The organism is Burkholderia sp. Ax-1724 (genome assembly GCF_011752995.1).
Classification (GTDB): Bacteria; Pseudomonadota; Gammaproteobacteria; order Burkholderiales; family Burkholderiaceae; genus Paraburkholderia.
In genome coordinates, this window is record NZ_VWWL01000009.1 from 228,656 (window position 1) to 284,954 (window position 56,299).

Annotated in this window: 53 protein-coding genes and 1 pseudogene (2 of these 54 cut by a window edge); 27 read left to right on the plus strand and 27 right to left on the minus strand. The window is 64.8% G+C overall.

The features are described from left to right. Together F3J19_RS12955 and F3J19_RS12960 are read left to right on the plus strand one after the other, a co-directional pair. Positions 1 to 172: the final stretch of a carbonic anhydrase gene (locus tag F3J19_RS12955; RefSeq protein WP_167041794.1), read on the plus strand. The gene continues 464 nt to the left of window position 1, outside the view; only the last 172 of its 636 coding nucleotides appear in the window; its start codon lies beyond the left edge, outside the window; it ends in the stop codon at positions 170 to 172. Between the two features lie 495 nt (positions 173 to 667). Next, a complete protein-coding gene (locus tag F3J19_RS12960) occupies positions 668 to 1,582 on the plus strand; it encodes a DUF4148 domain-containing protein (protein ID WP_167041797.1) in 915 nt (304 codons plus the stop codon). A gap of 5 nt (positions 1,583 to 1,587) precedes the next feature. Here F3J19_RS12960 and surE read toward each other — a convergent pair whose 3' ends face one another. Then, positions 1,588 to 2,367: a 5'/3'-nucleotidase SurE gene (gene surE / locus F3J19_RS12965; RefSeq protein WP_167041800.1), complete on the minus strand. Its 780-nt coding sequence runs from the start codon at positions 2,365 to 2,367 to the stop codon at positions 1,588 to 1,590. 191 nt (positions 2,368 to 2,558) lie between these two features. On the opposite strand from surE, the gene F3J19_RS12970 reads away from it, so the two are divergent. The 5 genes from F3J19_RS12970 (at position 2,559) to F3J19_RS12990 (ending at position 5,617) form a co-directional block, all read left to right on the plus strand. After that, the gene (locus tag F3J19_RS12970; RefSeq protein ID WP_167041803.1) at positions 2,559 to 2,894 is read left to right on the plus strand and encodes a metalloregulator ArsR/SmtB family transcription factor; all 336 of its coding nucleotides are present in this window, start codon (positions 2,559 to 2,561) and stop codon (positions 2,892 to 2,894) included. Beyond that, positions 2,891 to 3,364, plus strand: a complete 474-nt coding sequence (locus tag F3J19_RS12975) for an SRPBCC domain-containing protein (protein WP_167041807.1) — start codon at positions 2,891 to 2,893, stop codon at positions 3,362 to 3,364. The genes F3J19_RS12970 and F3J19_RS12975 overlap by 4 nt, the downstream gene beginning before the upstream one ends. A 55-nt stretch (positions 3,365 to 3,419) precedes the next feature. Further along, positions 3,420 to 4,058 carry a glutathione S-transferase family protein gene (locus tag F3J19_RS12980; RefSeq protein WP_167041810.1) on the plus strand — a complete coding sequence of 213 codons (639 nt, stop codon included), beginning with the start codon at positions 3,420 to 3,422 and terminating at the stop codon, positions 4,056 to 4,058. A 192-nt stretch (positions 4,059 to 4,250) separates the two neighbouring features. Continuing rightward, on the plus strand, positions 4,251 to 5,195 hold the full coding sequence (locus F3J19_RS12985; protein WP_167041813.1) for a metallophosphoesterase: 945 nt from the start codon (positions 4,251 to 4,253) through the stop codon (positions 5,193 to 5,195). Positions 5,196 to 5,350: 155 nt separating this feature from the next. Next, positions 5,351 to 5,617 carry a plastocyanin/azurin family copper-binding protein gene (locus tag F3J19_RS12990; RefSeq protein WP_240158928.1) on the plus strand — a complete coding sequence of 89 codons (267 nt, stop codon included), beginning with the start codon at positions 5,351 to 5,353 and terminating at the stop codon, positions 5,615 to 5,617. A gap of 24 nt (positions 5,618 to 5,641) precedes the next feature. Here F3J19_RS12990 and F3J19_RS12995 read toward each other — a convergent pair whose 3' ends face one another. Then, complete coding sequence (locus tag F3J19_RS12995; RefSeq protein ID WP_167041816.1) at positions 5,642 to 6,709, minus strand: FUSC family protein; 1,068 nt, start codon at positions 6,707 to 6,709, stop codon at positions 5,642 to 5,644. 535 nt (positions 6,710 to 7,244) lie between these two features. On the opposite strand from F3J19_RS12995, the gene F3J19_RS13000 reads away from it, so the two are divergent. Beyond that, complete coding sequence (locus F3J19_RS13000; protein ID WP_167041819.1) at positions 7,245 to 7,988, plus strand: hypothetical protein; 744 nt, start codon at positions 7,245 to 7,247, stop codon at positions 7,986 to 7,988. Positions 7,989 to 8,043: 55 nt separating this feature from the next. After that, positions 8,044 to 9,129, plus strand: a complete 1,086-nt coding sequence (locus tag F3J19_RS13005; RefSeq protein WP_240158917.1) for a GGDEF domain-containing protein — start codon at positions 8,044 to 8,046, stop codon at positions 9,127 to 9,129. Positions 9,130 to 9,165: 36 nt separating this feature from the next. Here F3J19_RS13005 and F3J19_RS13010 read toward each other — a convergent pair whose 3' ends face one another. From F3J19_RS13010 to F3J19_RS13025, 4 genes are read right to left on the minus strand one after another with little or no spacing between them, the layout of a single operon-like run. Then, the gene (locus tag F3J19_RS13010; RefSeq protein WP_167041825.1) at positions 9,166 to 9,381 is read right to left on the minus strand and encodes a hypothetical protein; all 216 of its coding nucleotides are present in this window, start codon (positions 9,379 to 9,381) and stop codon (positions 9,166 to 9,168) included. Between the two features lie 12 nt (positions 9,382 to 9,393). Beyond that, positions 9,394 to 10,044 (minus strand): glutathione S-transferase family protein, encoded by a 651-nt coding sequence (locus F3J19_RS13015; protein ID WP_167041828.1) that lies wholly within the window; start codon positions 10,042 to 10,044, stop codon positions 9,394 to 9,396. A 1-nt stretch (position 10,045) separates the two neighbouring features. Further along, a complete protein-coding gene (locus F3J19_RS13020) occupies positions 10,046 to 11,518 on the minus strand; it encodes a sodium:solute symporter (protein WP_167041830.1) in 1,473 nt (490 codons plus the stop codon). Next, on the minus strand, positions 11,515 to 11,730 hold the full coding sequence (locus F3J19_RS13025; RefSeq protein ID WP_167041833.1) for a DUF3311 domain-containing protein: 216 nt from the start codon (positions 11,728 to 11,730) through the stop codon (positions 11,515 to 11,517). The genes F3J19_RS13020 and F3J19_RS13025 overlap by 4 nt, the downstream gene beginning before the upstream one ends. A 384-nt stretch (positions 11,731 to 12,114) precedes the next feature. Between F3J19_RS13025 and F3J19_RS13030 the strand changes: the two genes are divergently transcribed. Further along, the gene (locus F3J19_RS13030) at positions 12,115 to 12,792 is read left to right on the plus strand and encodes a MarC family protein (RefSeq protein WP_167041836.1); all 678 of its coding nucleotides are present in this window, start codon (positions 12,115 to 12,117) and stop codon (positions 12,790 to 12,792) included. Positions 12,793 to 13,045: 253 nt separating this feature from the next. On the opposite strand, the gene F3J19_RS13035 is transcribed toward F3J19_RS13030, so the two are convergent. Continuing rightward, positions 13,046 to 13,321 carry a hypothetical protein gene (locus F3J19_RS13035; RefSeq protein WP_167041839.1) on the minus strand — a complete coding sequence of 92 codons (276 nt, stop codon included), beginning with the start codon at positions 13,319 to 13,321 and terminating at the stop codon, positions 13,046 to 13,048. Between the two features lie 248 nt (positions 13,322 to 13,569). On the opposite strand from F3J19_RS13035, the gene F3J19_RS13040 reads away from it, so the two are divergent. Further along, positions 13,570 to 13,758: a hypothetical protein gene (locus F3J19_RS13040; RefSeq protein ID WP_167041842.1), complete on the plus strand. Its 189-nt coding sequence runs from the start codon at positions 13,570 to 13,572 to the stop codon at positions 13,756 to 13,758. On the opposite strand, the gene F3J19_RS13045 is transcribed toward F3J19_RS13040, so the two are convergent. Both F3J19_RS13045 and F3J19_RS13050 read right to left on the minus strand, forming a co-directional pair. Continuing rightward, positions 13,755 to 15,515: a cobalamin biosynthesis protein CobT gene (locus tag F3J19_RS13045; protein WP_167041845.1), complete on the minus strand. Its 1,761-nt coding sequence runs from the start codon at positions 15,513 to 15,515 to the stop codon at positions 13,755 to 13,757. The genes F3J19_RS13040 and F3J19_RS13045 overlap by 4 nt on opposite strands. Positions 15,516 to 15,552: 37 nt before the next feature. Continuing rightward, positions 15,553 to 16,818, minus strand: coding sequence for an AAA family ATPase (locus tag F3J19_RS13050; protein ID WP_167041848.1), 1,266 nt, complete (start codon positions 16,816 to 16,818; stop codon positions 15,553 to 15,555). A gap of 326 nt (positions 16,819 to 17,144) precedes the next feature. On the opposite strand from F3J19_RS13050, the gene F3J19_RS13055 reads away from it, so the two are divergent. The 3 genes from F3J19_RS13055 to F3J19_RS13065 all read left to right on the plus strand — a co-directional run bounded on the left by F3J19_RS13055 (position 17,145) and on the right by F3J19_RS13065 (position 20,186). Then, positions 17,145 to 17,390: a DUF6723 family protein gene (locus F3J19_RS13055; RefSeq protein ID WP_167041851.1), complete on the plus strand. Its 246-nt coding sequence runs from the start codon at positions 17,145 to 17,147 to the stop codon at positions 17,388 to 17,390. 286 nt (positions 17,391 to 17,676) lie between these two features. Further along, positions 17,677 to 19,752 (plus strand): transketolase, encoded by a 2,076-nt coding sequence (tkt, locus tag F3J19_RS13060; protein WP_167041854.1) that lies wholly within the window; start codon positions 17,677 to 17,679, stop codon positions 19,750 to 19,752. Between the two features lie 134 nt (positions 19,753 to 19,886). After that, positions 19,887 to 20,186, plus strand: a complete 300-nt coding sequence (locus F3J19_RS13065; protein WP_167041857.1) for a hypothetical protein — start codon at positions 19,887 to 19,889, stop codon at positions 20,184 to 20,186. Positions 20,187 to 20,358: 172 nt separating this feature from the next. Here F3J19_RS13065 and zapE read toward each other — a convergent pair whose 3' ends face one another. Both zapE and F3J19_RS13075 read right to left on the minus strand, forming a co-directional pair. Then, positions 20,359 to 21,456, minus strand: coding sequence for a cell division protein ZapE (gene zapE, locus F3J19_RS13070; RefSeq protein WP_167041860.1), 1,098 nt, complete (start codon positions 21,454 to 21,456; stop codon positions 20,359 to 20,361). A gap of 283 nt (positions 21,457 to 21,739) precedes the next feature. Then, on the minus strand, positions 21,740 to 22,642 hold the full coding sequence (locus F3J19_RS13075) for a YihY/virulence factor BrkB family protein (RefSeq protein WP_167041863.1): 903 nt from the start codon (positions 22,640 to 22,642) through the stop codon (positions 21,740 to 21,742). A 616-nt stretch (positions 22,643 to 23,258) separates the two neighbouring features. On the opposite strand from F3J19_RS13075, the gene F3J19_RS13080 reads away from it, so the two are divergent. The 4 genes and pseudogenes from F3J19_RS13080 to F3J19_RS13095 all read left to right on the plus strand — a co-directional run. Next, on the plus strand, positions 23,259 to 23,717 hold the full coding sequence (locus tag F3J19_RS13080) for a response regulator (RefSeq protein WP_167041866.1): 459 nt from the start codon (positions 23,259 to 23,261) through the stop codon (positions 23,715 to 23,717). A 316-nt stretch (positions 23,718 to 24,033) separates the two neighbouring features. Continuing rightward, positions 24,034 to 26,253 carry a glycogen debranching protein GlgX gene (gene glgX / locus F3J19_RS13085; protein ID WP_167041869.1) on the plus strand — a complete coding sequence of 740 codons (2,220 nt, stop codon included), beginning with the start codon at positions 24,034 to 24,036 and terminating at the stop codon, positions 26,251 to 26,253. Positions 26,254 to 26,552: 299 nt separating this feature from the next. Next, a complete protein-coding gene (locus tag F3J19_RS13090; protein WP_345891030.1) occupies positions 26,553 to 28,700 on the plus strand; it encodes an ATP-binding protein in 2,148 nt (715 codons plus the stop codon). A 256-nt stretch (positions 28,701 to 28,956) separates the two neighbouring features. Next, positions 28,957 to 29,904: pseudogene (locus F3J19_RS13095) on the plus strand (ShlB/FhaC/HecB family hemolysin secretion/activation protein); the annotation flags it as partial. 111 nt (positions 29,905 to 30,015) lie between these two features. Here the strand turns inward: F3J19_RS13095 and F3J19_RS13105 are convergent. The 3 genes from F3J19_RS13105 to F3J19_RS13115 form a co-directional block, all read right to left on the minus strand. Beyond that, positions 30,016 to 31,035 carry a class I fructose-bisphosphate aldolase gene (locus F3J19_RS13105; RefSeq protein ID WP_167041875.1) on the minus strand — a complete coding sequence of 340 codons (1,020 nt, stop codon included), beginning with the start codon at positions 31,033 to 31,035 and terminating at the stop codon, positions 30,016 to 30,018. 286 nt (positions 31,036 to 31,321) lie between these two features. Then, positions 31,322 to 31,741: a secondary thiamine-phosphate synthase enzyme YjbQ gene (locus tag F3J19_RS13110; protein WP_167041878.1), complete on the minus strand. Its 420-nt coding sequence runs from the start codon at positions 31,739 to 31,741 to the stop codon at positions 31,322 to 31,324. A gap of 227 nt (positions 31,742 to 31,968) precedes the next feature. Beyond that, the gene (locus F3J19_RS13115) at positions 31,969 to 32,289 is read right to left on the minus strand and encodes a thioredoxin family protein (RefSeq protein ID WP_167041881.1); all 321 of its coding nucleotides are present in this window, start codon (positions 32,287 to 32,289) and stop codon (positions 31,969 to 31,971) included. Between the two features lie 296 nt (positions 32,290 to 32,585). Here F3J19_RS13115 and F3J19_RS13120 point away from each other — a divergent pair, with 296 nt between their 5' ends. After that, positions 32,586 to 32,882: a DUF2628 domain-containing protein gene (locus F3J19_RS13120; RefSeq protein WP_167041883.1), complete on the plus strand. Its 297-nt coding sequence runs from the start codon at positions 32,586 to 32,588 to the stop codon at positions 32,880 to 32,882. Positions 32,883 to 33,094: 212 nt separating this feature from the next. Here F3J19_RS13120 and F3J19_RS13125 read toward each other — a convergent pair whose 3' ends face one another. Together F3J19_RS13125 and F3J19_RS13130 are read right to left on the minus strand one after the other, a co-directional pair. Beyond that, complete coding sequence (locus tag F3J19_RS13125) at positions 33,095 to 33,322, minus strand: hypothetical protein (protein WP_167041886.1); 228 nt, start codon at positions 33,320 to 33,322, stop codon at positions 33,095 to 33,097. Next, positions 33,319 to 33,507, minus strand: coding sequence for a hypothetical protein (locus F3J19_RS13130; protein ID WP_167041274.1), 189 nt, complete (start codon positions 33,505 to 33,507; stop codon positions 33,319 to 33,321). The genes F3J19_RS13125 and F3J19_RS13130 overlap by 4 nt, the downstream gene beginning before the upstream one ends. A gap of 116 nt (positions 33,508 to 33,623) precedes the next feature. On the opposite strand from F3J19_RS13130, the gene F3J19_RS13135 reads away from it, so the two are divergent. From F3J19_RS13135 to F3J19_RS13145, 3 genes are all read left to right on the plus strand, one after another. Continuing rightward, positions 33,624 to 34,967 (plus strand): sugar efflux transporter, encoded by a 1,344-nt coding sequence (locus F3J19_RS13135; protein ID WP_167041889.1) that lies wholly within the window; start codon positions 33,624 to 33,626, stop codon positions 34,965 to 34,967. A gap of 321 nt (positions 34,968 to 35,288) precedes the next feature. Continuing rightward, positions 35,289 to 36,386 (plus strand): phosphogluconate dehydrogenase (NAD(+)-dependent, decarboxylating), encoded by a 1,098-nt coding sequence (gene gnd / locus F3J19_RS13140; RefSeq protein WP_167041892.1) that lies wholly within the window; start codon positions 35,289 to 35,291, stop codon positions 36,384 to 36,386. 176 nt (positions 36,387 to 36,562) lie between these two features. Next, positions 36,563 to 37,258 carry an HAD family hydrolase gene (locus tag F3J19_RS13145; RefSeq protein ID WP_167041895.1) on the plus strand — a complete coding sequence of 232 codons (696 nt, stop codon included), beginning with the start codon at positions 36,563 to 36,565 and terminating at the stop codon, positions 37,256 to 37,258. A 65-nt stretch (positions 37,259 to 37,323) separates the two neighbouring features. On the opposite strand, the gene F3J19_RS32990 is transcribed toward F3J19_RS13145, so the two are convergent. Then, on the minus strand, positions 37,324 to 37,452 hold the full coding sequence (locus F3J19_RS32990) for a hypothetical protein (RefSeq protein ID WP_275691437.1): 129 nt from the start codon (positions 37,450 to 37,452) through the stop codon (positions 37,324 to 37,326). Between the two features lie 508 nt (positions 37,453 to 37,960). Between F3J19_RS32990 and F3J19_RS13150 the strand changes: the two genes are divergently transcribed. Together F3J19_RS13150 and F3J19_RS13155 are read left to right on the plus strand one after the other, a co-directional pair. Beyond that, positions 37,961 to 40,354, plus strand: coding sequence for a phosphoketolase family protein (locus tag F3J19_RS13150; RefSeq protein WP_167041898.1), 2,394 nt, complete (start codon positions 37,961 to 37,963; stop codon positions 40,352 to 40,354). Between the two features lie 11 nt (positions 40,355 to 40,365). Then, a complete protein-coding gene (locus F3J19_RS13155) occupies positions 40,366 to 41,601 on the plus strand; it encodes an acetate/propionate family kinase (protein WP_167041901.1) in 1,236 nt (411 codons plus the stop codon). Here the strand turns inward: F3J19_RS13155 and F3J19_RS13160 are convergent. After that, positions 41,598 to 41,852, minus strand: coding sequence for a BON domain-containing protein (locus F3J19_RS13160; protein ID WP_167041904.1), 255 nt, complete (start codon positions 41,850 to 41,852; stop codon positions 41,598 to 41,600). The genes F3J19_RS13155 and F3J19_RS13160 overlap by 4 nt on opposite strands. 183 nt (positions 41,853 to 42,035) lie before the next feature. On the opposite strand from F3J19_RS13160, the gene F3J19_RS13165 reads away from it, so the two are divergent. Together F3J19_RS13165 and F3J19_RS13170 are read left to right on the plus strand one after the other, a co-directional pair. Further along, the gene (locus F3J19_RS13165; RefSeq protein ID WP_167041907.1) at positions 42,036 to 42,431 is read left to right on the plus strand and encodes a PaaI family thioesterase; all 396 of its coding nucleotides are present in this window, start codon (positions 42,036 to 42,038) and stop codon (positions 42,429 to 42,431) included. Between the two features lie 207 nt (positions 42,432 to 42,638). Continuing rightward, positions 42,639 to 43,331, plus strand: coding sequence for a YceH family protein (locus F3J19_RS13170; protein WP_167041910.1), 693 nt, complete (start codon positions 42,639 to 42,641; stop codon positions 43,329 to 43,331). A 151-nt stretch (positions 43,332 to 43,482) separates the two neighbouring features. Here F3J19_RS13170 and F3J19_RS13175 read toward each other — a convergent pair whose 3' ends face one another. The 7 genes from F3J19_RS13175 to F3J19_RS13205 form a co-directional block, all read right to left on the minus strand. After that, positions 43,483 to 44,001, minus strand: coding sequence for an SLATT domain-containing protein (locus F3J19_RS13175; protein WP_167041912.1), 519 nt, complete (start codon positions 43,999 to 44,001; stop codon positions 43,483 to 43,485). A gap of 83 nt (positions 44,002 to 44,084) precedes the next feature. Beyond that, complete coding sequence (locus F3J19_RS13180) at positions 44,085 to 45,128, minus strand: rod shape-determining protein (protein WP_167041916.1); 1,044 nt, start codon at positions 45,126 to 45,128, stop codon at positions 44,085 to 44,087. Positions 45,129 to 45,345: 217 nt separating this feature from the next. Continuing rightward, a complete protein-coding gene (locus F3J19_RS13185) occupies positions 45,346 to 46,137 on the minus strand; it encodes an IclR family transcriptional regulator (protein ID WP_167042006.1) in 792 nt (263 codons plus the stop codon). A gap of 248 nt (positions 46,138 to 46,385) precedes the next feature. Next, on the minus strand, positions 46,386 to 47,114 hold the full coding sequence (locus F3J19_RS13190) for an SDR family oxidoreductase (RefSeq protein WP_167041918.1): 729 nt from the start codon (positions 47,112 to 47,114) through the stop codon (positions 46,386 to 46,388). A gap of 37 nt (positions 47,115 to 47,151) precedes the next feature. Next, positions 47,152 to 48,453 (minus strand): MFS transporter, encoded by a 1,302-nt coding sequence (locus F3J19_RS13195; RefSeq protein ID WP_167041920.1) that lies wholly within the window; start codon positions 48,451 to 48,453, stop codon positions 47,152 to 47,154. Positions 48,454 to 48,549: 96 nt separating this feature from the next. Continuing rightward, complete coding sequence (locus F3J19_RS13200) at positions 48,550 to 49,293, minus strand: SDR family NAD(P)-dependent oxidoreductase (RefSeq protein ID WP_167041922.1); 744 nt, start codon at positions 49,291 to 49,293, stop codon at positions 48,550 to 48,552. Between the two features lie 11 nt (positions 49,294 to 49,304). Further along, positions 49,305 to 49,826, minus strand: a complete 522-nt coding sequence (locus F3J19_RS13205) for a 2,4'-dihydroxyacetophenone dioxygenase family protein (protein WP_167041924.1) — start codon at positions 49,824 to 49,826, stop codon at positions 49,305 to 49,307. A gap of 307 nt (positions 49,827 to 50,133) precedes the next feature. Between F3J19_RS13205 and F3J19_RS13210 the strand changes: the two genes are divergently transcribed. Further along, positions 50,134 to 51,546, plus strand: coding sequence for a trypsin-like peptidase domain-containing protein (locus tag F3J19_RS13210; protein ID WP_167041926.1), 1,413 nt, complete (start codon positions 50,134 to 50,136; stop codon positions 51,544 to 51,546). 65 nt (positions 51,547 to 51,611) lie between these two features. Here F3J19_RS13210 and F3J19_RS13215 read toward each other — a convergent pair whose 3' ends face one another. Further along, entirely contained in the window at positions 51,612 to 53,108 is a 1,497-nt protein-coding gene (locus F3J19_RS13215) for an efflux transporter outer membrane subunit (protein WP_240158919.1), read from the minus strand. Between the two features lie 31 nt (positions 53,109 to 53,139). Beyond that, positions 53,140 to 56,299, minus strand: partial view of a multidrug efflux RND transporter permease subunit gene (locus tag F3J19_RS13220; RefSeq protein WP_167041932.1) — the 3' portion only. The gene runs 53 nt beyond the window's last position; only the last 3,160 of its 3,213 coding nucleotides appear in the window; its start codon lies beyond the right edge, outside the window; its stop codon occupies positions 53,140 to 53,142.

Sequence of the window (56,299 nt, forward strand, 5' to 3'; positions counted from 1 at the left end):
GCAGCTTGGCAATATCCGCACGCATCCGCCGGTAGCGGTCGGGCTCGTCAATAAAACGCTGCGGCTGCATGGCTGGATCTTCAATATCGAAAGCGGCGAGATGCTCGCGCTCGATGGCAAAACCGGCGAATTTTTACCGCTTGCGGAGAATCCGGAAATCTATGCCGTTTAATGCGGCTTTGGGAATCGGGCATATCTAGCGCGTATTCAGGCGGGCATTAACGCAAAGGCCGCAGGCCCGAAAAAAGCCATAACGCAGCACACGTAAAAAGCGCGGCGCACTGGGGTTCAGTGCGCCGCGTTTGTTTTTCATCGTTGTGCATCGTGTATCTGGACAACACACATTCGAATTGCCGCCGGTTTATCCATCGCGCGCTCGCCCGATTCGGACACACGCTCTGCCTGATCCGCCGATTCATCGCACGCCCTGCGCGCAATGAGAACCGACTGCCTATGCTGCGTTCTCATTCATCTGTGCATTGAGCGGCCGCATGGCGGTCGCGATGGCGGTGATGGCGGCATCCATCGGATCGATCGCTGCCCACTTCCGGTTGAATCCCGGGGCGCCCGTACGCATCGACGCGCGTTTGCGCGCGTGTGCGTATCGCGCTCGCCCCGGCACGTCGATCTGCTGGAAGGGGAATCCGTCTTGTATCGCGAACCGAGAATGGCAGTGCTGACGGGGCTCGTCGTCGGCGTGGTGGCGATCGGCCTGTATGTGCTGCAGTTCGAAAACAACTGGCTGCCGAACGACGAACTGGTGCTCAGGAGCGACGGCGAGCGCAGCGAACTCACGGGCCCAACGGTGGCGATGGGGCGTGTCGAGCGGAGTGGCGACAATGCGCTGACGAACCCATGGGCGGCGCACAATAACTCGCGTCGCAGCGATGCGGCCAGGGCAAGAGCGACGGCGCCAGCGCGAGCGGACACGCCGCCGGACGCGACGTTTGCATCGACGGAGCCGCGCAACGATCCGCCGCTCAGCGTGCCGCAAGCACCGCCGCGGCAACAACGGCCATTGCAGGCGAACAACATGCGACAGCCTGCGCTCAGATCCGCTCGCACCTCATCGCACGAGGCGGCAAAAAACAGCCATCCGTACGAGTCGCACGCGTCGCGCGAGCGCCGGCTTGCACGTCGCGAGCCGGCCAGAAATGCGCCAGGCATGGCCAGGCCGACGCGACTCGCGGCAAACGCCGCGACGACTTCACGCGGCCATCATGCACGGCCTGCCGGCACGCGAAGCAAGCCATCGGTGCCCGTGCACGAGCGGTCCGCAACGAGGGCCGTGAAAAAAACATCGCCAACGACTTCCGCGCGGCCGCATCGACGGCTTGCACCAGCTAGCGGGCCCACAGCGTCGATATCCGGCACCGCACCGGCCGCGCCAGCCGCGAGCAACGGCCCGGCACCGTCCGCCGACGCCTCGCCGCAAGCCAGCGACGACGGCCGCAAAACACGCGCCCAGGTCCTGGCCGAACTCGTCCGGGCGCGCGAGGACGGCAGCCTGCCGGCCTTCGGCAATCCGAGTCCGGTCGGACCCGGCGGCACGCCGTCTTCCGCCGTCGCGCGGCGGCCCTGAACCACTCAGCGCAGCGATGCCGCGAGCCGCGCGAACGTGGTGTCGTCGGTGCGATCGAAGGCGAGCGGCGTGACCGACACGCGGCCCGCCGCGACCACCGCCGTTTCGCTGTCGGCATCGTTCGCGCGCGTGCCGCGCTGAAAGCGCAGCCAGTGATACGCCATGCCGCGCGGGTCGACCTGCGGCAGCACGTCGATGTCTTCGACGAGGCCGACGCCTTGCCGCGTCGGCGTGAGCGGGCCGGCGTCGGCCGCATCGACGTCGGGGAAGTTGATGTTCAGGCAGGTCGGCGCCGCCTGCTCGATCGCGAGCAACTGGCGGATCAAGCCGGGCGCGAGCGTGCGTGCCGTGTCCCAGCGCACGCGCTCGCGATCGCGAAAAGCCTGGCTCAGCGCGAACGAAGGCAGCCCGAGCAGCAGGCCGGTCATCGCCGCACCGACCGTGCCCGAGAACATCGTCTCGACACCGAGATTGGCGCCGCGATTGACGCCCGACAGCACGAGCGTGGGCGGCGCCTCGCGCATCAGATGACGCACGCCCATCACGACGCAGTCGCCGGGCGTGCCGGTCACGCCGAAGCGGCGCTCGCCCTGGCGGCTCACGCGCAGCGGCGAATGCAGGCTGATCGAATGCGAGGTGCCGCTCTGATCGTGCTCGGGCGCGACCACCCAGACTTCGTGCGCGAGTTCGGCGGCCACGGCTTCGAGCACGGCGAGGCCGGGCGCGTCGATGCCGTCGTCGTTGGTCAGCAGCACACGCGGCACTTTGGATTCGTCAGCGGACATCGCGTCAATCTCCTCTCGATCGGTGGGTGAACCGGCCCGGATTCGCGGCGGATTCATGCGGGCAGGGACGTTCAGACAGGGACGTTCATTATCCGGCCTTCGCCCGGCGAACGATCCCGGCACTTCGCGACATTTCGCGACATTTCGATAAAAACCTTGACGCCGTTCGCCTGGCGCCTATAGTTCACCACATGGTGAAGTATTCATCCAGTCAACTCGATCGTACGTTTGCCGCGCTCGTCGACCCGACGCGGCGGGCCATCCTCGTGCGTCTCGAACGCGAGCCCGGCCTGTCGGTCACGGAGATCGCGCGTCCGCTGCCGCTGAAGCTGCCGGCCGTGATGAAGCATCTCGACGTGCTCGGCGAGGCCGGTCTGATTTCTCGCACGAAGCGCGGACGAACCGTGTCGGTCGAACTCGTTGCCGGTCCGATGGAAGAGGCCATGGCGTGGCTTCGGCGCTATGAGCGTTTCTGGTCCGCGAGTCTCGACCGGCTGGCCGATTTTGTCGAAGGGGAATCCGAATGACCACGCAGCCCACGCAGAAGCCGAGCCTCACGATCGTGCGACGCCTGAAGGTTCCGCCCGCGAAGGTGTACGCGGCATGGACGCGTCCCGAACTGATGGCGCGCTGGTGGGGACCGGATGGCGGCCCGGTGCTGAGCGCCGAAGCCGATCCGCGCGTGGGCGGGCGCTTTCGCGTCGTGTTCCAGACGCTCGATGGCGAAACGCACGATTGCAGCGGGGAATATCGCGAGGTCGAGCCCGATCGCAAGCTGGTCTTTACGTGGCAGTGGGTCACGATGCCCGAGCGGCGCTCGCTCGTGACGATCGTGCTGCGCGCGATCGACGAGGGCACCGAACTCCACTTCACGCATGCGCAGTTCTTCGACGAAGCCGCGCGCGACGATCACCGGACCGGCTGGAGCGGTTCGTTCGACAAGCTCGAACGCTTCCTGGAGGCACAGGCTGGCGAAGCTCGCTGCAGCGGAACATGAATGCGTGTACGGTAACGCCACTTCGACATCTTCTTAACTCAACCCGAGACCGGATATGAAGCTTTACTACGCTGAAACTCCCGCTCCGCGCAAAGTCTGCGCTGTGGCACGCTACCTCGATTTGCCGATTGACTACGTGTTCGTCGACCTGCTCAAAGGCGAGCAAACGAAGCCGGAGTATCTCGCGATCAATCCGAACGGCAAGGTGCCGGTGCTCGTCGAAGGCGAACGCAAGCTCTGGGAAGCCGACGCGATCGCCTGCTATTTCGCGCAACGCACGGACTCGGGGCTCTGGCCGCGAGACCCGCAGCAGCAGATCGAGGTTGTGCGCTGGATGAGCTGGAATAGCCAGCATCTGTTTCGCCAGGCGGGCGCGCTTTACTACGAATACCTGGTCAAGGCGTGGGTCGGCATCGGCGCACCCGATGAAGCGAAAGTCGCCGAGGCGCAGGGCTTGTTCCGCAAGAACGCCGCCGTGCTCGAGCAACACCTGAAGGGCCGCAAGTGGCTGCTCGGCAATGACCTGTCGGTCGCGGATTTTCTGGTTGGCGCGATGTTGCCGTATGCGCCGAGGGCGGCGATACCGCTCAATGAATTCTCCGAAGTACAGCGCTGGCACGATCAGCTGAACGCTTTCGACGCGTGGCGCAAGCCGTTTCCCGAACGCGCCGGACAGGCCGCCTGGCAAGCGTGAGTCGCGCTTGCGCGCTTCATGATTGCACGCTTCACATGCGGCGGCGGAAGTCGCCGCCATCGACACGACGACATTGAGCACGGCCGGCGGGAATAAAACCCGCACAGCGCCAGTCATGCCTCACGAACCGGGCCGCAGTGGCCGCGGGACACTCCCGCAGCTTCTGCGGCGAATCTTCTTCGTGAGGTCATCATGTCGTCACATCATCCGTTCGATCCGGCGCGTCGCGGCGCGCTCAAATGTCTTGCATTCGGTGGACTCGGCACCGTGTTCATGCTGTCGGGCGGCGTGCTCGCGCCGGTCGAACTCGCGCTCGCCGCCGATGCAAAAACCGCGTCGGCATCGGCGGGCGTGCCGCTTTTCCTGCAGATCAGCGACACGCATATCGGCTTCAACAAGGAAGCGAATCCCGACGTCGCGGGCACGCTGAAACAGACGATCGACTTCGTCAACGCGATGCCGTCCAGACCGCCGCTCGCAATCCACACGGGCGACATCACGCATCTGTCCAAGGCGTCCGAATTCGATCTCGCGGCGCAACTGCTGGCGGACCTGAAAATCACCGAACTGCACACGGTGCCCGGCGAGCACGACGTGACCGATGGCCCCGGCACCGAATACTTCAACCGCTTCGGCAAGGCCTCCGATAACCGCGGCTATTACAGCTTCGATCATCAGGGCGTGCATTTCGTCGGCCTCGTCAACGTGATGCATTTCAAGCCGAACGGCCTCGGCGGTCTCGGCGACGAACAGCTCGCGTGGCTCGAAAACGATCTGAAGGGCCGCTCGTCGAGCACGCCGGTCGTCGTGTTCGCGCATATGCCGATGTGGACGATCTACGAACCGTGGGGCTGGGGCACCGGCGACGCGGGGCAGGCCATGAGCTACCTGAAGCGCTTCGGCTCGGTGACGGTGCTCAACGGCCATATCCATCAGATCGTGTCGAAGGTCGAGGGCAACGTCACGTTCCATACCGCACGCTCGACCGCCTATCCGCAGCCGACCGCCGGCCATGGCGACGGCCCGGGGCCGCTGAAAGTCGCGAGCGATCAGTTGCCGAAGATGCTCGGCGTGACGAGCGTCAGCATCGCGCGGTATCCGCTCAAAGCGACGCTCAACGACGCGACGCTGGCATGAACGTCACGGCGAAGCCCGCATTTTTTCGCGCCCTGAGGAGATCGATCATGCAAACCCGTATCGTGGTCCGTGTATTTTTCAACCTGCTCGGCAGCGTTCTGATTCTCGCGATGTCGGCGGGATCGGGTGAGGCGCAAACGCCGGTGCAGGGGCACATGCAGACGCAGACGCAAAGCCCCAATGCCGCCGTCATCAGGAACTTCATGTTCATGCCGATGGCAATGACCGTCAAAGCCGGCTCGACGGTGACGTGGAAGAACCTCGACGGCGAGCCGCACACGGTCGTCAACGATGCGGGCATGTTCCGCTCGGCCGCGCTCGATCAGAACGACACCTATCAGTTCAGATTCGATAAACTCGGTATCTACAAGATATTTTGCGGCATCCATCCGAACATGAAGCAGACGATCACGGTGCAGTAAGCCGCATGGCGAACTGTATGCCACTCATGCGGTGTGCAGCTCGCTCAGGCGGCACAGCAGAATTCCGTAGCCGGTCAGATGCCCGAGATACACGCTCGTAAATACGCTGGACGCGGGCAGGTCCTCGCTCAATTGACGCAGGTCTTCCATGTGCAGCGGCGGCGCGGCGAGCGGCGCACGTTCGACGCGCAGGTCCGCCGCCTCGGCCAATTGCCGGTGCACGGCGACGAGCTGGCCGAGGCGCGCGAGAAACGCCTCGTGCCATGCCGCATCGAGCGCGGCGAACGGGGCATGGAACGTGTCCATGGTCTCGAGAAAATTGACGAGCGTATCGAAGGTCTCCTGATAGCACGCGAATACCGGCAGCCGCACCTCGTTGCGCTTCAGATGCGGCGACACCCAGGCCTGTTCGAGATCGGTTTTCAGCAACTGATGCGCCTGCTTGAGGTTCGTGCTCAGCGCGCGCAGCTTCGCCGCGGCCGGCTTGATCTGAGATTTTTCGAGCGTGCCGGCCGCGAGCTGCTCGACGATGCCGGTCGCCTGCTCGTTGCCGTCGTTGACGAGCGTATTCGCCCAGTAGCCGTGATCGGGCGGAAACGCGATCTGCTGGATGATGAAGCCGAGGAACATGCCGAGCACGACGCCGATTAGGCGCTGTTCGAGCAGCGGAATATGTTCGCCGGTATAGAGCACGAGCGTGATCGGCACCGTGATGCTGGTCATCTGGAACAGCGATGGCCGCAACGCCACGATGCCGAAGATCACGACCGGCAGCAGCGCCGCGCCGAGCCATAGATGTGGCGCGGTGAGCCAGATCAGCAGCGTGCCGATCGGCATCGCCACCACGTTGGAAAACACGCGCTTGTAGAAATAGCTTCGGGCAGCCGAAATCGAGCTGCCGAGCGCCAGCGTCAGCATCGTCGAACCGGCGAGCGGCACGGCCGCATCGGGATAGCCGAGCAGATAGGGGATGCCGAAGCCGATCCACAGCCCGAGCGTGAGCTTCGCGTACTTGGCGGTTTCGGACAGCGAAAAGCGCGCGAAGGCGCGGCGAAAAGGCGTCAGAGGTTTGTGCTGATACACGTTGGACATGATTGGCATGCTGAGCGATGACGTTATGCGTTTCGCAACCCGCGTTCGCGAAACGCGTGAACGAGAACTTACCATTACACGCGGACTATTTCGGGAATCCGGTGCCGCGGCAAGTTCGGTGGAGGCCTCGCGCCGCATGTGGCGCGTGTCTCGGCAAAAGCCCGTTTCAAGCGGTGGCCTTGCATCGTGCGCTGTCCACGGGGCAGGCGTAGTTGTTGCATCGGTGACAGCCACCGCTCTGGCGTGTTTCGCGGAACCCTTGTCGCATCTGGCGTAGCGGCCGGGGGCGGCGACGCGCCTACCTGCCGCGTTGCAGCTTTTACCTGCCTTGTTGCCGTTTGGCATGGCGATGGGCGGCCTGATTTTCAAACGCGATTGAGGCTCGACAAGGACGCGGCAAAAGCGCAACGTCAGACTGTTGTGGCCCACAGGCGAGAGGACTACATTCATCGAACAGTGCGTGCAACGGCGGCGCGCAAGCGCGGCTCGCGGCCACTGGTCAGCCCGAAGTAGCACGTACCCGGAGCGTATTGCAATGGCTACCGATCACGATCCTATTCGCGTGCGTGATTCCGCAACCGACGACCCACATAGCGACTTCGACCTCGACGGTTCGTACCGGACGGATGTTGTGCCGCGGCGTTTCAGCCGCCTCGCGCTCTGCGTCGCGGCGGCAGTCGCGCTGACTTTCGGCGTGTTGGGCACCATCGCCTATGGCGTCTGGTTCGATCAGGACCAGCAGGTGTATGCGCAGGCCATCGCCGGGGCGCGTGCGGCGCTCGGTTCGCCGAAGCCGGGCGGGGCTGCTGCTGCGACAGCGACGGTGAGCGTCGCGCATGAAGCCGAGGCGTCTCGCGCGCAACCGGCCGCGTCCGTTGATACGCGCGAAGCCGCCAACGAGCATGGCAATGATCCGGGCGGGTGGTCGGGGCAGATCAGGCAGAGTCCTCCGCCTGTTGCGGGGGCTGCCCCTGCGGTGCAGCTGGCAGGCACGTTGTCTGATTCCGTAGCTGATGCATCGGCTGATCCGCCCGTTGCTACGGCTACCTCTTCTGCTCCATCCACGCCCCTTCGCGCCGCGAAGGCCGCCGATTCCACGGCGCAGCCCGCGTCCGGCCGTGAGTCGAAAGAAACGCGACTCGCGCAGCAGGGAAGGCATGCGTCGTCGAACGCGAAGCACAAGGACGGCCTGTTTGCGCGCGTGGGCAGTTTCTTTCGACGCGTAAGTTATCGTCAACATGGCAACGGACGACAACAAGACATTTACTCGCATCCTTGAGTGGGTTGCCGCCGTGCGAGCCGGCCCGCGCGGCGCCGTTCGCACGCGGATAGGGATGCGCCGCTGGCGGCCCGGACCGGCGAGCGTCGCCGTGGCCGCGCTGCTGTGTCTGCTGTTCGGCGTGCTGTATCTCGCGACGCAGATCCGCACGGTCTTCTCCGATCAATTCAAGCAGGAGTACGCGGGCCTCGTGCTCGAAGCGACCGAGCACGCCGACAGCGCGCGCGAACAACTGGCCGTGTGGCAGCGCATGTCCGGTGTGAGCCGCGACGCCGCCTACCAGCAAGGCTATCGCGCGGCGCGCGGCGAATTCGCGCGGCGTCTTGCCTCGCTGGCGGCGCTCGTCGACGCGAGCCCGTCGCCGGCACCGCCGCTTCCGTCCACGCTCGCGGCGGATGCGCCGCCCGAAACTACGGTGGCGCAGCTCGGCGACGTGTATGCGTTCTGGCACGCGCAACGCGAGGCGTCGAGCGCCGACGTGCGGCTACGCGCGACGCACGTCTCGCGCACGCTGATCGTGCTCGCCACGCTGCTGTTCTGCATGCTGATTACCGCGCTCGGCATGTATGCGAAGCGCAACCGGCAACTCGCAGGGCAATCGCACGAGTTCGAGCATGCGTCGCTGCATGATCCGCTGACGGGCTTGCCGAACCGCCGCATGCTGCTTACCGCGCTCGACGATGCCGCTGACGGCGCGCGGACCGCGATCGCAGAGCGGCGGGTCGCGCTGCTCTATATCGATCTCGACGGCTTCAAACAGGTCAACGACTCGTTCGGGCATCGCACCGGCGACGCATTCCTCGTCGACGTGTCGGCGCGGTTCCGCGCATCGGTGCGCAAGAGCGACCTTGTCGCACGGATCGGCGGCGACGAGTTCGCGGTGCTGGTGCGCGAGTTCGTGAACGAAACGCAACTGGTCGAGATCGCGCGCCGGCTGATCGCCTGCGTGGTCCGCGCCGACGAGGAAATGGGTGTCGGCCCCGTGCGCGCGAGCATCGGCATCGCGAGCTTTCCCGACGACGTCGACGATCCGCGCCACCTGGTCGCCGCAGCCGATGCCGCGATGTATCGGGTCAAGCGCGACGGCAAGGACGGTTATGCGTTCGCGGCGCCGACGGGGGTGGTGGAGCGGGAGGGGTGAGGGATTCGATAAAGTTCAATGGATTAGCTACGGCGTTTAGCCCGTTTTGATCGAATAGAGATCGCGCAGAAATTCATTTTGTTGACTTCTAAGCACATAGCGGTAGCGTGCTGCCATAACATCATATAGTTCTATATGGCTGCGTTGCGCCCGTTCCTTTGGTGACGGATATTCAATCTTAATCGCCAGATCGCAAGCCTTTGCGGCGTTATTCTGTATCCGCATATAACGGATCAATTCGGCCTTGTTCATGCTAAACACACGTCACCGCTCCTCGTTCATCCACCCCGTCAACTTCTCGCGCGCATTCAGCTCAATGAACGACGGCCGCGCGCGCATCCCGCGGATATAGCTCGCGAGATGCGGCCAGTCCGTCGCCGGCCGCGGCATGTTGCGCGTCCAGCGCATCAGCACGACCGCGAGCAGGTCGGCGGTGCTGAGCCTGTCGCCGGTTAAATACGCGTGTTCCGCTCCGCCGAAGTGCGCATCGAGCCGTTCGCAAGCCTCCTCGATGCGGCGCCGCGCGAGCGCGCGCACCGCGTCGGCACCGCCGGCGTCGCCGTCCTTGTCGGCGTAGAACCAGTCGCGCATCGCGGGCAGCAGCGTGTTCGCGAGGTAGATCATCCACTCGATCCATGCGGCGCGTTGCGTCGAACCCACCGCCGGCGCGAGCGCGGCGTCGGGGTGCCGCTCGGCGAGCAGCATCAGCAGCGCGGCCGATTCATGGCGCGGCGTGCCGTCGACGATCAGTGTCGGCACCCGCCCGGCGGGATTGAGGCGCAGATAGTCCGGATCACGCTGCTGGCCCGCGCCGAAATCGACGAGGCGCGTCTCGAACGGCACGCCCAGTTCGATCAGCATCCAGTGCACGGCCATGCTGGCCGTGCCGGGCGAACAGTAGAGAACGTAGGACATGTCAATGCGCCGACGCGTGCGTCTGCTCGGCGCCGCGCGGCTGCGTCACCGCGCTCACGATCACGAACACGATCACGTTGACCACCAGCGCGAGGATGCCGATGTTGACGTCCTTCAGCGCATCGGGCAGGAACGGCATCAACTGGCCGACGCTCCAGTGCAGCAGCGTGGTCAGCGTGACCACCGCGACGCCGGCCACGATGCCGCAGAACGCGCCTTGCCTGGTCGCGCGGTTGTGCGGCCGCAGGCTGCAGATCATGGCCGGGAACAGCTGCGTGACGAAGTTGTAGCCCATCAGCAGCAGCGCGACGATCGTCGCGCCGCCGTGCAGCGTGAAGCCGACCGCGACGAGCGCCACGATCGGCACGAGCACGCGGGCGATCATGGCGACGGTCGCATCCGATGCGCCGCGGTTCAGCATGCCGCGATAGACGTCGTTGGCGAGCAGCGTCGAGGCCGAGGTCAGGATCATCGAGCCCGGCACGAGCGCGGTCAGAATGCCGGCCGCGCCGATCACGCCGACGAACCACGGGTCGAACGTTTGCAGCGAGAGGCGGAACAGCGACAGGTCGATGTCGGCGCCGGTCAGGCCCGGCACGCGCAGCGTCGCCGCGAAGCCGACGAAGAACACGAACAGCAGGATCAGCTGATAGAGCGGCAGCACTGCTGCATTGCGGCGAAAGATGCGCTCGTCCTTCGCCGTGTAGATCGAGCCGAACGTGTGCGGCCACATGAAGAAGCCGAGCGCGGCCAGCAGCACGGTCGACTGGAACCACACCACGCTCGAGCCGCGCGCCGGGAACGACAGGAAGCCGGGGCGGGCGGCGTCGATCGCGCGGAACATGTCGGAGAAGCCGCCGTAGTAGTGCAGCGGCAGATAGATGCCGAGGAACAGCACGATCGCCAGAATCAGCAGGTCTTTGGCGACCGAGTTCCACGCGGAGCCGCGTACGCCCGACACGGTCACGTAGGCCGTGACCACGCAGGCGCCGATCCAGACCGCCGCCGTCGACGAAATCGCGCCGTACGAAACCGTCGCGACGATGATGCCGAGCCCCTTCAGCTGCAGCACGAGGTACGGAATCAGCGCGGCCACGCCGACCAGCGCGACGAGCGTGCCGAGCGCCGGGCTGTCGTATTTGCACGTGAAGAAGTGCGGCTGCGAGACGAGACGGTGGATCTTCGCGTAGCGCCAGATCGGCGGCAGCACCCAGTACGAGATGATGTAGGCGAGCGTGCCGTAGGCGAGGATGTAGTAGACCGGCGCGCCTTTGCCATAGGCGAAGCCGCTGCCGCCGAGGAACGTGAAGGTCGTGTAGATTTCGCCGGCCATCAGCAGGAACACGAACGCGGTGCCGAAGCTGCGGCCGCCCACGCTCCACTGCTCGAGGCTCATGTCGTGGCCGCGCCGCGCGCATACCCCGAGGAACAGCGCGCCGAGCGTGACGGCCGCGATGATGACGAGTGCACTCATGGGCGAACCTCCTCGGCGTCGGCGGCAAGCTGGCGGTTGGACGGATCGAGGCGGTAGACGATCGCCATGATGATCGCACTCAACACCACCCACATGACGATCCAGGCCAGCACGAACGGCATGCCGAGCACGAGCGGCTCGACACGATTGACAAACGCAACGCCGACCAGGATGCCGATGAACGGCAACGCGGCAAGTACACGAAGCAGCATGTGGGCAACTCCTCGAACGAAGGGGTAGATGTCGTTGAAAGTACGGCTGCGTTGACGACTTTATGCCTGATACTTTGGTCCCGTAAAGGGCTTCAAAATAAATGTCAGTTTTCCGAAAGTTGCGGATGCATCTTTCCGGTGCGATTGCTGCACCGCAAGGCGGAGCGCGGCCCGGCGTGCCGCTCGCGAGCGGGACTCGCCGTGCGCTGTCGCGGGGCACGGGGTGCGCGGTTTTTTGCGGCCTGGCTGGCGCGGCGCGATATCATCTGCCAGCAATGCAGCATGGTCCGGGCCGCGGTTCGTCGCAGCAGTTCGTGGGGTCCGCGCCCCGGGTTCATCAACAGGGCACGGCGTCTGCCGACGCGGCCCGCTACGGACACACATATGGTCGAAAGCCTGATCTCCGACATTCTGTTTGGCTTTACCGGCTTGATCAGCATCATCAATCCGATCGGCGGCGCTTTTGTTTTTCTCGACCGGACCGCCTCGCTGACCACCGAGGAGCGCAGCGTGCTCGCCCGCAAGATCGCGATCAACGCGAGCGTCGTGCTGCTGGTGGCGTTTTTCATCGGTACGCCGATCCTGCATTTCTTCGGCATTTCGATGGAGGCGCTGCGCATCGGCGGCGGCCTCGCGCTCGCGGTGGGCGGCTGGCAGATGCTCAATGCGCCGGACACGCAGCCGGCCGAGCAGACCGGCGTGAAGCGCGTCGATGCGGAGAATGCGATGTCGCGCGCCTTCTTCCCGCTGACCGTGCCGCTCACCACCGGGCCCGGCTCGATCGCGACGGCCATCGCACTGACAGCGAACCGCACGCACAAGCTCTCGGCGTTCGTGATGTCGGGCATCGCCTCGGTGGCGATTTCGCTCGCGGTGGCCGTGACCGTCTATCTGGTCTATAGCCGCGCGGTGGTGTTCGCGCGCTACCTCGGCGTGGAAGGCACGAAGGTCGCGTTGAGAGTGTCGGCGTTCCTGCTGCTGTGCATCGGCGTGCAGATCATCCTGACCGGCGTGTCCGAATTCCTGATTCCGATCGCGACGATGCCGCCGGTGGCGAGATGAAAAGCGCGAACACGTTTATTACGTTGCCTATACCGCGCGCAGTCAAGCTTCACGGCAGGCTTTGATGAAGGTTGCGAGCGTTGCGCGATGCAGGTACGAAATCGAGACTGGATTCGGGGCGGCGAAAGGCGAGTAAGGCCTTGACCGGCATGAGGTGTGTGACTTGGCCCCTGATTAACTTTCAGCGCTATTTATACCTATAACGCCGGTGCCGCAAATTCGGGCACCGGCAATGTTCGCTAACAGGTCCGGTTTACCTGTGCTCGGTATTCGCGGTTTCCGCCGCCTGCTTGAGTTCCTCATTGGCCTGGACGAGCAGATCGCGAGCCCTTTGGGCGTGCCCGCCGAGGTCCCATTCGTTCGCTCTTTGAGCATCGTCGATCCGCCTGTTGGCCTGGTCAACGAGATGCTGGGCGGCACGCAGGTTGGGATGCCTGTCGCCGACGTTGTGCGGCGGGGTCTGAGCGTAGGCAGCGGCACAGCACAAGACAGCGTTTGCAAGAATGGCGTTCGAGATAAAGCGCTTCATGGTTTTCTCCTGTGATGGAACAAATTCATATGCCAGGTATTTTTGCCGGCGAGCATACGTTCACACGAAATTTTTACTATTCTGTAATCGCCATTGATATTAATTAACTACATTCCATCCTCGCCACATCATTCTTTTCTGTCAAGGAAAAGATAATTTATGTTTTTATAATTCCAGTTTTGATTAAAGAAAATATTTTTAAATCCAGTCGCTGATTTTTTGTAATTTCAAGGTCCATCTACCCGGCCATGACGACCTTCGCGCTGGCGCTATTCGGCGTGCCGACCTCGGAAGCCTTCAGCCCGTTGCGCACGGATTCGTGCAAACCGTCGTCGGTGAAAACACGGATTTCGCTTGATCGGCCGGATCGCCGATTCGGCGCGTTCATGGGGTCGGTTTGTGCGACGAAGGCCCAACTCGCCGCACTGGCAAACTAGCGTGTGAGCAGCATCGAGCCAAGCACCGAGAACGCCGTCGCGGGCAGTTCGGCGAGCCGGCTGATGACGACGTTACGCGGATAGAAATCTTCGACCGCATCGGTCAGCACGCCGATGCCGACCAGTTCGATGCCGCGCTTGCCGATCGCCGCGACGCGTTCGCGCAGATCGCTGCGCAAGACCTGCGGATCGCCGTCGCCGGTCGACGGGTAGCCGTCGGAGAACACCATCAGGATGCGGCGCGCGGCCGGGTGATCGGCGAGCCGCGTCGCGGCCCATGCGAGCGCCTCGCCGTCCGGGTTCTCGTGCCCGCAGTCGATTTCGGCGAGGCCGCTCAGATCGGTCGCGCCGAAGTGCTTGTAGACCTTCAGATCGAGCCGCTCGACGAAGCGGTTATAGCGCCGCAAATCGGCGCCGGCCGCGAGCTGGCGCTCGTAGAGCTGCTTCATCGGCGCCGATTCGAGCGAGCAGTAGCCGAGCACTTCGCAATCGAACGACAACTGCGTGAGCGCATCGCATAGGGCGCTCGCGCAGAGGCGCGCAAGTTCGATCTTGCGGCCGGCCATCGAACCGCTGCGGTCGATCAACAAGGTCACCGCGACGTCGCGCCCCTTGGCCGCGCGCTGCGTGCGAAACGGCGTGCGATAACCGGGCGACGTCGCGAGCTTCGCGAGCGCCGTGCGGTCGATCTCGCCGCGCTCCTGTTCGCAGCGCCAGCGGATGCGCTCGTCGGCGGACAGCGCGCGCTCGAGCTTGTCCTTGAGCGGCGCGGTGTCGGCACGCGCCTGGGCGCGCAGCGCGCGCCATGCCGCGCTGTCGCCCTGGCCGGTCACGTCGGCGATCACGTCGAATTCGGTGGCGAGCGGAAGCGACAGCAGCATGCGTGCGGCGGCCGCCGAGGCCGCGCTTGCCGCGGCTTCGGTGCGCGTGGCGAGCGCCTGCGCATCGGCGGGCGACTGGCCCATGCCGACCGCGTCGTCGGCCTGCGCGCCGCCGCCGCGCTCCGCCGGCGGCGTGGCGGCGGCGTGATCGGGCCGCAGATCATCGTCCTCGCTGAACGGTGCCGACGAAGCGGGCACGGTATCGGTGTCGATGTCTTCGATGGGATCGGCCGTGAACATCATGCTGTTCGCCTCGCCGGCCGACAATGCCCGCACGCGCGCGACGAGATCGTGCGCGACCGCGATGCTGCGCGCGGTTGAACCGCTCGCGCGGGCTTCGTGCAGCAAATCCTGCGACGCGTGCAATGCCGCCAGCAGCGAACGAACCGCCTCGGTGCGGGTCGGTGCTTCGTCCCACAATGTGCGCTCGACGAGCCACGCGAGCCGGTCGCGCCAATGCAGCTTCGGCCAGCGTTGCCGCACACGTTCGGCCGTATGCGCGCGCAATGCGCCGATGAACCAGCGCGCGCCCGGATATTCGTCGAGCAGTTGCGCGCAGACGCGACGATCGTCGATCACCTGCGCGAGCTTTGCCGTGATGCCTTGCGGCAGCGCATCGAGTTGCGCGAGCGACGCATGTTTGGCGCGCGCGACGAGCAGATCGAGATAGCCGATCAATACATCGCGCTCGACACCGCCATCGCGTTCGTAATCGGGAATCACGATGCGGCCGGGTTCGACGCGCGGCCCATCGGGACTGAACACGACGGTCACGCCGTATTGCCCGGTCAGCACGCGCGCGACCTTGCCGAGCGTCGATTCGAATGCGAAGCCCTGTGCGTTGCGCGAGGTGGGGGCGGGGTGCCGTGCGTTCATCCGTGCCGTTCTTCCGTATCGCTTCCGCTCCCGGCGCTCAAACAGCCGGCGCGATGTGATGACGGACGATGCCGCGAATCAGCGCGGCATCCTCGGGCGTTACCTTCGCGTAAATGGCCGGACCCGCCGCGCGCTCCGGATCGCCGGTGCGCAGCATCAGTTCGGCCCAGTCGAGCAGCCGGCGCGTCGAGAAGGCGCTCGACAGGTCTTCGCGCGCGAACGCGGCGCGGCAGTCGGCGGCGATCGCGGCAAGCGTGACGGCGAGCGCGCGCGTCATATACGGCGCGAGCGTGCGCAGCAGCACGTCGGTTTCCTCGGCTGGCGTCAGATAGTCGAGCAGGTAGACGCGCCAGCGATCGAGAAAGGCCTCGTTCATCAGATTCGCGCCTTGGTACAGATGGCGGAACTGGCTCATCGCGCCGACCGCGTTCGCGGTCGCGAAGAGGCGGAACGCCGGATGCGGGGCGACGATCTCGTTGCCTTTCTCCTTCAGCACGAGACGGCCTTGCGGTTCGAGCACGGCGGTCAGCGCGGCGAGAATCGACGGTTCGGCGAAGTCGATTTCATCGACGATCAGCCACAGGCCCTCGCGCATCGCCGTGGGCAGCACGCCGTCGACCCACAGGGTCTCGCCGCCCTTGACGGTCCAGAAGCCGACGAAATCGCCGACCGTCGTCTGTCCGTTCATGTTCGAGCGCAGCACGCCGTGCCGCGCCCGCGCGGCAACCTGTTCGATGAGGCTCGTCTTGCCCGCGCCCGTGTGGCCGATCAGCATCACGCGGCGGTTCTCGACGATGTCGGCCACGATGTCGTTAAAGCGCGCCGAAAACAGATAGGCGGGATTCATGCGCGGCACGAGCGGGTGGGGCATGCCGCAAGGGACGTCGACGTCGCCGAAGCGCACGGTGCCGTGCGCTTCGGCCTGCGTTGCTGCGTCGGCTTCCCCGGACCCGCGCGACTGCTCCGCCAGCCTCTTCGCGCTGGCCCGCTGCAACTCCGGCATGAAGGCGACGCGCGCCCGCGCATCGGGATCGTTGCCGGCCGCGCCGCTGTCGATCGCAAAACCCTCGCGGCGCCACTTCTTCTGCTTGGCCCGCAGATTTTCCGCATCGACGACGAGATCGATATCGACCCCGCCCGCGCCGTTCCCGTCGTCGACACCGTGTTCGAGGCGATAGGTCTCGGGCCGGTCGGCCACGCTCACGCGCCACCATTCGGCGCCGGTCTGCGTCGCGCGCCGATAGAGGCCGAGGTTTTCGTCCTTGTTTCCGTCTTCGCTTTCAGGCAGGTCGGGCATGCTCATGGCAAAAAAATGTCGAATGACAAACGATGTTTTGATTTGGCTCGGGCCGGTTTGCCGACTATCTTATCTTGGGCGGCTTTCGAACGCCTGCGTGTCGCGAATCCGTCCGGTTCTTCCGCTTTCAATACCCAGGCTTTCCGCCGCGAGAGTGCGCCCGTCGTTGAGTGCGCGTGTGCATGTGCGTGTATGAGCGAGCCGAGCTGCGAGGAACGGGTATTGCTTGCCTTCGTCGCGCGCGAGATCGCGATCTGGCGAAGTGCGTACGCGGCAGTGGATATCGCCGCAACGGGGCCGCATGGATGGGAAACCCAGGACGAGGCATGCACATGGCAAGACACAAGGCCGACGTGGCTGACGACGACTTCGAGATTTACGCCAGCTATCATGGAACCGGCGACGGACGTTACATAGGTGGACTGAAGGTCGTCAGAAAGGCTGACCGGAAAGTGCTGTTTCCATTCGACGGCGCGCCGCAGATCGGCCCCTACGCGACCGCCGACGAAGCGCGGCGAGCGGCGATCGACTACGGCCGCGAGATCGTCGCGGCGGATCGCGCGTCGCCGGAGAGTTGAGCGGTTGAGCGACGGGGGCGTGCAATCAGGGCGACCCGCCACGCAACGGCCCATGTTGGCGGCCATGTGAATGCGTGCAGATTCACGCATATCGGCGCATCATCGGTGAGCTTCGCCGCGATTTTTCATACGTGTGCTCCCGTGCGTGAGTTTTCGCGCGCTGTCCCCGGCATGCTTTTGCGCATGTTCCCACGCGAGCTTCCACGTCGATCCCATGCGCCGGTACGCGCGAGCGCCGCGCCGTGCGTTCCGGCTGTCCTCCGAATTGCCGAACAAGGAGCGTCCCATGCAAAACGATCCCGCCCTCGATCAGCTGTGCATCAACACGATCCGCACGCTGTCGATGGACGCCGTGCAGAAAGCCAATTCCGGCCACCCCGGTACGCCGATGGCATTGGCGCCGGTCGCGTACCAGTTGTGGCAACACCATCTGCGCTACGACCCGGACGAACCGTTGTGGCCGAATCGCGACCGCTTCGTGCTGTCGGTCGGGCATGCGTCGATGCTGCTGTATTCGCTGCTGCATCTGGCCAACGTGAAGGCCGTCGACGAGCACGGCCAGCCCACCGGCGGGCCGGCCGTATCGCTCGACGACATCGAGCATTTCCGCCAGCTCGGCAGCAGGACGCCGGGCCACCCCGAGTACCGCATGACCACCGGCGTCGAGACGACCACGGGACCGCTCGGCCAGGGGCTCGGCAACAGCGTCGGCATGGCGATGGCCGCGCGCTGGTACGAGAACCGTTTCAACAAGACCGACGCGCCGCTGTTCGATTACCGCGTCTACGCGCTATGCGGCGACGGCGACATGATGGAAGGCATCTCGCACGAAGCGGCCTCGCTCGCGGGGCATCTGAAGCTGTCGAACCTGATCTGGATTTACGACAGCAATCGCGTGACGATCGAAGGCCATACGGACCTCGCGTATAGCGACGACGTCGAGAGCCGTTTTCGCGGCTATCGCTGGCACACGCTGCACGTCGACGATGCGAACGACACGGCCGCGCTCGAAGCGGCGCTCGTCGAGGCGAAGAGCGTGCAGGACCGGCCGACGCTGATCGTGGTGCATAGCCTGATCGGCTGGGGCGCGCCGCATAAGCAGGACACGGCGGCCGCGCACGGCGAACCGCTCGGCGTCGAAGAAGTCGCGCTCGCGAAGCAAGCCTACGGCTGGCCCGAGGATAAATTCTTCTACGTGCCGGATGGCGTGCACGAACGCTTTGCGCAAGGTTTCGGCGCGCGCGGCAAGGCGGCGCGCGAGCAATGGCAGACGCAATACGAAACCTATAAGAAGACGTATCCGGACCTCGCGCGCGAATTCGCGCAGATCGAAGCACATGAATTGCCGCAGGGCTGGGACAGCGACATCCCGAGTTTCGAGGCCGACGCGAAGGGCATCGCCACGCGCGAATCGTCGGGCAAGGTGCTCAATGCGATTGCCGCGCGCGTGCCGTGGCTGCTCGGCGGCGCGGCGGATCTTTCCCCGTCGACGAAAACCAACCTCAAATTCGAGGGCGCGGGCAGTTTCGAAGCGGACGACTATGGCGGCCGCAATCTGCACTTCGGCATTCGCGAGCACGCGATGGGCGCGATCGTGAACGGCCTCGCGCTATCGAATCTGCGGCCGTACGGCTCGACGTTCCTGATTTTCAGCGACTACATGAAGCCGCCGATTCGGCTCTCGGCGATCATGGAAGTGCCGGCCATCTATGTGTTCACGCACGATTCGATCGGCGTCGGCGAGGACGGTCCGACGCATCAGCCGATCGAGCAGCTTGCGTCGTTGCGCGGCGTGCCGGGACTCACGGTGCTGCGCCCCGCCGATGCGAACGAGGCGGCCGAGGCGTGGCGCGTTGCGCTCGCGCATCCGCTCAGGCCGTCGTGTCTGGTTCTGACGCGCCAGCCGCTGCCGACGCTCGACCGCCAGCGCTATGCGGCCGCGAGCGGCGTGCAGCACGGTGCCTATGTACTCGCCGATGCCCCCGCCGGCGAGAAGCCCGCGGTGATTCTGATGGCGAGCGGCAGCGAAGTCTCGATCTGCGTCGACGTGTACGAGAAGCTCAAGGGCGAGGGCATCGCGGCGCGCGTGGTGTCGATGCCGTCGTGGGACATCTTCGAGCGCGAGGACCAGGCGTATCGGGAGTCGGTGCTGCCCGCCGATGTCGAAGCACGCGTTGCGGTCGAGCAGGCCGCGGCGCTCGGCTGGGATCGCTACACGGGACGGCTCGGCGCGCAGGTCGTCATGCATACGTTCGGTGCATCGGCGCCGCTGGCCGATCTGAAGAAGAAATTCGGCTTTACGCCGGAGCGGGTGTATGAGGCGGCGAAGCAGCAGATCGAGAGGGTAAGGGTCGGTGCGTAGCAGCGCACCGACCAGGCCCAGCAATTTCTGGCCGGGCCGTTATTGAGATTCACCGTTGACCGAGCGTGCTATAAGGTGCCATTTTTTCAGGTACCCGGCAGCGCGTTGCACGCTGACGGTACGGTGGAGATTCGATGAAACGGATAGTCTGGTGTACTGCATGTGTGCTGGCATTCCTCGGCGCGTCGGTAGCCGGCGGTTGGTGGCTGGGAGAACTTCTCTCGCCGTTTTCCTTTGACATGCCGTATTGGCTCGATGTCACTATTCGGGCCGGTATGCACCTGGTGGGCGTACCCGACCCGCTTGATCCGGATGACATCGAGACAATCGGCCTTTTTCTGTTATTCCTCACGTACTGCATCGTCGTCGCGGTCGTATTGTCGAGTGCGCTTTTTATGTTGAAACGGCATCTGAAGAAGCATCGTACCGGCTAATCAATTCGCCGGAATCGTCACCATCGGCGCCTTACTGCTCGTATCGGCTTCCGCGAGCGCCATCAGATTCCGTACGACCGTGAACGCGTATTTCGAATCGAAATGCAAGATTTACATGAACCCGAAGCGCCCGATGTGGCGTGTGCGATCTATGCGGCACCGTGTACCGTGTTCACGATGCGTTAACAGCGTTCATGCTGTTGTCGTCGCGAGTGCCATCGAGCGTGCTGCGATACGCGCGCGACTGCATCTCCGCCAGCCGGCTCAGCGTGCGCGACAGATCATGCGCGCCTTCGAGCCCGACGAGCGCCGACTCGATCGGTTGATCTGAAGCGATGAACAGCGCGCGCTTGCGATCGTAGACGATGTCGATAAGCCACACGAGCCGCTGCAACGTATGCGACTGCGCAAGCGCGGCCGTATCCAGATTGTCGACGATGATCCCTTGCCATTGCCCGGCGAGATCGAGGTAGTCGAGGTGCGAACGGCTTGCCACGCAGAGCGGCTCGAAGTCCGCCCACAGCAGTGCATTGCCCGCGGCGCGCGCGGCAAGCGGCCGGCCCGCCGCGCTGAGCGTGACCGGTTCGATACGCGCGTCGCGTTCATGATGCGCGAAGATAGCGCGCAGCGCCGCATGGCTCGCCGCGTCGAGCGGCGCAAAGAAACGCGGCACCTCTGCCGCTTCGCCGCCGAAGCGATAATCGCGCGCGCCATCGAAATGGATGACGGTGAAGCAGCGCTTGATCTGCGCGATGGTCGGCAGGAAACGCTCGTGAAACTCGGGGTCGGGCAGCAGATCGTCGGGGGCGTAGTTCGACGTGAGCACGATGCGTGTGCCGAGGCCGATTGCGGTATCGAGAAAGCGGCCCATCAGGAAGGCATCGGCAATGTCGTGTACGTGGAATTCGTCGAAGCACAGCAACTCGATGCCGTCGAGCCATTGCCGTGAGACATCGCCGAGACGGTCGTCGCTGCGCGGCGCATTGACGAGCCGCCGGTTCATCTCGCGCAGAAATTCGTGGAAGTGCAGACGCCGTTTGCGGCACGGCGCGAGTTCGAACACCGTATCGACGACGAGGCTTTTGCCGCGTCCGGGCAGCCCGTGGCAATAGACGCCTTGCGAGGCAAATGCGGACGAAGACCATGCACGCCGAGCCTGCTGCTGTGCGTCGAGCAGTGCCGCGAGCGCGCCGATTGCTTCGCGCTGGCGCGTATCGGGCGTGATGTCGCGAGCGTCGAGCGCGCGCGTGATGCGGGTTTCGTCAAGCATCGGCGCACGTGATTAACGGAGTCACGCCGAACGTCTTGGCTTCAGTCTGGAGAAATTGCGGCATGTGAGGGCAGGGACGTAGTGGCTTGCAACAGGCGGCATGCAGTAAGCACATGCAATGCGCGCGTTATTTTAACAGCCGCCTCCCGATGCCTGCCCCCTGCGATGCGTCGAACTTCGCATGGTCTCTCATTGCGCACGGTTCCCACATAACGCGACAAACCGCGAGAAACAGGCGGTGTTGCTCGCGGCAAGTTTCGTTCGCTCCGTTCAAGCAATACCCTCAGCCCGTTTCTATGCGCGGTTGCGGCGCATCGAGCGGTTCATGACCGAAGCGCTCGTATTGCGAAATCACCTGCGCGCCAAACAGCAGCAGCGTGGCGAGCCATTCGAAGCTCAGCAGGATCACGATCGCCATCGTCAGCGACCCATAGACGAGGCTCACCTGCGAGAGCGTGGCGAAATACCAGACCAGCACGTGCCGCGTGATTTCCCACAATACGCCCGCTACGACGCCGCCGATCAGCGCGTGTTTGATCGAAGGACGCCCGACCGGCATCACGAGATAGATCGAGGTCAGCACGAAGATTTCGCCGGCGAGCCCGAGCACGTACAGCACGATGCGCGAGAAGCCCGCGAGCGGCACGTGCAGGCCGAGCAGTTCGATCCCTTCCGCGCCGATCGTTTCGAGCGCGCTCGACACGCACGTCACGATCAACAGGCCGATGCCGAGACACAGGATGTAGCAGTAAGGCAGCAGCGCCGAGATCAGAAAGTGCCGCCGCTTCACGACGACACGATGCACGAAGATCAGCGACATCGCGTTTTCGAGCACGGTAAACGCGAGCGAACTGAAGAAGATCATCGTGAGCAGCAGTACCCAGCCGATCACTGTGCGATGCTCGAGAAAATTGGCAAGCTCGCGCACGAGCGCATTCGACTGTCCCGGCACGAGCCAGCGCAACAGATGGCCGAGTGCATCGAGCACGAGCGGCTGCGGCACCACGCGCGAGAGCACGATGACGACCAGGATCAGCAGCGGCACGATCGACAGCAGCGCGTAATACGCCACCGCGCCCGCCAGCAGCAGCCCCTGGTTCGCGCGAAAGGCTTTCAGCGTCTGCAACACGAAACGGCCGGGATGTTTGGCGATATACAGCGCATGCTGGTCGAGAAAAAGCGGCATGAAGTCTCGCGATACGGACCGGGGCCGCCGGGTGGCGGCCGCTCCCGGCACGTCTGTTTGCTTTATATACCGTAAGCGGAATATCGTAAGCAGGACCGCGACCCCATGCGCGGCCGCGCCCCGGGAATACAGCTTGCTTATCGCCGTACCGGGCCGGATACCTGTCCGCATATATGAGCCGGCCTATCGTGCGGGATAACCCGCAGAGCGCAAACCCCTAACATGTCGAGCATTTTTTTATCGGCGGCGTCGCTTATGCTGTGGTTATGACCGCTTTATCGATGTGCGCCGCCAAGAGCGCAAGCGGCTTATAAACGACATCCCCTCAATCCGTTTTTAAAACGACATCGTGCCGGGCCCTTGAGCGGGGCGGTCGCACGAGGACAGTGCGTTCGAACGATGGCGCGCATGCGTCTGTCGCGAGCCGTGTCATTTAAACGCCGTAGTGAATTGGCAAGCTGAACCGCATTCCTCGCGGGTATGCGGGCGCGCCGCGTTGGTCGCGGCGTTTGAACGGGGTTAACGGCGAATACAACGATTGCGCAAGGGAGACGGGAGCAGATATTGCCGTGTGGGGCAATGCCCGTCAGAGCGGAATGGAATAAGGCAAGTAAAAATGACGTTCAACGACAGCGTGGATAGCAACGACGACGTACTCGTGTGGCGGCCGATCCGCTACGCGATGGCCGCGCATCGTCGCGTGCTGGTGGTCGACGACTACCGCGAAGCGGCCGAGGCGTTGCAGATGCTGCTGATCGCCGACGGCTTCGACTGCCGCGCGCTCGATGATCCGTTTGCCGTCTGCGACATGGCGCGCGAATGGCAGCCGTTCGCGGTGGTGCTCGACATCAAGATGCCGGGGCTCGACGGGCTCGAACTCGCGCGCCGGCTGCGCGCTCATTCCCAGACTTCACATATGTTGCTGGTTGCGTGTACGGCATTTGCGTCACGCGAAGACCGCGCGCGCGCGAAAGCCGCCGGCTTCGATGCCCATTGCGCGAAGCCGTTGACGCCCGAGCGTCTGCTGCGCGTGCTCGAATCGGCGGCGGCGCTGCATGTGGCCGGGCCATTGTGAAAGAACGGTTCCGATGAGTTTCCGATTGATCTCCGCTTGATACGGGGCCGCTTTGCCGCGCTCTCGTACCGCCTAGACGTTTGACATTTGTCACGCCCGCAGGAGCTTGCGTGAAGCCCGCAACGGGGCTAGCGAACGGCATGGCAGATCAGGCATGGTTTCAGGTCTGTAAATTGCTGCATGAGCGGGCCGGCTGCGCGGCGTGACTAAATGGCCGCATCGCCGTTCGACCGCCGACGCTGGAATAGCGGCGAAGCCATACGCAACGAATACCAACGCCGCGACAATGTCCCTCGCGTCCACAGGAACCGCTCCTATGTCAAACCCGGCTCACTACTCGACGCGCATTTCGGAAGGCACGCCGTTTCCGCTCGGCGCGACATGGAACGGCAGCGGCGTCAATTTCGCGCTGTTCTCGGCGCATGCGACGAAAGTCGAACTATGCCTGTTCGATGAAACGGGGCAGCACGAAATCGAGCGCATCGAACTGCCCGAGTACACCGACGAGGTATGGCACGTGTTCGTGCCGAATCTGAAACCGGGCGCGGTCTATGGGTATCGCGTGCATGGTCCTTACGAGCCGGAGAACGGCCATCGCTTCAATCCGAACAAGCTGCTGCTCGATCCGTATGCGAAAGCGCACATCGGCGAACTGAAGTGGGCGCCGGAGATTTTCGGCTATACGCTCGACTCGCCGGACGGCGACCTTTCGTTCGACGAACGCGATAGCGCCGCCTTCGTGCCGAAATGCAAGGTGGTCGACGCCAACTTCTCGTGGACGCATCCCGAGCGCAACGCGTTGCCGTGGGAGCGCGTGATTCTTTACGAAACCCACGTGCGCGGCTTGACGAAGCGTCATCCGCAAGTGCCCGAGCATTTGCGCGGCACGTTCGCGGCGCTCGGGCAGCAGGCCGTGCTCGACTACATTCGCGGCCTCGGCGTGACGTCGGTCGAACTGCTGCCGGTCCAGACCTTCGTCAACGACAGCTATCTGCTCGATAAAGGTTTGACGAACTACTGGGGCTACAACACGATCGGCTTCTTCGCGGCCGACCCGCGTTACTTCGCATCGTCGAACGATTCGGTCGGCGAGTTCAAGGAGATGGTCGACCGTTTCCATCAGGCCGACCTCGAAGTGATTCTCGACGTGGTCTACAACCACACGGCCGAAGGCAACGAACGCGGCCCGACGATCTCGTTCAAGGGCATCGACAACGCGTCGTACTACCGTCTGCTGCCCGACGAGGCGCGCTACTACATCAACGATACCGGCACCGGCAACACGCTAAACCTGTCGCATCCGCGCGTGCTGCAGATGGTCACCGACAGCCTGCGCTACTGGGTCACGGAAATGAAGGTCGACGGCTTCCGTTTCGATCTCGCGACGATTCTCGGCCGAGAGACGCATGGCTTCGACGAAGGCGGCGGCTTTCTCGACAGTTGCCGCCAGGACCCGGTGCTCTCCAGCGTGCGGCTGATTGCCGAGCCGTGGGATTGCGGTCCGGGCGGCTATCAGGTGGGCGGTTTTCCGCCGGGCTGGGCCGAATGGAACGACCGCTTTCGCGACACCGTGCGCGAGTACTGGAAAGGCGACGAAGGCAAGGCCGCCGATCTCGCGACACGGCTCACCGCATCGGGCGACAAATTCAATCATCGCGGCCGGCGGCCGTGGGCCAGCGTGAACTTCATCGCCGCGCACGACGGTTTCACGCTCAACGACCTCGTCTCCTACAACGATAAACATAACGAAGCAAATGGTGAAGACAACAAGGACGGCCACTCGGACAATAAATCCTGGAACATGGGCGTCGAAGGACCGACCGACGACGCCGACATCCGCCAGCAGCGCGAGCGCCAGAAACGCAATCTGCTTGCGACCTTGCTGCTGTCGCAAGGCACGCCGATGCTTCTCGCGGGCGACGAATTCGGCCGCACGCAGCGCGGCAACAACAACGCGTATTGCCAGGACAACGAGATCAGCTGGGTCGATTGGAATGCGATCGACGACGATGGCCGCGCGCTGACCGAATTCGTGCGCAATCTGACCACGCTGCGGCATCGTTTGCCGGTGCTGCGGCGCGGCCGCTTTCTCACCGGCGAGTACAACGAAGCGCTCGACGTGACCGATACGCGCTGGCTGTCGCCCGACGGCACCGACATCGCGCACGAGCAGTGGGACGATCCGCAGATGCGCTGCTTCGGCCTCGTGATCGACGGCCGCGCGCAGGCGAGCGGCATTCGCCGCCTCGCTTCCGATGCGACCTTGCTGCTCGTCCTGAACGCGCATCACGACGTGGTCAATTTCACGCTGCCCGAGATTCCCGAAGGCGAACACTGGACCTGTCTCGTCGATACGAACATGCCGGTGCGGGCGGAACTGCCGCAATTCCGCGCGGGCGACGCCTATCAGGTGACGGGCCGCTCGCTGCTGCTGTTCGCGCTCGAAGCGCCGAGCCGCGCGACGCAGCGCGTGTTCGACCGGCTTGAAGAACAGCTCACGTCCGATGAGGGCGCGTCGGCCGCACCGGGTGCCTGACGCTTCGCCGCGTCGCTTGCGCTTGCGGGAGCCGTGCGATGGAGCAGGTGAGCGTTCGGCAAGTAGCAATCCGTGTGCCTGAGCGTGTGCCTGAGCCATCGCCAGACATGGGCCCGAACCGCGAACCCGATCACGCTGCCGACGCGCTTGGGACAAAACGGGGAAGTGCGGTAAATTCCGGAGTAAAACGAATTAGCGAGCGAACAGCAATACGCGAACCGCACCATGCGAATAGCAGGGCGCGAACTGAGGTGCAATGCTTTCTCTCGTCGTATGTCATTTTCATGGAGTGACTGACCGTGCAGCGTGCGGAACGTGTCGCAGTCGATTTTCCGATGCCTTCGCGCAACTTCGCGGCGACGCGGCGCATGCTGCTGATCGTGCTCGCCGTGTCGATCGTGTTTCCGCTCGTCTGTCTCGCCGGCTATGGCTATTTCGATTACGAGCGCCGCATTGCCGATGCCGACGACGTGATCGACCGGCTCGTGCGCGTGACCGAAGAGCAGGCCGTCAAGGTGCTGGACCTGAACCGGCAGATGGCCTCGCGCATCGTCGATCTGCTCGGCAATTCCGACGACACGCAAATCCGCGCGCAGCAAGCCGGATTGCATGGGCGCTTGCGCGATATCGGCGGCGATTTTCCGCAAGTGTCGTCGATTGCGCTGGTCGGCGTGAACGGCGATCTGCTCGTATCGAGCCTCGCGTATCCGGCGCCGGCGATGTCGATCGGCCAACGCGACGACTTTCTCGCCGCGAAGGCGATGCGCCCGCAACCGTATTTTTCGCTGCCGATGTACAGCACGCTCTCGAAGACCGACGTGTTCACGACCGCGATCGGCCGCTCGGACACGAACGGCCAGTTTCTCGGCGTGGTCACGGTGGCGTTGCGCAACGCGTACTTCTCGCGCTTCTACCAGGAACTGACCGACGGCGACCCGGCGCTCGCGCTCGGCCTGTATCGCCAGGACGGCAATCTGCTCGTGCGTTATCCGGCGTGGCCGGCCGGCGTCCGCCAACCGATCCACACCGCGTTTACCGCGGCGTTGCGCGACAAGCAGCTGTTCGGCCACGTGCGTCTGACTTCGACCGCCGACGGCATCGAGCGGCTGGTCGCGTTTCGCCGCGTCGGCGACTATCCGCTCTACGTGCTGAGCGCGTACGCGACGTCGTCGATCATGGCCGCATGGCGCAGCCACTTTCTGACCATCGCCGCACTCACGGCCGTGCCGTGCATTGCGATCTGGCTGCTCGTGGTCTATTCGCTGCGTCAGCTCGAAGGCGAGCGCCGTGCGTGGGAGCGCTGGCAGGGCGAGGTCGCGATGCGGCTTTCCGCCGAAGCGTCGAGCCGGCAACTGCTGCGCATGGGCGCGCTCGGCAACCTGGTTGCAAATATCGCGCACGATTTCAACAATCTGCTGATGGTGGTCTCGGCGAACACCGAGCTGGCGCGGCTCAAGCATTTCAACGATGTCGGGAAGGAAGTGCATGCGGTCGCACGCGCGACCGCAGCCGCCGAATCGTTGACGCGGCGTTTGCTGAGCGTCGCGCGCAAGCAACCGCTCAAGCAGGAGCCGGTCGATCTCGTGCACTGGCTGCCCGCGGCCGCACCGCTGATCGACGCGGCACTCGGCGACACGATCGAGTTTTCGCTCAGGATGCCTGATAACCTGTGGCAGGTGCTGGCCGATCCCACCGACCTCGAATTCGCGATCATGAATCTCGCGGTGAACGCGTCCGATGCGATGCCGCATGGCGGGCGCTTCGTGATCCGCTGTCAGAACAATCGGCTCGTCGGCAGCGACACGCTGCTGCCCGACGGCGAATATGTGCTGATTACCTGCTCCGACGATGGTGAGGGCATGCCCGACGCGGTCGCGCGGCGCGCGTTCGAACCGCTTTTCACGACCAAGCTGCGCGGCTCGGGCACGGGGCTCGGGCTCGCGCAGGTGCTGTCGATGTGCGAGCAGGCGGGCGGCACCGCGAAGATCGACAGCGTGCCGGGCAGCGGCACGGCGGTGCGGCTCTATCTGCCGCGCTATCGCGAGCGTGGCGCAGCGGCCGCGAGCGCCGATGCGCAGCAGCCAGCATTGATGCCCGCCGGCGCCGTGCTGCTCGTCGAGGACAACGAGGACGTTGCGGCGGGCGTGACTGCGGTGCTCGAAACCTTCGGCTGCGAGGTGCGCCACGAACCGACCGCCGATCAGGCGCTCGACGTGCTGAGCGGCGGCGCCCGCTTCGAACTCGTGCTGTCCGACATCCAGATGCCGGGCAAGCTCAACGGCATCGACCTCGCAGAGAGAGTCCGCAGCGCGTGGCCGTCGCAGAAGATCGCACTGATGACCGGTTACGCCGACGAACTCGAACGCGCGCGCCGGCTTGGCGTGGCGATTCTCGCGAAGCCCTTCGATATCGACGAGCTGCATGCGTTGGTGGCGTGCGGGGCGTAGCGGGTTGTATCGGTGCCGGCTGCGCTATATGCTGGCGATAATTTCCTGAAAATTCGATATTCCATCTTTGATAAATTCTACGGAAATCCGAATTTTATTTTCTCTTTTTTATTTTAATTTATCCGAATATATCAATCAGATTCGCCCTATTTATAATTATATTTCCATATACGCATAAAAGTTGACGCTTGTTTGTAATTCGATTTTCTGATTTGAGTTAATTTCCATTCAATCGGATAAATCGAAGCAACAGGCAATGAATCAGAATACGTTTCGGCTGGTATATAGCCGGATTCGGGGCATGCTGGTCGCCGTGGCCGAAACCGCCAGCGCGGCAGGCAAAGCGGATTCGGGTGAAACCCGTCCTCATCGTCCCGCAGCACAACTCCCGGAAATCTCGCTGTTTGCGCTCAGGCCCGCGGTTTTCGGCGCGCTGCTCGCGTTTGGCGCGGCGCCCGTGCCCGTCGACGCGCAAGTGGTCGGCGCGGGTGCGCATGCGCCAACGGTCATCCAGACGCAGAACGGTTTGCCGCAAGTCAATATCAACAAGCCGGGTGGCGCGGGGGTTTCGGTCAACACGTATTCGCAATTCGACGTGCAAAAGCCGGGCGTGATTCTGAATAACTCGCCGACCATCGTTCAGACGCAGCAGGCGGGGCAGATCAATGGCAATCCGAATCTGTCGCCGGGACAATCGGCGCGGATCATTCTGAATCAGGTCAATAGCAATTCACCGAGTCAATTGCGTGGTTATCTCGAAGTCGCCGGCAATAAAGCGGAAGTGGTGGTGGCGAACGGCTCGGGAATCGTCGTCGATGGCGGCGGCTTCATCAATACGACGCGCGGCATTCTGACGACCGGCACGCCACGGCTCGACGCCAGCGGCAATCTGACCGGCTTCGACGTGGCGGTCGTCGCGGGCGGCAACCTGACGGCGACCACGGTGAACTATATCGACGATCTGACGATCGGCAGCCGCTACACGGTGCGCGGCTTCGACGGCGAAACGATGCTTGCCGCCGAGCGTGGCTTCTTCTGGCGCAATGAATTGCAATGGCCGATCGGCGCCACCGGCCAGTCGCTATACGCAGGTCTCGACTACGGCCATGTGTTCGGCCCGAACGCGGCCTATCTCGCCGGATCGCAACTCGCGGGTGCGGTGATCGGCGTGAAGGGCAGGGTATCGGCAAAGGCGGGCGCGCTTGCCTATGATCTGTTCGCCGGCACACCGGTCTATAAACCGTCAGGATTTCCAACTACGCGCGTCACGCTCGGCTTTCAGCTGACTTCGCAGTTCTAGGCAATCCGCGGACGCTCACTCTTTCTCCATCCCCGCCTCATACCGTCCCAACGCCGCCGCTCCATTGAGCCGCGCGCGCTTGAGCAGCGCCTGCTGCGCGACCGCCACATTCCCCGCCTGTCCACCCCAGGCCTGCAACGGCGGCTCCTGCAATGCACGCCCATACGAGAAGCTCAAATTCCACGGCAATCGGCCAAGCCGGTTCATCGCATCGAGATTCGCGGTCGCTTCCTCGGGAGATTGCCCGCCCGACAGAAACACGATGCCCGGCACCGCCGCGGGCACCGTGCGCTTGAGCACGCGCACGGTCGCCGCGGCGATCTCCGCCGTCGTCGACGGCTGCGCGTGTTCCGAGCCGGCCAGCACCATGCTCGGCTTCAGCAGGATATGTTCGAGCACCACGCGATGCCGATGCAGCGCATGAAAGACCTCGTGCAGCACGGCCTCGGTCACTTCCGCGCTGCGCCCGATCGTATGCTCGCCGTCCATCAGCACTTCGGGTTCGACGATCGGCACGATGCCGGCTTCCTGGCTGATCGCCGCATAGCGCGCGAGCGAATCGGCGTTCGCCTCGATCGCGAGGCGGCTCGGCAGGCTCGCCGTGATGTTGTAGACCGCGCGCCATTTCGCGAAGCGCGCGCCTTGCCGTTTGTAATCGACGAAGCGTTTGGCGAGGCCGTCGAGCCCTTCGGTGATTTCGTCGCCCGGCGCGAGCGCGAGCGGCACCTTGCCGAGATCGACCTTGATGCCGGGCACGATGCCGTTGGCGGCGGTGACTTGCGGGAACGGCGTACCGTCGTCGGCTTGCTGGCCGAGCGTTTCCGCGTAGAGAATCACGCCGCTCACGAAGTCGCCGAGGCCGGGCGTCGTGAGCAGCAGGTTGCGATAGGCGCGGCGGTTTTCCTCGGTCGATTCGAGGCCGATCGTCCTGAAGCGTTTGGCGATGGTCGGGCCGCTTTCGTCGGCGGCGAGCAGGCCCTTGCCGGGTTGGACCATCGCGTCGACGGTGGCTTGCAGTTCGCTACGGGTATCCATGAGAGGTGCTCCCTTAGGTTGGCTCCGTTCGATCCGGGGCGCGGTGAAGAGGCGGGGACAGTTTCCTTGGCGCGATGCGTGTGCGTCTGTACGAAAAGAATCAGAAAGCCGAAAAAAGGGCGGTCCGTGTCCAAACTGCCAGGCTCAGACTATCAGGCTTCAGGTTATCCGGCATGGTTGGCGATCGGGCGAGCCAACCGGCCCTCGAACCGTCAGGTCGGTGAACGACCCGATGAACTATCTCGGCGGTCCTCGCATGCCGTGCCTGGAGCGCGCGGGCGCCGCATCATTCGCCGAGCAGATGCAGCACGATATCGCGAGGCTGCGTATGCCGGCGATGTTCGAACAGATATAACCCTTGCCATGTGCCGAGCACCATCCGTCCGTGTTCGACGGGCACCGACAGTTGCACCTGCGTGAGCGCGGTGCGCAAGTGCGCGGGCATGTCGTCGGGGCCTTCGGTATCGTGCTCGTAGCGCCCGGTGTCTTCGGGCGCGAGGCTCGCGAAGTAGCGTTCGAGATCGCGCTGCACGGACGGGTCGGCATTCTCCTGAATCAGCAGCGAGGCCGACGTATGGCGGCAAAACAGCGTCAGCAAACCGGTCGAGATGCCCTGATCGGCGACGAAACGGCGCGCTTCATCGGTAAATTCGACGAGCCCGCGACTGCGGGCCTTGATGCTCAGATGGTGAATGGCCTGGCGCATGAGAGACGTGCTATGAACTGGAAACGACAGCAAAGCGGATAGCGGAAACGTGGGCCGATCGCGCCTGCCGGCGATGACTGCCCGCGATGAAGCAGCGAAGCCGAGGCGCGGAACGGCACGGCTCGCCAACTGAACCGAACCACCGAACGGCCAGAAGGCGAGCGCAATGGCACGACAATACCGCGCCGCGACGCGCGCACTGCCGCCTCGATGCGCATCAAAGCCGTTCACAGCGCCGCGAACGCGTCCTCGATATCGGCCGCGCTCGTCGGACGCACCACGCGCGCGAGTTCGGCGCCGTTGCGCATCAGCACGAGCGTCGGCCACAGCTTGACCTTGAACGAGCGACCGAGCGCGCGGCCGGGGCCGTCCTCGACCTTCAGGTGCCTGAGCCCGGCGTGCGGCCCGAGCGCCTTCGCAATCGATGCCTGCGCGCCCTGGCAATAGCCGCACCAGTTCGTGCCGAATTCGACGACGGTGACGCCCGGCAGCGCGTCGAGTTCGGCGCGCGTGGGGGCTTGCGGGGAATAGGCGGTCGGGGATGTCATGCAGGCTCCGGGTACGGTACGGATGGAGAGATCGCGCGTGCCGCTGGCGCGGTGCTCTTCGCGCCTTGACGACGAATAGGGCGCGAGGCTCGGCGTCGGGATTCGTCAAGCGTAGCAGCTATGCCGCGGGTCGTCATGGAAGGCGGCGCGCAGTGCGCTTTCGCTCGGCATTTTGTCGTCATGGCGTGTTAAAAAGCGAAGCGCGTGCCATCGCACCGCCACGCGCCGCCCGCACTCGCGGGAACGGTTCAGGAGCGAATCGGAAACAAATCAGAGCAAGGAATTCAGGAAAGAACATGGAAGCGCGAATTTATCTGCAACGTCCCGGCGCCACGGAAACCGTCGCGGTCGCGACCGGCTTCAGCTGGGGAGCGTGTCTGCTCGGCTTTATCTGGGCGCTGTCGAAGAAAATGTGGTTTGCCGCGTTCGTGATGCTTGCGATCAACCTGATCCTGTTCGCGTTCGGCCTGTGGGGCACAACGGCCGATCTGATCGGACTCGTGCTGTCGGTTGTGTTCGGCATCGCATGCGGTGCGTATGGCAACCGGTGGCATCGCTGGACGCTCGAACAGCGGGGTTATGTCGTGATGTGAGGTGGACGGGGAAGGGCACGCCGCTGATGTGGCGAATGCACGCGAAGAACAGCAAGTAGCGGACGCTTCCAAAAACGGCAAATAACGCACGACAAGGGCTTCCTCGTTAGACGCACGCATTCAGCGTGGTGCGCTGCGAGAGGCGTTACTGGCAAGCACCGGGTGGTGCGCAAGGAGAGCGTTCAGGCCATCTGACCGCTCCTATCCCGCGCTCATGCCGGGGGAATCATGGAGACGACCATCCCGAGGAGCAACAGCGCGGGAAGGGCGAGCAGTCCCACCGATTGAAGCGTGCGCACCCAGCGCGCGCGGCCCGCTCCCTTCCGCAAACCAGCCAGGAACGCGACGATGGAGAAGACGCCGATTATCCAGAGCAGATACGCGGCCTCTCCGTCGGCCAGCGCCGACGCCGAGCCCAGAAACGCAGAACTCGCTATCAATGGTTGAACTCCATGAAATTCCAGCGGTAAAACTCGAAGTATTTCAGGAAATCAGTCCGGGTGGCGCCAGTCGTATTGTTCCTGTCGTCCCAGCCGGTCGAGGCTTGGGTGAATTTCCCGGTTTCGGGCGTCGTGCCGGCGGTCATTCCGGCGTATTTGGGACACCCTCCCAAAAGTTTACGCAACCCGCGCTCCGGGTCGATAATGCCCCGGTCGTTCCGGCCCCGAAGCCCGGGGCCTATCGTGCCGTCAGGCGCCTTGCGGCGTTGTCAGGCCCGCTCCACTCGACCTCACCGCCTCCGTGTTGAAAACTTCGCGTTTTTTCAGCCTGCTTTACATCCCTGGCTTCAAGCCGCTGGCCGCCGCCACCCTCATGCTCGGTGTAGCGATGTCGTTCACCGCTCCGTATCTGTCGCTGTTCGGCGTCGAGCGCGCCGGCATGACGCCGCTCAGGCTCGGCATCTTCATGACGCTGATCGCCGCAAGCGGCGTGCTCGCGAGCACGCTCGCCGGGCGTTGGAGCGACGCGAGCGGGCGGCATCGGCCGCTGCTGCTGGCGGCGCTCGTCGCGGCCGCGTTCGGGTATCTCTCGCTCTGCGTAGTGCGCGATTACCGGCTGCTGCTCGTGGTCGGCATCGTCTTCATTGGCGCGGGCGGCTCGGCGATCTCGATGGTGTTCTCGTTCAGCCGCGCGGCGCTGCCGGTGCCGGACCCCGCCGAGCGCGTGTTCGCGAGCGCGACGTTGCGGACCATTCTGTCGGCGGCATGGGTGTTCGGGCCGTCGGTCGGCGCGCTCGTGCTCGCGGCCACCAGCTTCTACGGGCTGTTCCTGTTCGCGGCCGCGAGCTTCGCGACCTGCGCGTTCATCGTCTGGCGCATGCGCGAGCCGCAAAGCCACCTCGGCGATCACACGGTCGAGGACACCGCCGTGGAGCCGTCCGCGTCGATCACCGTGCCGCCGCTGACCGCGCCGGGCGAGGACGCGCACGAAACGCTGCCGACAGCTTCCGCCAACGACATCATGCGCGCGGTCGCCGCGCTGACGCTGCTCGGTCTCGCCGCGAACGCGACGATGATCGTGCTGCCGCTCTACATCGTGCATGGCCTGAACGGCTCGCATCTCGACGTCTCTGTCATGCTCGGCCTCGGCGCGCTGACCGAAATCCCGATGATGCTCGCGCTCGGCGCGAAGTCGTCGTCGCTGCACAAGCCGAACTGGCTCGCCGCGTGCGCGGCGGTGCATGCGGTGTATTTCGTCGCGATGTCGCTGGCGGGCAGCATCAACGTGCTGATCCCGATGCAGATGCTCAACGCGTTCGTGGTCGCCGTGACCTCGTGCCTCGGCATGACCTACGTGCAAGACCTGATGCCGCATGCGCCGGGCCGCGCGACCGCGCTGTTCTTCAACGCGGCGCGGGTCGGCTCGATTCTGTCGGGCGTGCTGTCGGGGCTGCTCGTGCAGGCGTTCAGCTATCGCGGCACGTTCCTGTTCTGCGGCCTGCTCGGGCTGTGCGCGCTCGTGCTGTTCGCGGTGCCGGGGTATCGCTATCCGCTGATGTGGCGCGCGATCCGGCGCTTTGCCGCGGCGCAGTATGCCAGGTGGCTCGCGCGACGCGGGGGGTGCATGCCGGAGCGCAGCGAGTGAAGTGAGTGAGGTGATCTAAAAAAGCAACGCCTCGGGCGGTCGCGTCACGCGGAAGCCCTCGCGCTCGCGTAGGCTATGCATAGGTTGTGTCGCGACGCCGAGGTCCCGGCGCGGCCATGTTGTCCGGCATGCGCGCATCGGCGCGACTACAGTGATCGATGTGTCACGATGACGTACCACGGCGCGTGCGTCGTCATGCGACCCGACCGCGGCCAGCGGTCTCCCTCATAAAAAAACGGCCGTACGGGGCACGTAACCGCAGCGCCACAGTCAGAAAACCTGTAAATCAGACCCGCAACGCAGCACCTTCCGGAGCGAGATATGCAGCTAGGCATGATTGGATTGGGACGTATGGGCGCCGACATGGTGCGCCGCCTGACGAAGGGCGCTCAGCAATGCGTCGTCTACGACGTGCAGCCGGCGGCGGTGGACCGGCTCAGGCAGGAAGGCATCGTCGGCGAAACCTCGCTTGAGAATTTCGTCGCGCAACTCGACAAGCCGCGCGCCGTGTGGCTGATGGTGCCCGCCGCAGTGGTCGACGAGACGCTCGGCAAGCTCGTGCCGCTGCTCGATCCGGGCGATGTCGTGATCGACGGCGGCAACTCCTACTATCACGACGACATCCGCCGCGCGGAAGAACTCGGCGCGCGCGGACTTCATTACGTCGACGTCGGCACGAGCGGCGGCGTGGCCGGCCGCGAGCGCGGCTACTGCCTGATGATCGGCGGCGAGACCGAAATCGTGCAGCGGCTCGAACCGGTCTTTGCGGCGCTCGCACCGGGCGTCGGCGCGGCGCCACCGACGCCCGGCCGCGCGACGGATCCCGCCAGCAATGCAGTCAATGGCGCGGCCGGGCAAGCCGCCGGCAGCGAAACCCGCCACGCCAGCACTGCCGACCAGGGCTTCCTGCATTGCGGTCCGCACGGCGCGGGGCATTTCGTCAAGATGGTCCACAACGGCATCGAGTACGGGATGATGGCCGCCTATGCCGAGGGCCTCAACGTTCTGCGCCACGCCAACGCCGGCCGCCACACGCGCGAAGCCGATGCGGAAACCTCGCCGCTGCGCCGTCCCGAGCTTTACCAGTACGACCTGAATCTCGCCGAGATCGCCGAAGTGTGGCGGCGCGGCAGCGTGATCGGCTCATGGCTGCTCGATCTGATCGCGGGCTCGCTCGCGGGCGACGCCGAGCTGAAAAACTACGCGGGCCGCGTGTCCGATTCGGGCGAGGGGCGCTGGACCGTCGCGGCCGCGATCGACGAAGGCGTGCCGACGCCGGTGCTGAGCGCCGCGCTGTTCGCGCGTTTCAGCTCGCGCGGCGACGCCGATTTCGCGAACCGCGTGCTGTCGGCGATGCGTCACGATTTCGGCGGCCACGTCGAGAAACCCGCCACGCCGGACGGCGGGCAGAACGGCTAGCGCGCGCTGCAAGCCGGCGACGTGCCCGCCCGCAAACCGTCGGCGAAACGACACCTGAGGACACTTGAGCCGTAGCCTCATGGCGCCATCGGCAAAGCCGATCGGCACAACCCTCGGCAGGATCACCCCGCCCGCGCGACAATGCGCGCGCGAAATCATGGAAGGAAGGAGCCTCAATGCCCGTCACCACCGCCACGCCGCACGACGTCGTGTTTCTGCTCGACTGCGACAACACGCTGCTCGACAACGATCACGTGTTGCAGGACTTGCGCAAACACATGACGCACGAGTTCGGCGAAGAGAACAGCGCGCGTTACTGGGAAATCTTCGAGAACCTGCGCACGGAACTCGGTTACGCCGACTACCTCGGCGCGCTGCAACGCTATCGGACCGAGCATCCGCGCGACACGCGCCTGCTGCTGATGTCCTCGTTCCTGATCGACTATCCGTTTGCGAACCGGCTCTATCCGGGCGCGCTCGACGCGCTGCGGCATCTGGCGACGCGCGGACCGACGGTGATCCTGTCCGACGGCGACGTCGTGTTCCAGCCGCGCAAGGTCGCGCGCTCGGGCCTGTGGGACGAAGTCGACGGACGCGTGCTGATCTACATCCACAAGGAGCTGATGCTCGATCAGGTGATGGAGTGCTATCCGGCGCGCCATTACGTGATGGTCGACGACAAGCTGCGGATTCTCAGCGCGATGAAAAAGACCTGGGGCACGAAATTGACGACGGTCTTTCCGCGCCAGGGGCACTATGCGTTCGATCAGAAGGAGATCGCGAACAATCCGCCCGCCGACGTGACGGTGGAGCGGATCGGCGAGCTGGCGGAGATCGATATCGATACGCTGCTGCGCAGCGCGAAGGCTTAGGCGCGAGTTATCCTGGGTGCGGGCTACGCGCTCATGCCTTCGCGGGCCGGCCGCGAGGCTCGCCGCTAGCCGTGGCCGAACAGCTTGACGACCAGCCCGAACACGCCGATCAGCACGGCAAGCGCGATGCCCGGCAACACGAGCGAGAGGATAAGAACGGTCAGTACTTTGAGGGGACCTTTAGATGTCGACATGGCGGGCTTGATCTGAAACAAGGAGGAGATGGCGAGCATCCGATACCGTGACAATGCGCGGCGGCAATGCATGACAGCCATGCCCGGCGCCTGAAGCACCGGTTGCGCGCGGCACGAAGCCTGTGCAGCTTAATACATTCGCGCCACGCATGGCAGCTTCCGCGCGATTACACCGAATTGCACCAAATTACGCCGGATTGCACCGAACCATGCGACGGCCAGCCTGTCAGATTCCTGACGAGCGCGACCGTGGATCGCCCGCGTGCGCCGCCCCGGGCATCCCGTGCCGCCGCGCCGCGCTCTGTCGAATCATGCGTTCGTGTCCGTAGTTCGTGTCCGCCCGCGATGCACCACGCATGACAGCAACGCGCACCCGAAGCCATATCCGACAGCGCGGCCCGCGCCCGCTTCACGCCAGCCGCCGCGCGAACATCCGCTGCAACATCCACCGCAACACCTGCTTCAACACCCGCCAACCTGCTTGCAGTCCTTTTCGAGGAGTGACGCCATGGCCGAAGCAACCTCGCATCCCAATCCGCCGCCAGTTCTGGACGCCGACACGCTGCGCAAGATGGACCGCTACTGGCGCGCCTGCAATTACCTGTCGGTCGGCATGATCTATCTGCGCGACAACCCGCTGCTGCGCGAACCGCTGAAGCCCGAGCACATCAAGAACCGGCTGCTCGGCCACTGGGGCTCGGACGCGGGGCAGAGCTTCGTGCTCGTGCATCTGAACCGCCTGATCCGCCAGCTCGATCTCGACGTGATCTTTCTGTCCGGTCCCGGCCATGGTGCGCCCGCGAGTCTTGCGCACTGCTACCTGGAAGGCCGCTACTCGGAAATTTATCCCGACCGCGGCGAGGACGAAGCCGGCCTGCGGCGCTTCTTCCGGCAATTCTCGTTCCCGGGCGGCATCGGCTCGCATTGCACGCCGGAGACGCCGGGGTCGATCCACGAAGGCGGCGAGCTCGGCTACAGCCTCTCGCATGCCTACGGCGCCGCGTTCGACAACCCCGGGCTGATCGTCACCGCGATGATCGGCGACGGCGAGGCCGAAACCGGTCCGCTCGCCACGTCGTGGCACTCGAACAAATTCCTCAACCCGATCCGCGACGGCGCGGTGCTGCCGGTGCTGCATCTGAACGGCTACAAGATCGCCAATCCGACGCTGCTCGCGCGCATTCCGCGCGAGGAACTCGAAGCGCTGCTGGTCGGCTACGGCCACAAGCCGTATTTCGTCGAAGGCGACGATCCCGACACGATGCATCAGCAGATGGCCGCGACGCTCGAACAGGCGATCGGCGAAATCCGCGCGATCCAGCAGCATGCGCGCCAGAACAACGACCCGACGCGGCCGCGCTGGCCGATGATCGTGCTGCGCTCGCCGAAGGGCTGGACCGGGCCGAAGGAAGTCGACGGCCACAAGGTGGAAGGTTCGTGGCGCGCGCACCAGGTGCCGGTGCTCGATCCGGCGACCAACCGCAAGAGCCTGAAGATCGTCGAGGACTGGATGCGCGGCTACGGCCCCGACACGCTGTTCGACGCCGATGGCCGGCTCGTCGCGGAACTGCGCGCGCTCGCGCCCGACGGCGCGCGCCGCATCAGCGCGAATCCGCATGCGAACGGCGGGCTGCTCTGCAAGGCGCTCGACATGCCGCCGTTTCGCGACTACGCGGTGGACGTGAAGAGGCCCGCCACCTCGTACATCTCGCCCACCGGCGTGCTCGGCACGTTCCTGCGCGACGTGATGCGCAACAACATGACGAACTTCCGCCTGTTCGGTCCCGATGAAACCGCCAGCAACAAGCTGCAGGCGGTCTACGAGGCGTCGGGCAAGACCTGGCTCGCCGGGATGGAGGAGAGCGACGCCGACGGCGGCGATCTGTCGCCCGATGGCCGCGTGATGGAAATGCTCAGCGAACACACGCTCGAAGGCTGGTTCGAAGGCTATACGCTGACCGGCCGCCACGGGCTTTTCGCGACCTACGAGGCGTTCGTCCATGTGATCGACTCGATGTTCAACCAGCACGCGAAGTGGCTCGAAAAAGCCAAGCGCGAACTGGACTGGCGGCAACCGGTGCCGTCGATCAATCTGCTCATCACGTCGCTCGTGTGGCGCCAGGATCACAACGGCTTCACGCACCAGGACCCGGGCTTTCTCGACGTCGTCACGAACAAGAGCCCCGACGTGGTGCGCATCTATCTGCCGCCCGACGCGAACACGCTGCTGAGCGTCGCCGATCACTGCCTGCGTTCGCGCGACTACGTGAACGTGATCGTCTCCGACAAGCAGCCGCATCTGACGTATCTCGACATGAACGCGGCCGTCACGCATTGCACGAAGGGCATCGGCATCTGGGACTGGGCCTCGACCGACCAGGGCGTCGAGCCCGACGTCGTGATCGCCTGCGCGGGCGATATCGCGACGATGGAAGCGCTCGCCGCCGTGCAGATTCTCAAGGAGCGTTTCGCCGCGCTGAAGATCCGCTTCGTCAACGTGGTCGACCTGTTCCGGCTGATGCCCGAGCATGCGCATCCGCACGGGCTGTCCGACCGCGATTTCGATTCGCTGTTCACCACGGACAAGCCCGTGATCTTCAACTTCCATTCGTATGCGTCGCTCGTGCACAAGCTCACGTACAACCGCACGAATCACGCGAACCTGCACGTGCACGGCTATCGCGAGAAGGGCAACATCAACACGCCGCTCGAACTCGCGATCATCAACGGCGTGGACCGCTTTACGCTCGCGATCGACGCGATCGACCGCGTGCCGGCGCTGCGCGGCGTCGGCGATCATACGAAGGAGTGGCTGCGCGGGCAGATCATCGAGCATCTCGCGTATGCGCACGGCGAGGGCATCGACAAGGAAGACATCCGCAACTGGACGTGGAAAGGCTGAGCGAGGATGCCATGCACACCGACGCTCAGGAGCAGACGATTCTGGTACTCAACAGCGGTTCGTCGTCGCTGAAATTCGGGCTGTTCGCTCGTGGCACTCGTCACACTCATGCCAGCGATACCGCTCATGCCGACGATGACGATGACGAAGCGCTGCTGCTCGAAGGCGCGGCCGAAGGCATCGGGCGCGGCGACGGCCGCCTGCGCATCAAGGCGTCCGACGGCCGCGTGCTATTGCAGCAGGAGCAACGACTCGAAACGCAAACCGACGCGCTGCAAAAGCTCTCGCAAGTGCTCGCGCAGCAGCATCATGCGCGGCCCGTGGCGGTCGGGCACCGCGTCGTGCATGGCGGTCCGCACCTGCGCACGCACCAGCGGCTTACCGGCGAGGTGCGGCGCCGGTTACGCGAAGCGCTGCACTTCGCGCCGCTGCATATACCGCCGGCGCTCGCGTTGATCGACGAGGCGACGAAAATCTTCGGCGACGCCACGCACTTCGCGTGCTTCGACACGGCGTTCCATGCGACGCTGCCGCCGCGCGCGGCGCAATTCGCGTTGCCGCGCCGTTATGCGGATGCCGGCGTGATCCGCTACGGTTTTCATGGGCTTTCGTACGAATCGCTCGTCGCGCAGTTGGGCGCGGCGTTGCCGCCGCGCGCGGTGTTCGCGCATCTCGGCAACGGGTCGAGCGTCTGCGCGCTGCTCGACGGCCAATCGGTCGATACGTCGATGGGCTTGACGCCGACCGGCGGCATCCCGATGGGCACGCGCTCGGGCGACCTCGATCCTGGCGTGCTGCTGTATCTGATGCGTGCCGAAAAGCTCGATGCCGATGCCCTGGAAACGCTGCTCAATCGCCACAGCGGCCTGGCCGGTTACGCCGATGGCGAGAGCGACATGCAGGCGCTCGAAAAGCGCGCGGCCAGCGGCGACGCGCAAGCCGCGCTCGCCATCGATGCGTTCGCGAGCGCGGTGCGCAAGATGATCGGCGGCTATGCGGCGCTGCTTGGCGGGATCGATCTGCTCGTGTTCACGGGCGGCATCGGCGAACACAGCGCGCAGGTGCGGCGGCGCGTGTGCGAGGGACTCGCGTTTCTCGGACTGGCCGAAAATGATCCGAGCGGTCCGAACGACCTGGCGGGAAAGGTGAGGGTGCTGCACACCGAAGAGGAAAAGCAGATCGCGCGGCATTGCCGGGCATTGCTGCGCGACGAAACGGCGCAATCGCCTGGTGCGGGCCCGCGCTAGCGCGTTGCGGCGACGGTGCGATCCGTCACGCCGGTGACGCCGAACAGGCGCGCGACGTCTTCGAGCATCGCGCGCCGCTGGCGCGCGTCCCGCAGTTCGCCGAAAAGCGTCACGTGGCCGCGCTGGACCTTCACGCGCACGGCGTGCGGCGGGACGGCCGCGTCCCATGCAAGACGGCGCGCGGCTTCGGCGGCAATCTGCGCATCGCTGAGGCGAGCGCTTCGGCGTGCGGCGTAGCGCATGGACGACATGAGTTTTCCACGAAAGAAACACTGATCCCGCAACACTAGCAGATGCGACGGTTCCTGCCGCGCGTCGCGGACAGGGCACAAACAGGGCACCAGTCGCACACGGTTCGTCGCAATCGTCGCAATCGCGGGCGGATCGCGGGTATGCTCACGTTTCGTTCCAGAACAGTTCAGGCTCCTCGCACCATGTCCGATCTTCCCATCGACAATCCCTTCCTCGAATCCCTCGGCGTGCGTCTCACGCAATGGCGCGACGGTTACGCGGAACTGCTCATGCCGATCGACGCGAGCAAGCTCAACCGCCAGGGCGTGCTGCAAGGCGGCGCGATCGCGACGCTGCTCGACGCGGCGGCCGGTTACGCGGGGCTCTACGCGCCGCCTGGGCAGCCCCCTCGGCATGGCTTCACGCTGTCGCTGACCACCAACTATCTCGACAAGGGACTCGGCGCGTCGGTCACCGCGAAGGGCTTTCTGGAACGCGCGGGCCGCTCGATCTTCTTTTCGCGCGGCGAGGCCTGGGTGGACGGCCGGCTGCTGATCGCAAGCGCGCAGGGCACGTTCAAGTATGCGAGACGCACCTGAGGACACGCACCTGGGGAAACGCAGCGGATGAATCGGAGCCGGCGGAATCGACCGAAGCGGGCCGAACCAGGCCGCGCCTCGCCGGGCATCCGGGCCTCACGATTGACGCCGCGCGCCGGTCCGGGCCGTTTATCATAGTGCCCACCCGACCGAACGCGCGGCTAGCAGCAGGGCGCGCGCATCCACCACGAGACCCGGCATTCCCCCATGAACTCCATTCCCGACGCTTCTTCCCGTCCCTCGATCCGCGCGCTGACGGCGCTCGAAGGGCGCGTGCTCGGCGTGCTCGTCGAAAAACAGCACACCGTGCCGGACAGTTATCCGCTTTCGCTGAACGCGCTGACGCTCGGCTGTAATCAGAAGACCGGCCGCGCGCCGGTCATGAACGCGACCGAGGCCGAGGTGATGACCGCCATCGACGGATTAAAGCGTCTGAGCCTCGTGATCGAAGGCAGCAGCAGCCGCGTGCCGCGCTTCGAGCACAACATGAATCGCGTCTACGGTCTGCCGGGGCAGTCGGTCGCACTGTTGACCACGCTGCTGCTGCGCGGTCCGCAAACGGCCGCCGAGCTGCGCCTCAATAGCGCGCGCCTGCATGGTTTCGCCGATATCTCCTCGGTCGAGGCGTTTCTCGACGAACTGGCCGCGAACGATCCGGCGCGCGTCGTCAGGCTGCCGCGCATGGCGGGCGAGCGCGAGCATCGCTGGACGCATCTGCTGTGCGGCGAGGTCAGCGTGAGCGAGGCCGCGCTGTCCGCGGCCGAGGACGACAGCGTGCCACTTTCCGCGTTCGAATCGCTGAAGGCCGAACAGAAGCGCCTTGCCGACGAGGTGAGTCGGCTGCAGGCCGTCGTGCGGCGCATGGCGGGCGAGTTGGGGATCAGCGCCGACGATCTGTGAGCGGCGGGTAAGGAGAACGGTAAAGGCAAGGGCATGCGTCACGCGGCGCCGGCTGCCGCGTTTTCATGCCTTGCCGTCAATTGCCGTGATGCATCGCCTTCAGGTGCCGCCCTCATGGGGCACCTTCATGAGCCACCCTCATGGGCCACATTCACGCATCGCGCCCGCGCGCCTTGTCCGCGAGCAGCGCGCGTTGCGTGCGATAGAAAACACGCGGCGGCACGTTCGGCGAATCCTCGGCGAGCCGGTCGAGTTCGATGCGGATCGAGGCCAGGTAGTGCGCGTCGCGCGCGTCGGCGTCGCCGGCAAACACCGCTTCGAGCCTGCGCCGCACAGCGCCATAGCGCGCACCGGCCGCGCGATGCTTTTCGGCGCGCCCGGCATAGCGCAGGAACGTCTGCAACGCCGCGGATACCGCGGCCGTCACACTGACGAGCCCGACAAAAATCCTCATCCCGATCGACAACGGCGGCGTACTCAGCGACGCGAACACGGCCGTGCCGACGAATGCGCTCAACACCGTCACGAGCCAGCCGATGCGGCGCTCGCGCGCCGACAGCCGGTCGGCCATGTCGTAATGGCTCATCTGTGATTCGCGCGCGCGGCGAATCCACTTCAGCAGCAGCGCGTTTTCGTCGGCGGGGGGCTCGTAGTCGGGCAGGGTCGTCATGTTGCCGGGGTGGATAATCGTTGCGGCGGTCGCGGTAACGGTGCACGGCCACGCGCAAGGCGGCCCGCACCGCAACGCACGCATCAATCGTAGGAAAACGAACCGCCGAATTTCTCGATGCGCTCCAGCGCCATGCCCGAGCCGCGCACGACGCAGGTCAGCGGCGCCTCGGCGACGAACACCGGCAGGCCGGTCTCTTCGGCGAGCAGGCGGTCGAGGTCGCGCAGCAGCGCGCCGCCGCCCGCCAGCATGATGCCGCGCTCGGCGATGTCGGCACCGAGTTCCGGCGGCGTTTGCTCGAGCGCGATCTTCACGGCCGACACGATCTGGTTCAGCGGATCGGTCAGCGCCTCGAGAATCTCGTTGCTCGACACCGTGAAGCTGCGCGGAATGCCCTCGGACATATTGCGGCCTTTCACTTCCATCTCCATGACCTCGGAGCCCGGAAACGCGGAGCCGATTTCCTTCTTGATCGCCTCGGCGGTCTGCTCGCCGATCAGCATGCCGTAGTTGCGGCGGATGTAGTTGACGATCGCGTCGTCGAACTTGTCGCCGCCGACGCGCACCGAGCCTTTGTAGACGATGCCGCCGAGCGAGATCACGCCGACCTCGGTCGTGCCGCCGCCGATGTCGACGACCATCGAGCCGGTCGCATCCGACACCGGCAGGCCTGAGCCGGTCGCGGCGGCCATCGGCTCCTCGATCAGATAGACCTGCGAGGCGCCCGCGCTGTGCGCGGCCTCCTTGATCGCGCGCCGCTCGACCTGGGTCGAGCCGCACGGCACACAGATGATGATGCGCGGCGACGGCGCGAAGAGTCGCGACTCGTGCGCCATCTGGATGAAGCGCTTGATCATCTGCTGGGTGATGTTGAAATCGGCGATCACGCCGTCTTTCATCGGGCGGATCGCCTCGATGTTGCCCGGCACCTTGCCGAGCATCTGCTTCGCCTCGCGGCCGACGGCGAGGATGATCTTCTTGCCGTTCGGGCCGCCTTCCTGGCGGATCGACACGACCGAGGGCTCGTCGAGCACGATGCCCTTGCCGCGCATGTAGATCAGCGTGTTCGACGTGCCGAGGTCGATCGCGAGGTCGTTGGAAAAATAGCCGCGCAGAAAACCGAACATGCGTATTCCTGTCTTTGCGAAGTCGGGCGCGTGAGCGCCGCCGGGAGGCTGTCGGGGTCGGCCGCTTGCGGGCGGCGGGCGGCGGGCGGCCCGATCGGGGCGCGCGAGAGGAAGAATAGCAGTTTCGGCCGGCGCGGCGGCATCCTCGCGCCGGCGCGCGGCCGATCTGCGGTCCTTATACAACGGCGGTAACGATTACCGCAGGCAACCCTGGCCGCTACCGCCCGCTCGCCGGGCCGAGCCGCCGCGCGATAGCCTCGCATGCCGCGAGCAGCGGCTCGATATAGCTCGTGCGCGCGTCAGCGCGGCGGCGGAACGTCGGCATGCTGATGCTCACGCAGCCGGCCACGCGTCCGTCCGGACCGCGAATCGCCGAGCCGTAGCAGCAGATCGACACCTCGTTTTCCTCGCGGTCTTCCGCGTAGCCGCGTTGCGCGGTAGCGTCGAGTTCGCGGCGAACCGCGTCGAGATCGGTGAGCGTGTGTTCGGTAAAACGCACGAGCGGCGCGTCCTTCAGCAGCGCCTCGCGTTCGGCCGTGCCGAGCGTCGCCATGTAAGCCTTGCCGACCGAACTCGACGTCAGCGAGACGCGCGTGCCGATGCGCGACGCCATCCGCACCGCGTGCGGGCTTTCGAGTTTTTCGATGTAGACCATCTCGCCCTGGCTCGGCACCGCGAGGTGGATCGTCTCGGCCGTGACGTCGCGTAGTGCCATCAACGCGTCGACCGCGGCAAGCCGCAGGTCCGAGCGTTCCCAGCTATGGCTCGCGAGGTTGATCAGCCGCGGGCCGAGGCCGAACGTGCTACCGCTGCCCGTCGCGACGATCAGCCCCTCGGCCTGCAACGCGGCCACGATGCGATGCACGGTCGGACGCGGATAGCCGCTTGCCGCGCTCAGCTTCGCGACGTTGGGCGGCGTCTGCGCGTCGGCGATCAGTTGCAGCACCGCGATGAACTTCGAGAATGCGGCCGCGCCGGCCACGGCTTTGCTGTCGGCTCCGGCGCCGATTTTTCCGGCGACGGCGTCGGCCGTGGCGGCGCGCGTGGCGGGACGGGAGCCCGGCTTTGAGGTGGGCTTTAAGGCGGGCTTTGAACCCGGCTTCGAAGCGGTTTTTGCCACGGCCTTCGAGGCGGTTTTTGCAGCAGGTCTGGACACGTTTTTTGCAGCGGAAGTCGGCATCGGACAGGAGCAGGGCGCGGGGAGGCCATTATGCCTTCATTCGCGCGGCCGAACGATCGCGACGCCGCTTCACGCCGTCACGCGACGAGGTAGCCGCCGTCGACCGCGACGATCGCGCCCGTCATGAACGACGCCGCCGGCGTGCAGAGAAACACCGCAACCTGCGCGACCTCGTCGGGCGTACCCCAGCGGCGCAGCGGCGTGCGCTCGAGAATCGCCTGCGAGCGGCCGTCGTCGCTCTGCAGCTCCTCGGTGAGCGGCGTCGCAATCCAGCCCGGCGCGATCGCATTGACGCGGATGCCGTCGGCCGCGTAGGCGAGCGCGAGCGACTTGGTCAACTGCGCGACCGCGCCCTTGCTCGCGCTGTAGGCGGGCACGAGACCGCCGCCGAAAAAGCTCAGCATCGACGCGGTGTTTACGATGCAGCCGCCCGACGCCTTCAGCAAGGCGCGCGCGGCCGTGCAGACGCGCATCGTGCCATGCAGGTTGATGTCCATCACGCGCTCGAACACGTCGATCCGATGCTCGTCGCCACGGCTGATGACGCCCGCGCAATTGACCACGATGTCGAGACGCTCGAACGCGTGCAGCGCGGCGGCGATGTCGTCGTCCGAACGCACGTCGAGCGTGACGCGCCGGACCGCGCGGTTCAATGCGTCCGGCGCGCCTTCGGGCAACGGCACACCGGCTGCCACGACGTGTGCGCCGAGTTGCGCGAGCGCATTCGCGATTGCCGCGCCGATGCCGGAAAAACCGCCCGTCACGAATGCGGTCTTGCCTTCGAGTAGATCGTTCTGGAATGTCATGTGAGTCGCAGCTTCTGGAGGGTGGTCGGGCGAAGGTTCAGGTCGGTTGCGTTTCGATCGAACCGGACAGCGGCGCGGGCGCCACTTCCCTGACGACGAACAGGTAGACGAGCGCCGCGGCGAACGCGACGCCCGCGCTGATCAGCAGCGCATTGACGAACGAGTGCGTCTGATCGACGACGATGCCCGTGATGACCGGCGCGAACGAGCCGCCCAGATAGCCGCCGAAGTTTTGCATGCTGCCGAGCGACGCCACCAGATGGCGCGGCGCCGCGACGCTGACGAGCGCCCACGCGCTGCCGCTCGACAGGTTGACGAACAGCATCGCGAGCGACACGTAGACGATGGCGAGCGTCGTGCTCGGCGTGTACGCGGCCGGCACCGTGAACGCCGCGGCGCCGACGAGGCCGATGCACAGCGGCCACTTGCGACTGCGGATCGGCGCCATGCCGCGCTTGAGCAGGGCGTCGGCGATATAGCCGCTGCTCGCCATGCCGATCGTACCGAAGATATACGGAATCGACACGAGCCAGCCGGTGTGCGCAATGCTCAGATGCCGCTCGTTCTCGAGATAGCCCGGCAGCCACGTCAGATACAGCCACACCATGTAGATCACGCCCATGAAGCCGAAAATCATGCCCCACGTGTTGCGCAGCTTGAAGAGCGCGCCCCATTCGGCCCAGCTCAGACCCTGCGGATTTTCCGCGACGTTGGCGCCTTCGTTGAGGTGCGCGGTTTCTTCTTCGGTCAGCGCGATTTCGCTGCGATTGCGATAGACCATGTACCACGCTACCGCGACGATAACGCCGAGCACACCCATGATGACGAACATCGTTCGCCATCCGAAAGAAAGCATCAGCACGGTGAGCAGCGGCGGCGCGATCATCGGCGCGACGGTCGACGAGGAAATGAACGTGCCGATCGGTGCGCCGCGTTCGCGCACCGCGAACCATTCGTTGACGACCTTCGCGCCGGCGGGAAAGAGCGGCGCCTCGGCCACGCCGAGCACGACGCGCGCGCTCAGGAAGTGATTAAGCGTCTGAATGAAGCCGCCCGCGACCTGCGCGACCGACCATACGAGCATGCCGAGCCCGAGCATCACGCGCGAGCCGAAACGATCGAGCAGTGCGCCGACCGGCAACTGCGCGAACGCATACGAAAGAGAAAACGCGGACAGCAGCAAACCCATCTGCGAGGCCGACAGATGCAGTTCCTCGCTCACCAGATGATTCGCGATCGACAGCGTGCTGCGATCGAGATAGTTGACGATGCCCGCAACCGTCAGGAAGACGACCGCGACCACCTGGATCCGTTTCAGACGCTGTGACTTCTGAAGCATGTTTGTCTCCTGCGCAAGGTGTCCTGCCGATGTAGGAATGGTGCTGCCATGCCGCGGTTTTTCTACAAGATTTTTCTGCAAGCTCGCCGGTGGGCGTCAATAGGTCGAGCGCCCTCCCGACAGATCGAAGATCGCACCCGTGCTGAACGAGCAGGAATCCGAACAAAGCCACAGCACGAGTTGCGCGACTTCTTCGACGGTGCCGAGCCGCTTCATCGGGCTCTTGTCGATCATCGTTTGCACGTGTTGCGGCGACATCTGTTCGAGCAGGGTGGTTTGCACCGCGGCGGGTGCGATGCCGTTCACGAGAATGCCGGTCTGCGCGAGCTCCTTGCCGAGCGATTTGGTCATCGCGATCACGCCGGCTTTCGCCGCGCTATAGGCGGACGCATTCGGCGTGCCTTCCTTGCCCGCAAGCGATGCAACATTGACGATGCGCCCGGCGTTCGCGCGCCGCATCGCCGGCACGACGAAGCGGCTCACGTGATAGGTGCCGAGCAGGTTCACGTCGATCACGCGCTGCCATTCGAGCGGATCGTATTCGTCGAGCGGCAGCGTCGGCCCCGCGAAACCCGCGTTGTTGACGAGGTAATCGATGCGGCCGTAAGCGTCGAGCGTCGCGGCGAGCGCGGCCTCGATCGACGCGGGCTGCGTGATGTCGACCTCGAAGTGGCGAGGCACATCGGGCGTGTCCTCGGCGCCCGGCACGCGGTCCCAGTTGAGCGCTACCGCGCCATCGCGCGCGAAAGCCTCGCAGATCGCGCGGCCAATGCCGGTGGCCGCGCCGGTCACGACCGCGATGCGCCCGGAGAAATCGTATCGGGCGGCGCGGGTACGCATGGCGGGCGCGCTCATCGGATGAACTGGTCGACGTAGTCCTCGCCGAGACCGACCGCCGCGTAGTGCTTGCGGCACATGTCGATCTTTGTGAACACGTCCTCGTAGCCGGTGTAGTTGCCGTACGGGTCGCAATAGAACATCACGCCGTTGACCTGAAAATACGTGATCATTTCCTCGACGTCGTCGGGCACGTAGAGCGTATGCGTTTCGCCCGGCGGCTCGTATACGTAGCTGCCTTCGGTGGCGACCCAGTCGTGCTCCAGGTAACGCCAGCGGCCCTTGAGCACCATGCCGTGCACGCTCTGCGGATGACGATGACGGCTCAGCACGCCCGACTTGCGCACGCGCAGCAGATTCATCCAGTAACCCTGCGACGCATTCAGACACAGCGGCCGGAACGACACGTTTTCGGCTTGCGGCACCCACACGCGCTCATCGGTCGGAATGGCGAAGGGCACGACGATTTCCTGCTGCGCTTCCTTGGGGAACGGCAACTGGTACGGCGTCATCTCGGAGCGATTGGCCTCGGGCATGGGAGTTCCTTGTGAAATTACCGAATGTCCACAATGTGGATATAAAGTCCACCATATGGCTATTATCGGAACCCCTTCCGGTGAGGTCAATCCTGGGGAAATCACGGGGCCGAGATGAAAAAGCGCGGAAAAAAGATCTGTGCAATCCTCGCCGCAAACGTGTGTGATGTACGGATAAGCCTGCAAAACAGGACTCGCGAGCGCCTTCTGCGGTGCTTTCAGATCGCTCACTATCTTTAAGACTGCTTTAAGTGGGGGCCACTACATTACGCATCCACCTCGTAACCCATCGCAACAATCTCCCACTATGACCACCAAGAAATATTGGCGCGGCAGCGCGGCAGTCTGCGTCGTACTCGCGATCGGCGGCGCCTATACGCTTAGCCATCGCAATGCCGATGCATCCGTCAGCGATGCGCAAGGCCCGGTGTCATCGCTGCGCGCGGCATCGGACATCATCGGGTCCCGTTCGTCCGCGCCGGACTTCTCCGGCATCGTGTCGCGCTATAGTCCGGCGGTCGTGCATATCGGCGTGAAAGAGGCCGTGTCCGTCGATGAAAACGGCGAACGCAAAAGCGGTGGCGAAGCGCTCGGTTCGGGCTTCATCATCAGCCAGGACGGGTACATCCTGACCAACAACCATGTCGTCGACGGCGCGAGCAGCGTGAGCGTGAAACTCACGGACGGCCGCGAATTCCGCGCCCGTGTGATCGGCAAGGACAAGACCACCGACGTCGCCGTGGTGAAGATCGAAGCGACGAATCTGCCGACCGTGAAGATCGGCAATCCCGACAACAGCAAGGTCGGCGAATGGGTGGTGGCAATCGGCTCGCCGTACGGCTTCGACAGCACGGTGACCTCGGGCATCATCAGCGCGAAATCGCGCTCCTTCTCGGACGACAGTCCTATCCCCTTTATCCAGACCGACGTGCCGGTCAATCCCGGTAACTCGGGTGGTCCGCTGTTCAATCTGAACGGCGAAGTGATCGGCATCAACTCGATGATCTATTCTCGCACCGGCGGCTTCCAGGGCCTGTCGTTCGCGATTCCGATCGACGCGGCCATGCACGTGAAAGACCAGCTCGTGAGTACCGGTCACGTGACTCGCGGCCGTATCGGCGTGGGCGTGCAGCCGCTTAGCGCCGAGCAGGCGAAGAAGCTCGGCCTCGATTCGGCGGCCGGCGCGCTGGTCGGCTCGGTCGATCCGAGCGGCCCCGCACAGGCGGCCGGCTTGCGGCAGGGCGACGTGATCGTCGCCGTGAACGGCAAGCGGATCGGCAACACGACTGAACTGGTCGGGCAGGTCGCGCAACTGTCGCCCGGTACCGACGCGACGCTCAACGTATGGCGCAATGGCGGCGAGCGCAAGCTGTCGATCACGGTGGGCGCGCAGTCGTCCGACGTGGCGTCGGCCGAACCGCGCATGCAGCAGGAGCCTCGGCAGCAACAGGGCCGTCCGCGTCTCGGCGTGGCCGTGCGTCCGCTCAGCGAAGACGAGCAGCAGGAAGCGTCGTTGCCGGGTGGCGTGATCGTGCAACAGGCCACAGGCCCAGCCGCCGAGGCCGGCATCGAGGCCGGCGACATCATCGTTGCGGTCGACGGCAAAGTGATTCACGGCGTCGAGCAACTGAAGCGCATGATCGCCCAGGCCGACGACAGTGTGTCCCTCACCGTCGTGCGCAATGGCGAAGAAGCATCGGTCGACGTCACGCTCGGCTGACCGGTTTGACCCTCCGGCGCAATGCCGGCGGCGGGCACGACGCCCAGGAAGCGCGCGTGCCTCGATCAATTGGGCGGATGCGCTCCGTTCACCTGTGAGGTTCGCTGCGACGTGCCTTGCACCGTAGTGGGCGGCACGTCGCCTGACGCATCAGGCGTACGAGGCGCATCGGGGCCGCCACCCAGTGCAACATACAGCGATACGCCATTCTGCAAAGCGGTCGCGCGCAACTGGATCAGTTGCTGCTCGGCCGAGAACAGATTGCGGCGCGCGTCCACGACCTCGAGATAGATCGAGATCCCGTTCTCATAGCGCAATTCGGCTGTTTCGGCGAGTTGCCGCTGCGCCTCGACGGCCTGCTCCTGCGCCGCGATCTGTTCCTTGTAGCGCTGCCGTCCGATCAATGCATCGGATACCTCACGAAATGCGTTCTGCACGGTGCGCTGGTAATCGGCCACCAGTTCGTCGCGCCGTGCGCGCGCCTGCGCCAGTTGCGCCTGACGTTGACCCGCATCGAAAATCGGCATGCCGACGAGCGCACCGACCGACCACGCCTGCTTGCCGGGCACGAACAGGTCGCCGAGTTCCGGCGACACGTAGCCGAAGCTGCCCGTCAACGCGATACGCGGGAAGAAGTTCGCGCGCGCCGCGCCGATATCGGCATCCGCCGCGCGCAGTTGCTGCTCGGCCTGCTGGATGTCGGGACGATTGACGAGCAGCCCGGACGGCAACCCCGGGTCGAGGTCGCCGAACTGCCTCGCGTCGGCGATCGGCGTTGCGAGCGGCAGCGTATCGCCAAGCGGTCCGCCGACCAGCACTTCAAGCAGATTGCGCTGCTGCGCGGTGGTCCGCTGCAACTCCGCGAGCTGCGTCTGCGCTTGCGTGACGAGCACGGCGGCCTGTTCGTAATCGACCGTCGACGTAACGCCCGCATCGAGCCGCAGCTTCGCGACATCGAGCGCATAGCGGCGCGTTTCGAGCGTACGCTGCGCGAGTTCGACGCCTTCTTCGCCCGAGCGGATCGCGTAGTAGTTCGCCGCGACGTTGCCGATCAGCGACAGACGAAACGCGCGTTGCGCCTCGACGCTCGCGAGATATCGGCGGCGGGCCGCCTCGCTCATGTTGCGCACGCGTCCCCAGAAGTCGAGTTCGAACGACGTCACCACGGCTTGCACGTTGTACTGATTGAATTTGACCGATACGTCGGTGTTGTCGAACTCGGGGTCGATCGAGCCGAGCGGAGCCTTGGTGCGCGTGGCGCTCGCATTGGCATTGACGTGCGGCAAACGCGCGGCGTTCTGGATGCGATAAAACGCCTGCGCCTGCTCGATGCGCGCCATCGACGCCGCGAGATCGCGGTTGTGCTGCAACGCCGCCTCGATCAGCAGCTTCAGTTGCGGATCGGCGAAGAAGGTTTGCCAGTCGATCTCGCTGGCGAGATGCGTGGTAGCCGGATTGACCGTCTCCATCATGTCGAAGTGATCGGCAATCGGCAGATCGGGCTGCTGATACCTCGGCGCAAAATTGCAGGCGGCCAGCGAACAGCAGAAAAGCGGAAGCATCAGGCGCGTAGGCAAGTTCCTGTAGGGGCGCTTACGCATCGCGTGACCCTCCGCTTAATTCTCCGGCTCCCGGCACGGGTGCCGACGCGGGTGTCGGAGAATCGTCGTCGCCGAGATCGACAGGCCGTTTCTTGCGGCTCAGCCAGCGGCGCGTAGCCACATAGAACAGCGGCGTGAAGAAGATGCCGAACAGCGTCGCCGTCAACATGCTGCCCATCACGCCGGTGCCGACCGCGCGCCGGCTCGCCGCGCCCGCGCCGGTCGCGAGCACGAGCGGCAGCATGCCGAGCACGAACGTGACGCTCGTCATCAGGATTGGACGCAGGCGCTGTTGCGCGCCGTTCTTCGCGGCCGTCATCGCATCCTTTCCTTCGGATTCCTCCTTGATGGCGAACTCCACGATCAGAATCGCGTTCTTCGCCGCGAGCCCGATGATCGTCACCAGCCCGATGTTGAAGTACACGTCCGCGGAAAGGCCCCGCAGCATCGTCAGCAGCACCGCGCCGATCACGCCGAACGGAATGATCAGCAGCACCGCCACCGGAATCGCCCAGCTCTCGTAGAGCGCCGCGAGCAGCAGGAACACGACCACGAGCGAGAGCCCGAGCAGCATGCCGATCTGGCCGGCCGCCTGTTTCTCCTCGAAGGCGGTGCCGGTCCATTCGTAGGTGAGATTGCCGGTCAGCACGTGCGAGGCGATACGCTCCATCTCGGCGATCGCCGCGCCGCTCGAACGGCCCGCAGCGGCCTGGCCCGACAGCGTCGCGGAGGGAAAGCCGTTATAGCGTTCGAGCTGCTGCGGCCCGGAAATCCAGCGCACGCGCGTGAACGCCGAGAACGGCACCATTTCGCCGCGGTTGTTGCGCAGGCGCAGCGAGGTCACGTCCTCGGCGCGCATGCGCTGCTCGGCATCCGCTTGCAGCAGCACGCGCAGTACATTGCCCTCGAATACGAAGTCGTTCACGTAGTTCGAACCGAACGTCAGCGCGAGCGCCTGATTGACCTGGCCGATCTGCAAACCGAGCGCGCGCGCCTTCACGCGATCGATATCGACGTAAAGCTGCGGCGCTTCGGGCATGCCCTCGGTACGCACGCCTGCGAGCAGGGGACTTTGCGATGCCTCGATCATCATGCGCCGCGCGGCCTGCTGCAGCGCTTCGCCGCCAACGCCGCTGCGGTCCTGGATCTTCATCGTGAAGCCGGTTGCATTGCCGAGCGATGGAATCGGCGGCGGATCGAGCGCGAAGATGACGGCCTCGGGAATCTGCCGGAACGCGGCATTTGCGCGGCGCACGAGCGCGCTGGCCGAATTCGCCTCGCCGGAGCGTTCGTTCCAGGGCTTCAGATCGACGAACGACATCGCCGCCGATTGCCCCTGGCCGAAGAAGCTGAAGCCGGTTACCGAAGCGACGTTGCGCACCTGCGGCTGTTGCCGCAAGAACGCCTCGACCTGATCGACCGCGCGTTGCGTGCGCTGCTCGGTGGAACCCGGCGCGCCGGTATACGTGACGAAGATATGCCCCTGATCCTCGGTCGGCAGAAAACCGGTCGGCAGGCGTACGAAGAAATACGCGGTGATTACGCAGGCCGCGACGAACACGAGCAGCCAGCGCAACGGCGAGCGCAGCATCGAATCGACGCCGCCGATATAGCGGCCGGTGCCCGCGTCGAGACCGCGATTGAAGCCGTCGAATACCCGCTGCAGTAGACGCGAGGCCGCGTTTTTCGGCGGCCCGCTGGCCTCTTCGCTGCGCAGCAGTGCCGCGCACAATGCTGCGCCGAGCGTGAGCGCCAGCAGCGTCGAGAGTGTGATCGACACGGCCAGCGTGACCGAGAACTGCCGGTAGATGCCGCCCGTCGAGCCGGGGAAAAACGCCATCGGAATGAACACGGCGACGAGCACGAGCGTACTCGCGATCGCCGCGCCCGAAATCTGGCCGATCGCCTTGACGGTCGCGCGCGGCGCGCTGCGTTTTTCCTCGCGCATGATGCGCGCAACGTTTTCGACGACGACGATCGCATCGTCGTTGAGGATACCGATCGCGACGACCATGCCGAACAGCGACAGGATGTTGATCGACAGCCCGAACAGATAGAGCCCCGCGCAGGTGCCGATCAGTGCGATCGGCACGACGATCGTGGGAATCACGGTCGCGCGCCAGTCCTGCAGGAACAGGAACACGACGACGGTCACGAGCAGCAGCGCCTCGACCATCGTCTGCATGACGCCGTGCACGGAAGTCGTGATGAACGGCGTGGTGTCGAACGGCACGGTCCACGTCATGCCGCGCGGGAAGGTCGGCTCCAGCTCGGTCATGCGCTGGCGCACCGCCCTGGCAACCGCAAGCGCATTGGCACCGCTCGCAAGCTGGATCGCGATGCCGGCCGACGCCTTGCCGTTCACGGTCAGCCGGTTGCCGTAGCTGTCGTTGCCGAGTTCGACGCGAGCGACGTCGCCGAGGCGCACGGTCGAACCGTCCGGATTGGCGCGCACGATGACCTCGCGGAACTGCTCGGGCGTCGAGAAGCGGCTTTGCGTGACGATCTGTGCAGTGAATTCGGAGCCCGGCGCAATCGGCTGGTCGCCGAGGCCACCGCCCGCGGTCTGACTGTTCTGTTCCTGGACCGCCTGCAACACCTCGCTCGCGGAGAGACCGAAGCCCGCGAGCTTGCGCGGATCGAGCCAGATTCGCATCGCGTACGACGAGCCGAAAAGCTGCACGTCGCCGACGCCGTCGATGCGGCGCAACTCGTTGACGATATTGTTCGACGCAAAGTTGCCCATCGCGACCGCGTTGGTGGCGCCGTCGGTCGCCTGCAGCGCGAGCAGCATCAGGAAGCCGGATGAAGCCTTGGTCACGCTCACGCCGATCTGCCGGACTTCGAGCGGCAGACGCGGCTCGACACGGCTCAGGCGGTCCTGCACCTGGCTGCGCGCGATGTCGAGATTGGTGCCGGGCTTGAGCACGACCGTGATCTGCATCGTGCCGTTGGCGCGGCTCACCGACGACATGTAGAGAAAATTCTCGATGCCGTTCATCTCGTCCTCGATGATCGAGGTGACAGTGCGTTCGAGCGTGCGCGCATCGGCGCCGCTGAAGACCGCCGAGATGCTCAGCGATGGCGGGGCAACATCGGGATACTGCTCGACCGGCAGCAGCGCAACCGCGATCCCGCCGAACAGCACCGTG

Coding starts and splice junctions, on each gene's coding strand:
- zapE (WP_167041860.1), bottom strand. CDS start 21,456: ATGCTTGACGAAACCCGCATCACGCGCGCGCTCGACGCTCGCGACATC.
- F3J19_RS13165 (WP_167041907.1), top strand. CDS start 42,036: ATGTCCGATCTTCCCATCGACAATCCCTTCCTCGAATCCCTCGGCGTG.
- F3J19_RS13110 (WP_167041878.1), bottom strand. CDS start 31,741: ATGCGCCAGGCCATTCACCATCTGAGCATCAAGGCCCGCAGTCGCGGG.
- F3J19_RS13120 (WP_167041883.1), top strand. CDS start 32,586: ATGGAAGCGCGAATTTATCTGCAACGTCCCGGCGCCACGGAAACCGTC.
- F3J19_RS13030 (WP_167041836.1), top strand. CDS start 12,115: ATGGTCGAAAGCCTGATCTCCGACATTCTGTTTGGCTTTACCGGCTTG.
- F3J19_RS13010 (WP_167041825.1), bottom strand. CDS start 9,381: ATGAACAAGGCCGAATTGATCCGTTATATGCGGATACAGAATAACGCC.
- F3J19_RS32990 (WP_275691437.1), bottom strand. CDS start 37,452: ATGTCGACATCTAAAGGTCCCCTCAAAGTACTGACCGTTCTTATCCTC.
- surE (WP_167041800.1), bottom strand. CDS start 2,367: ATGTCCGCTGACGAATCCAAAGTGCCGCGTGTGCTGCTGACCAACGAC.
- F3J19_RS13155 (WP_167041901.1), top strand. CDS start 40,366: ATGCACACCGACGCTCAGGAGCAGACGATTCTGGTACTCAACAGCGGT.
- F3J19_RS13190 (WP_167041918.1), bottom strand. CDS start 47,114: ATGACATTCCAGAACGATCTACTCGAAGGCAAGACCGCATTCGTGACG.
- F3J19_RS13150 (WP_167041898.1), top strand. CDS start 37,961: ATGGCCGAAGCAACCTCGCATCCCAATCCGCCGCCAGTTCTGGACGCC.
- F3J19_RS13000 (WP_167041819.1), top strand. CDS start 7,245: ATGGCTACCGATCACGATCCTATTCGCGTGCGTGATTCCGCAACCGAC.
- F3J19_RS13210 (WP_167041926.1), top strand. CDS start 50,134: ATGACCACCAAGAAATATTGGCGCGGCAGCGCGGCAGTCTGCGTCGTA.
- F3J19_RS13075 (WP_167041863.1), bottom strand. CDS start 22,642: ATGCCGCTTTTTCTCGACCAGCATGCGCTGTATATCGCCAAACATCCC.
- F3J19_RS13175 (WP_167041912.1), bottom strand. CDS start 44,001: ATGACGACCCTGCCCGACTACGAGCCCCCCGCCGACGAAAACGCGCTG.
- gnd (WP_167041892.1), top strand. CDS start 35,289: ATGCAGCTAGGCATGATTGGATTGGGACGTATGGGCGCCGACATGGTG.
- F3J19_RS13050 (WP_167041848.1), bottom strand. CDS start 16,818: ATGAGCATGCCCGACCTGCCTGAAAGCGAAGACGGAAACAAGGACGAA.
- F3J19_RS13160 (WP_167041904.1), bottom strand. CDS start 41,852: ATGTCGTCCATGCGCTACGCCGCACGCCGAAGCGCTCGCCTCAGCGAT.
- F3J19_RS13065 (WP_167041857.1), top strand. CDS start 19,887: ATGAAACGGATAGTCTGGTGTACTGCATGTGTGCTGGCATTCCTCGGC.
- F3J19_RS13020 (WP_167041830.1), bottom strand. CDS start 11,518: ATGAGTGCACTCGTCATCATCGCGGCCGTCACGCTCGGCGCGCTGTTC.
- F3J19_RS13040 (WP_167041842.1), top strand. CDS start 13,570: ATGACGACCTTCGCGCTGGCGCTATTCGGCGTGCCGACCTCGGAAGCC.
- F3J19_RS13015 (WP_167041828.1), bottom strand. CDS start 10,044: ATGTCCTACGTTCTCTACTGTTCGCCCGGCACGGCCAGCATGGCCGTG.
- F3J19_RS13035 (WP_167041839.1), bottom strand. CDS start 13,321: ATGAAGCGCTTTATCTCGAACGCCATTCTTGCAAACGCTGTCTTGTGC.
- F3J19_RS13045 (WP_167041845.1), bottom strand. CDS start 15,515: ATGAACGCACGGCACCCCGCCCCCACCTCGCGCAACGCACAGGGCTTC.
- F3J19_RS13205 (WP_167041924.1), bottom strand. CDS start 49,826: ATGCCCGAGGCCAATCGCTCCGAGATGACGCCGTACCAGTTGCCGTTC.
- F3J19_RS13080 (WP_167041866.1), top strand. CDS start 23,259: ATGACGTTCAACGACAGCGTGGATAGCAACGACGACGTACTCGTGTGG.
- F3J19_RS13195 (WP_167041920.1), bottom strand. CDS start 48,453: ATGCTTCAGAAGTCACAGCGTCTGAAACGGATCCAGGTGGTCGCGGTC.
- F3J19_RS13180 (WP_167041916.1), bottom strand. CDS start 45,128: ATGTTCGGTTTTCTGCGCGGCTATTTTTCCAACGACCTCGCGATCGAC.
- F3J19_RS12980 (WP_167041810.1), top strand. CDS start 3,420: ATGAAGCTTTACTACGCTGAAACTCCCGCTCCGCGCAAAGTCTGCGCT.
- F3J19_RS13115 (WP_167041881.1), bottom strand. CDS start 32,289: ATGACATCCCCGACCGCCTATTCCCCGCAAGCCCCCACGCGCGCCGAA.
- F3J19_RS12960 (WP_167041797.1), top strand. CDS start 668: ATGGCAGTGCTGACGGGGCTCGTCGTCGGCGTGGTGGCGATCGGCCTG.
- F3J19_RS13005 (WP_240158917.1), top strand. CDS start 8,044: ATGCGCCGCTGGCGGCCCGGACCGGCGAGCGTCGCCGTGGCCGCGCTG.
- F3J19_RS12970 (WP_167041803.1), top strand. CDS start 2,559: ATGGTGAAGTATTCATCCAGTCAACTCGATCGTACGTTTGCCGCGCTC.
- F3J19_RS13025 (WP_167041833.1), bottom strand. CDS start 11,730: ATGCTGCTTCGTGTACTTGCCGCGTTGCCGTTCATCGGCATCCTGGTC.
- F3J19_RS12995 (WP_167041816.1), bottom strand. CDS start 6,709: ATGTCCAACGTGTATCAGCACAAACCTCTGACGCCTTTTCGCCGCGCC.
- F3J19_RS13170 (WP_167041910.1), top strand. CDS start 42,639: ATGAACTCCATTCCCGACGCTTCTTCCCGTCCCTCGATCCGCGCGCTG.
- F3J19_RS13145 (WP_167041895.1), top strand. CDS start 36,563: ATGCCCGTCACCACCGCCACGCCGCACGACGTCGTGTTTCTGCTCGAC.
- F3J19_RS12985 (WP_167041813.1), top strand. CDS start 4,251: ATGTCGTCACATCATCCGTTCGATCCGGCGCGTCGCGGCGCGCTCAAA.
- F3J19_RS12990 (WP_240158928.1), top strand. CDS start 5,351: ATGCAGACGCAGACGCAAAGCCCCAATGCCGCCGTCATCAGGAACTTC.
- F3J19_RS13055 (WP_167041851.1), top strand. CDS start 17,145: ATGGCAAGACACAAGGCCGACGTGGCTGACGACGACTTCGAGATTTAC.
- F3J19_RS13200 (WP_167041922.1), bottom strand. CDS start 49,293: ATGCGTACCCGCGCCGCCCGATACGATTTCTCCGGGCGCATCGCGGTC.
- F3J19_RS13215 (WP_240158919.1), bottom strand. CDS start 53,108: ATGCTTCCGCTTTTCTGCTGTTCGCTGGCCGCCTGCAATTTTGCGCCG.
- F3J19_RS13105 (WP_167041875.1), bottom strand. CDS start 31,035: ATGGATACCCGTAGCGAACTGCAAGCCACCGTCGACGCGATGGTCCAA.
- glgX (WP_167041869.1), top strand. CDS start 24,034: ATGTCAAACCCGGCTCACTACTCGACGCGCATTTCGGAAGGCACGCCG.
- tkt (WP_167041854.1), top strand. CDS start 17,677: ATGCAAAACGATCCCGCCCTCGATCAGCTGTGCATCAACACGATCCGC.
- F3J19_RS12975 (WP_167041807.1), top strand. CDS start 2,891: ATGACCACGCAGCCCACGCAGAAGCCGAGCCTCACGATCGTGCGACGC.